The 57,671-nt window shown below is 27.9% G+C and carries 52 protein-coding genes, 1 pseudogene and 1 riboswitch (2 of these 54 only partly in view); of the genes and pseudogenes, 46 read left to right on the top strand and 7 right to left on the bottom strand.

Annotated elements, in window-relative coordinates; translation table 11 throughout:
- Both Q3223_RS01425 and Q3223_RS01420 read right to left on the bottom strand, forming a co-directional pair.
- On the bottom strand, positions 1-165 hold the 5' end (the start) of the coding sequence (locus tag Q3223_RS01425; RefSeq protein WP_054271553.1) for a PhzF family phenazine biosynthesis protein. Its footprint begins 717 nt before the window's first position; only the first 165 of its 882 coding nucleotides appear in the window; it begins with the start codon at positions 163-165; the stop codon falls past the left edge of the window.
- Positions 152-904: a TrmB family transcriptional regulator gene (locus Q3223_RS01420; protein ID WP_167640521.1), complete on the bottom strand. Its 753-nt coding sequence runs from the start codon at positions 902-904 to the stop codon at positions 152-154. The genes Q3223_RS01425 and Q3223_RS01420 overlap by 14 nt, the downstream gene beginning before the upstream one ends.
- 254 nt (positions 905-1,158) lie before the next feature.
- Here Q3223_RS01420 and trxA point away from each other — a divergent pair, with 254 nt between their 5' ends.
- Both trxA and Q3223_RS01410 read left to right on the top strand, forming a co-directional pair.
- Positions 1,159-1,476 (top strand): thioredoxin, encoded by a 318-nt coding sequence (trxA, locus tag Q3223_RS01415; protein ID WP_054271551.1) that lies wholly within the window; start codon positions 1,159-1,161, stop codon positions 1,474-1,476.
- A 178-nt stretch (positions 1,477-1,654) separates the two neighbouring features.
- A complete protein-coding gene (locus Q3223_RS01410; RefSeq protein WP_407811485.1) occupies positions 1,655-2,539 on the top strand; it encodes an NAD(P)/FAD-dependent oxidoreductase in 885 nt (294 codons plus the stop codon).
- 255 nt (positions 2,540-2,794) lie between these two features.
- On the opposite strand, the pseudogene Q3223_RS01405 reads toward Q3223_RS01410, so the two are convergent.
- Positions 2,795-4,060: pseudogene (locus tag Q3223_RS01405) on the bottom strand (aminotransferase class V-fold PLP-dependent enzyme).
- 76 nt (positions 4,061-4,136) lie between these two features.
- Here Q3223_RS01405 and Q3223_RS01400 point away from each other — a divergent pair.
- The 10 genes from Q3223_RS01400 (at position 4,137) to Q3223_RS01355 (ending at position 13,618) form a co-directional block, all read left to right on the top strand.
- Complete coding sequence (locus tag Q3223_RS01400) at positions 4,137-4,310, top strand: hypothetical protein (protein ID WP_167640519.1); 174 nt, start codon at positions 4,137-4,139, stop codon at positions 4,308-4,310.
- 753 nt (positions 4,311-5,063) lie between these two features.
- Positions 5,064-5,900, top strand: a complete 837-nt coding sequence (locus Q3223_RS01395; RefSeq protein ID WP_054271549.1) for a PRD domain-containing protein — start codon at positions 5,064-5,066, stop codon at positions 5,898-5,900.
- Positions 5,901-6,334: 434 nt separating this feature from the next.
- Positions 6,335-7,912 carry a PTS transporter subunit EIIC gene (locus Q3223_RS01390; protein ID WP_054271548.1) on the top strand — a complete coding sequence of 526 codons (1,578 nt, stop codon included), beginning with the start codon at positions 6,335-6,337 and terminating at the stop codon, positions 7,910-7,912.
- Positions 7,905-9,086: a MalY/PatB family protein gene (locus Q3223_RS01385; protein ID WP_079739797.1), complete on the top strand. Its 1,182-nt coding sequence runs from the start codon at positions 7,905-7,907 to the stop codon at positions 9,084-9,086. The genes Q3223_RS01390 and Q3223_RS01385 overlap by 8 nt, the downstream gene beginning before the upstream one ends.
- Before the next feature lie 19 nt (positions 9,087-9,105).
- Positions 9,106-9,705: an SIS domain-containing protein gene (locus tag Q3223_RS01380; RefSeq protein ID WP_054271547.1), complete on the top strand. Its 600-nt coding sequence runs from the start codon at positions 9,106-9,108 to the stop codon at positions 9,703-9,705.
- 24 nt (positions 9,706-9,729) lie between these two features.
- The gene (locus Q3223_RS01375; protein ID WP_054271546.1) at positions 9,730-10,200 is read left to right on the top strand and encodes a PTS glucose transporter subunit IIA; all 471 of its coding nucleotides are present in this window, start codon (positions 9,730-9,732) and stop codon (positions 10,198-10,200) included.
- 239 nt (positions 10,201-10,439) lie between these two features.
- Positions 10,440-11,186 carry a DUF2087 domain-containing protein gene (locus Q3223_RS01370; RefSeq protein ID WP_054271545.1) on the top strand — a complete coding sequence of 249 codons (747 nt, stop codon included), beginning with the start codon at positions 10,440-10,442 and terminating at the stop codon, positions 11,184-11,186.
- 67 nt (positions 11,187-11,253) lie between these two features.
- Positions 11,254-11,928, top strand: coding sequence for a 4Fe-4S binding protein (locus Q3223_RS01365; protein WP_054271544.1), 675 nt, complete (start codon positions 11,254-11,256; stop codon positions 11,926-11,928).
- Positions 11,929-12,112: 184 nt separating this feature from the next.
- Positions 12,113-13,045: a TDT family transporter gene (locus Q3223_RS01360; protein WP_054271543.1), complete on the top strand. Its 933-nt coding sequence runs from the start codon at positions 12,113-12,115 to the stop codon at positions 13,043-13,045.
- Positions 13,046-13,150: 105 nt separating this feature from the next.
- On the top strand, positions 13,151-13,618 hold the full coding sequence (locus Q3223_RS01355) for a C-GCAxxG-C-C family protein (protein ID WP_054271542.1): 468 nt from the start codon (positions 13,151-13,153) through the stop codon (positions 13,616-13,618).
- A gap of 118 nt (positions 13,619-13,736) precedes the next feature.
- On the opposite strand, the gene Q3223_RS01350 is transcribed toward Q3223_RS01355, so the two are convergent.
- Positions 13,737-14,591, bottom strand: a complete 855-nt coding sequence (locus Q3223_RS01350) for a GRP family sugar transporter (RefSeq protein ID WP_054271541.1) — start codon at positions 14,589-14,591, stop codon at positions 13,737-13,739.
- A 165-nt stretch (positions 14,592-14,756) separates the two neighbouring features.
- Between Q3223_RS01350 and Q3223_RS01345 the strand changes: the two genes are divergently transcribed.
- The 10 genes from Q3223_RS01345 to Q3223_RS01300 all read left to right on the top strand — a co-directional run bounded on the left by Q3223_RS01345 (position 14,757) and on the right by Q3223_RS01300 (position 26,923).
- Positions 14,757-16,721: a BglG family transcription antiterminator gene (locus Q3223_RS01345; protein ID WP_161803386.1), complete on the top strand. Its 1,965-nt coding sequence runs from the start codon at positions 14,757-14,759 to the stop codon at positions 16,719-16,721.
- Positions 16,721-17,179, top strand: coding sequence for a PTS sugar transporter subunit IIA (locus Q3223_RS01340; protein WP_054271539.1), 459 nt, complete (start codon positions 16,721-16,723; stop codon positions 17,177-17,179). The genes Q3223_RS01345 and Q3223_RS01340 overlap by 1 nt, the downstream gene beginning before the upstream one ends.
- Before the next feature lie 2 nt (positions 17,180-17,181).
- Positions 17,182-17,502 carry a PTS fructose transporter subunit IIB gene (locus Q3223_RS01335; protein ID WP_054271538.1) on the top strand — a complete coding sequence of 107 codons (321 nt, stop codon included), beginning with the start codon at positions 17,182-17,184 and terminating at the stop codon, positions 17,500-17,502.
- Between the two features lie 15 nt (positions 17,503-17,517).
- Positions 17,518-18,618, top strand: a complete 1,101-nt coding sequence (locus Q3223_RS01330) for a PTS fructose transporter subunit IIC (protein WP_054271537.1) — start codon at positions 17,518-17,520, stop codon at positions 18,616-18,618.
- An 85-nt stretch (positions 18,619-18,703) separates the two neighbouring features.
- Complete coding sequence (locus Q3223_RS01325; protein ID WP_407811484.1) at positions 18,704-21,304, top strand: alpha-mannosidase; 2,601 nt, start codon at positions 18,704-18,706, stop codon at positions 21,302-21,304.
- A 472-nt stretch (positions 21,305-21,776) separates the two neighbouring features.
- Positions 21,777-22,109 (top strand): helix-turn-helix domain-containing protein, encoded by a 333-nt coding sequence (locus tag Q3223_RS01320; RefSeq protein ID WP_021385918.1) that lies wholly within the window; start codon positions 21,777-21,779, stop codon positions 22,107-22,109.
- 46 nt (positions 22,110-22,155) lie between these two features.
- Entirely contained in the window at positions 22,156-23,433 is a 1,278-nt protein-coding gene (locus Q3223_RS01315; protein ID WP_407811483.1) for a cytochrome c biogenesis protein/redoxin, read from the top strand.
- Positions 23,434-23,557: 124 nt separating this feature from the next.
- Positions 23,558-24,946, top strand: coding sequence for an FAD-dependent oxidoreductase (locus tag Q3223_RS01310; RefSeq protein WP_219672836.1), 1,389 nt, complete (start codon positions 23,558-23,560; stop codon positions 24,944-24,946).
- Between the two features lie 275 nt (positions 24,947-25,221).
- Positions 25,222-25,935 carry a DUF434 domain-containing protein gene (locus tag Q3223_RS01305; RefSeq protein ID WP_054271533.1) on the top strand — a complete coding sequence of 238 codons (714 nt, stop codon included), beginning with the start codon at positions 25,222-25,224 and terminating at the stop codon, positions 25,933-25,935.
- 136 nt (positions 25,936-26,071) lie between these two features.
- The gene (locus Q3223_RS01300; RefSeq protein WP_167640511.1) at positions 26,072-26,923 is read left to right on the top strand and encodes an SH3 domain-containing protein; all 852 of its coding nucleotides are present in this window, start codon (positions 26,072-26,074) and stop codon (positions 26,921-26,923) included.
- Positions 26,924-27,103: 180 nt separating this feature from the next.
- Here the strand turns inward: Q3223_RS01300 and Q3223_RS01295 are convergent, their stop codons facing one another.
- Positions 27,104-28,249: an iron-containing alcohol dehydrogenase gene (locus tag Q3223_RS01295; RefSeq protein ID WP_054271532.1), complete on the bottom strand. Its 1,146-nt coding sequence runs from the start codon at positions 28,247-28,249 to the stop codon at positions 27,104-27,106.
- Between the two features lie 338 nt (positions 28,250-28,587).
- Positions 28,588-29,364 (bottom strand): IclR family transcriptional regulator, encoded by a 777-nt coding sequence (locus Q3223_RS01290; protein WP_054271531.1) that lies wholly within the window; start codon positions 29,362-29,364, stop codon positions 28,588-28,590.
- A gap of 593 nt (positions 29,365-29,957) precedes the next feature.
- Between Q3223_RS01290 and Q3223_RS01285 the strand changes: the two genes are divergently transcribed.
- From Q3223_RS01285 to Q3223_RS01250, 8 genes are all read left to right on the top strand, one after another.
- Positions 29,958-30,932 (top strand): 2-keto-3-deoxygluconate permease, encoded by a 975-nt coding sequence (locus Q3223_RS01285; RefSeq protein ID WP_054271530.1) that lies wholly within the window; start codon positions 29,958-29,960, stop codon positions 30,930-30,932.
- 92 nt (positions 30,933-31,024) lie between these two features.
- A complete protein-coding gene (locus Q3223_RS01280) occupies positions 31,025-31,330 on the top strand; it encodes a UxaA family hydrolase (protein WP_054271529.1) in 306 nt (101 codons plus the stop codon).
- A gap of 157 nt (positions 31,331-31,487) precedes the next feature.
- Complete coding sequence (locus tag Q3223_RS01275; protein ID WP_021385940.1) at positions 31,488-32,648, top strand: UxaA family hydrolase; 1,161 nt, start codon at positions 31,488-31,490, stop codon at positions 32,646-32,648.
- 51 nt (positions 32,649-32,699) lie between these two features.
- Positions 32,700-33,602 carry a fumarylacetoacetate hydrolase family protein gene (locus Q3223_RS01270; RefSeq protein WP_407811482.1) on the top strand — a complete coding sequence of 301 codons (903 nt, stop codon included), beginning with the start codon at positions 32,700-32,702 and terminating at the stop codon, positions 33,600-33,602.
- Between the two features lie 81 nt (positions 33,603-33,683).
- Positions 33,684-34,577 carry a dihydrodipicolinate synthase family protein gene (locus Q3223_RS01265; RefSeq protein WP_079739795.1) on the top strand — a complete coding sequence of 298 codons (894 nt, stop codon included), beginning with the start codon at positions 33,684-33,686 and terminating at the stop codon, positions 34,575-34,577.
- Between the two features lie 139 nt (positions 34,578-34,716).
- A riboswitch (cobalamin riboswitch) is annotated at positions 34,717-34,902 on the top strand.
- A gap of 226 nt (positions 34,903-35,128) precedes the next feature.
- Positions 35,129-36,259 (top strand): ABC transporter substrate-binding protein, encoded by a 1,131-nt coding sequence (locus tag Q3223_RS01260; RefSeq protein WP_407811481.1) that lies wholly within the window; start codon positions 35,129-35,131, stop codon positions 36,257-36,259.
- A 72-nt stretch (positions 36,260-36,331) separates the two neighbouring features.
- Positions 36,332-37,357: an iron ABC transporter permease gene (locus tag Q3223_RS01255; RefSeq protein ID WP_054271524.1), complete on the top strand. Its 1,026-nt coding sequence runs from the start codon at positions 36,332-36,334 to the stop codon at positions 37,355-37,357.
- 2 nt (positions 37,358-37,359) lie between these two features.
- A complete protein-coding gene (locus Q3223_RS01250; protein WP_407811480.1) occupies positions 37,360-38,556 on the top strand; it encodes an ABC transporter ATP-binding protein in 1,197 nt (398 codons plus the stop codon).
- 90 nt (positions 38,557-38,646) lie between these two features.
- Here Q3223_RS01250 and Q3223_RS01245 read toward each other — a convergent pair whose 3' ends face one another.
- On the bottom strand, positions 38,647-39,372 hold the full coding sequence (locus Q3223_RS01245; RefSeq protein ID WP_054271522.1) for a pentapeptide repeat-containing protein: 726 nt from the start codon (positions 39,370-39,372) through the stop codon (positions 38,647-38,649).
- Positions 39,373-39,817: 445 nt separating this feature from the next.
- On the opposite strand from Q3223_RS01245, the gene nrdE reads away from it, so the two are divergent.
- The 16 genes from nrdE to cas8a1 all read left to right on the top strand — a co-directional run.
- Positions 39,818-41,917 carry a class 1b ribonucleoside-diphosphate reductase subunit alpha gene (gene nrdE, locus Q3223_RS01240; protein WP_079739793.1) on the top strand — a complete coding sequence of 700 codons (2,100 nt, stop codon included), beginning with the start codon at positions 39,818-39,820 and terminating at the stop codon, positions 41,915-41,917.
- A 12-nt stretch (positions 41,918-41,929) separates the two neighbouring features.
- Positions 41,930-42,901, top strand: coding sequence for a class 1b ribonucleoside-diphosphate reductase subunit beta (gene nrdF, locus Q3223_RS01235; RefSeq protein WP_054271520.1), 972 nt, complete (start codon positions 41,930-41,932; stop codon positions 42,899-42,901).
- Positions 42,902-42,980: 79 nt separating this feature from the next.
- Positions 42,981-43,607 carry a GyrI-like domain-containing protein gene (locus Q3223_RS01230; protein WP_407811479.1) on the top strand — a complete coding sequence of 209 codons (627 nt, stop codon included), beginning with the start codon at positions 42,981-42,983 and terminating at the stop codon, positions 43,605-43,607.
- Positions 43,608-43,670: 63 nt separating this feature from the next.
- Positions 43,671-44,570, top strand: coding sequence for a YafY family protein (locus Q3223_RS01225; RefSeq protein ID WP_054271518.1), 900 nt, complete (start codon positions 43,671-43,673; stop codon positions 44,568-44,570).
- A 364-nt stretch (positions 44,571-44,934) separates the two neighbouring features.
- Positions 44,935-45,345 (top strand): hypothetical protein, encoded by a 411-nt coding sequence (locus tag Q3223_RS01220; protein ID WP_407811478.1) that lies wholly within the window; start codon positions 44,935-44,937, stop codon positions 45,343-45,345.
- 219 nt (positions 45,346-45,564) lie between these two features.
- Complete coding sequence (locus tag Q3223_RS01215) at positions 45,565-46,347, top strand: ABC transporter permease (protein ID WP_054271516.1); 783 nt, start codon at positions 45,565-45,567, stop codon at positions 46,345-46,347.
- Positions 46,340-47,218, top strand: a complete 879-nt coding sequence (locus Q3223_RS01210) for an ABC transporter ATP-binding protein (RefSeq protein WP_054271515.1) — start codon at positions 46,340-46,342, stop codon at positions 47,216-47,218. Before Q3223_RS01215 ends, Q3223_RS01210 begins: the two co-directional genes overlap by 8 nt.
- Positions 47,219-47,250: 32 nt before the next feature.
- Complete coding sequence (locus Q3223_RS01205; protein ID WP_054271514.1) at positions 47,251-48,210, top strand: NrtA/SsuA/CpmA family ABC transporter substrate-binding protein; 960 nt, start codon at positions 47,251-47,253, stop codon at positions 48,208-48,210.
- A 145-nt stretch (positions 48,211-48,355) separates the two neighbouring features.
- A complete protein-coding gene (locus tag Q3223_RS01200; RefSeq protein ID WP_054271513.1) occupies positions 48,356-49,048 on the top strand; it encodes a response regulator transcription factor in 693 nt (230 codons plus the stop codon).
- A gap of 240 nt (positions 49,049-49,288) precedes the next feature.
- On the top strand, positions 49,289-50,059 hold the full coding sequence (locus tag Q3223_RS01195) for an ATP-binding protein (RefSeq protein ID WP_407811477.1): 771 nt from the start codon (positions 49,289-49,291) through the stop codon (positions 50,057-50,059).
- Between the two features lie 223 nt (positions 50,060-50,282).
- Positions 50,283-51,134 carry an undecaprenyl-diphosphate phosphatase gene (locus tag Q3223_RS01190; RefSeq protein WP_054271511.1) on the top strand — a complete coding sequence of 284 codons (852 nt, stop codon included), beginning with the start codon at positions 50,283-50,285 and terminating at the stop codon, positions 51,132-51,134.
- A 108-nt stretch (positions 51,135-51,242) separates the two neighbouring features.
- Positions 51,243-51,989 (top strand): ABC transporter ATP-binding protein, encoded by a 747-nt coding sequence (locus Q3223_RS01185; RefSeq protein WP_054271510.1) that lies wholly within the window; start codon positions 51,243-51,245, stop codon positions 51,987-51,989.
- Positions 51,989-53,905, top strand: a complete 1,917-nt coding sequence (locus tag Q3223_RS01180; RefSeq protein WP_284182344.1) for an ABC transporter permease — start codon at positions 51,989-51,991, stop codon at positions 53,903-53,905. Before Q3223_RS01185 ends, Q3223_RS01180 begins: the two co-directional genes overlap by 1 nt.
- 268 nt (positions 53,906-54,173) lie before the next feature.
- Complete coding sequence (locus Q3223_RS01175) at positions 54,174-55,091, top strand: transcriptional regulator (protein WP_167640424.1); 918 nt, start codon at positions 54,174-54,176, stop codon at positions 55,089-55,091.
- A gap of 77 nt (positions 55,092-55,168) precedes the next feature.
- The gene (cas6, locus tag Q3223_RS01170) at positions 55,169-55,906 is read left to right on the top strand and encodes a CRISPR-associated endoribonuclease Cas6 (RefSeq protein ID WP_167640415.1); all 738 of its coding nucleotides are present in this window, start codon (positions 55,169-55,171) and stop codon (positions 55,904-55,906) included.
- Positions 55,907-55,911: 5 nt separating this feature from the next.
- Positions 55,912-57,671: the 5' portion of a type I-B CRISPR-associated protein Cas8b1/Cst1 gene (cas8a1, locus tag Q3223_RS01165; RefSeq protein ID WP_167640416.1), read on the top strand. The gene runs 112 nt beyond the window's last position; only the first 1,760 of its 1,872 coding nucleotides appear in the window; the start codon lies at positions 55,912-55,914; its stop codon lies beyond the right edge, outside the window.

The following is a 57,671-nucleotide window of genomic DNA, read 5'->3' as shown; positions in this document are numbered from 1 at the left end:
ATTTGATTTTGAAACGAATGCAGTTTCTGATAAGTTCATTTCTTTAGCCACATTTTGCTTGATTTCATCAGAAATATTGGATGCATCAGTAACTACACCAGCAGGATTTCCACCAAAAGGTACAGTTGTAAAAGCATCAACTTGTTTAATCTTAATTTTGTTCATTTTTGAAACCTCCCTTTGTTTTTTCTGAAATATAAATTTCATGTTTTATGTATTGAGTTCCAATATATAAAATATTAGAGTTTTTTGTCCAAATTGAAATAGCTTCACTTCCTTCAGATAAGTTTCCTGTCAATATTTCATTGTTATCTACAATTAAAATCATTCCTTTGTAAAGCTTTTTATTTTCAAGTGTAGTATCATTTCCTCCATGAATATGAACATTACTTAGACCTTCAAGCATTTTATTTTCTAAAAGTAGTATTTCAACATTAATATTTTTTTTACAAGCAACTAGAAGGTCATTTTTTAGTTCAAGAATTTCTTCATAGGGGCAAGAAATTATAATCTCTTGACTTGCATTATTTATCATTTCTGTTGCTTTTTTTAAGATATTTTTATCACCTTTTATATTTAAAACATATTCTATATTCTTACCTTTATTTAATACCTGTAAGTTATCATTTAGTTTGTCTATAGAATTATTAAATTCTTCTTTTTTATTTTTTAATAATTCACTAGGATTTATAGGTACATATTTAATGGGGTCAGCTCCAACATTGATAATTATATTATTGTTTATTAGTCTTGTTATATTTTCATAGACTTTTGATTGTGGGACACCTGATAATTTGCTTATCTCGTATCCTGTTAAAGGATTTTCTTTTAATAATGCTATGTATATTTGAGATTCATATTTTGTAAATCCTATATTTTGTAACTCATTAACTATATCATCCATAGGTAAACTCCTTTTATAAAATATTAGTAACTACATAGGTAGTTATTAATTAGATTTTATAACTTAAATAGTGAAATGTCAACTATAATTAAGTGAAAAATAAAAGTTTATAGTATAAATATTTAACATTACAATTATACCTGGTGTAAGATTAAAATTATTAAAAATGAGTAGTTACAAAAAAGTGACTAATTGAACTGTTACATGGGTCGTAGTATATTAATATCAAGAAAACAATAAAGGAGATATATGTTATGTCAAAAATAATAAATAACAATGAATTTATAAACGAAGTAGAAAATAAAGATGGATTAGTGGTTGTAGATTTCTTCGCAACTTGGTGTGGACCTTGTAAGATGTTATCACCAGTATATGAAGCATTAGGAAATGAGATGGCTGAAAAAGCAAATTTTTTAAAAGTGGATATAGACCAAAGTATAGAATTAGCTCAAGAATTTGAAGTATCTACAGTACCAACTGTAATAATATTTAAAGATGGAAAACCTGTAGATAGATTAATAGGATTCATACCTAAAGATAATTTGAAAAAGAAAGTTGAATCATATATGTAATTAAAATAAATCTCATATGCAAACAAAAAACTCATCACAGTGAGTTTTTTTGTTTATATTTATATAATATAAATCGTTGAAGTGGTTACAAATAAGTGCCTAATTGTTAATGATATTATCTAATGATATATTATTTATATAAAAGAAAAAGGAAAGGTTATTAAAAATAGGTGAGGCTATGAGATATGATATTGCAATAATAGGCAGCGGGCCAGCAGGACTTGCAGCTGCTATAAATGCTAAAATTAGAAACAAAAATATAATTTTATTTGGAAATGAAGATATAAGTCAAAAACTTATTAAAGCACCTTCTATAGAAAATTATTTGGGAATTGGAAATATAAGTGGTTTAGACCTTAAAAATAAATTTAAAAAGCATATAGATGATATGGGAATAGAGATAATTCAAAAAAGAATTAACAATGTATATAGTATGGGTGAATATTTTACATTAGTTTCTGGAAATGATACGTATGAATCAACTACAGTTGTACTAGCAACAGGTATTGAATATGGAAAGATGATAAATGGAGAAGAAGAGTATCTTGGAAAAGGAGTAGGATATTGTGCAACATGTGATGCTATGTTATATAGAAATAAAAAAGTGGCTATAATAGGATACAATCATGAAGCTGAAGAAGAAGCAAATTTTTTAAGTGAAATAGCAAGTAGTGTGTACTATATACCTATGTATAAATTGGAAAATAAAATTAATAGTAGCATAAATATAATAGATGATAGACCTTTAGAAATAAAGGGTGAAAAATTAGTTAGTAAATTAGTACTTAGAAAAAGTGAGTTGGATATAGATGGTATATTCATTATAAAAGATAGTGTATCTCCAAAATATATGGTTCCAGGGTTAGAAGTAGAAGATTCACATATAAAATCAGATAAAAATATGAATACAAATATTGAAGGTTTATATGTAGCAGGAGATTGTGTTGGTAAACCATATCAATATCTAAAATCAGCAGGACAAGGTCAGACAGCTGTATCTAGTGCAATTTCTTATCTAGATAGGCAAAGAATAAAGAATTCCATGCTTGTTGATACTTATTAGATAAAAATTAATGAAAACTTCAGGTATTATTTTTTAATACATCCCCCCAACACTTAGAAATGTTATTTAAAAATAAAGGTTCAATGTAAAAAGGTGAATTCTAGTAGATGAATTCACCTTTTTACATTGAATATTATATAGATTTTGTATAAAAAATGTATCTCTTTTGATGATTAAAAGTATTTTGATATAGTTCATTTTTTATGTGGCAATAAGATTAATATTTATCTATTGCTGAAAAAGAATAGAAAAATCTTATTTAAAAGCCAAAGTTTTAATAGCATATATAAATCTATCTATCTCATCAAAAGTATTGTACATTCCTAAACTTATCCTAACAAGACCTACAGGATTTTCCCTCATAAATCTGATGTATGCTTCTTTTGGGCTTATACCTAATAGTCTTTGTACATAAATATCTGCTCCTACTAATCCAGCTCCAGTTTCTATTCCAAAGTTATTAACTAGATATTTTGCGACATCTTTATAATACATATTACTTATATTGAAAGATATATTTGGGATAATTACATTGTTTGATTTATCTCCATATATTATCACGTTGGGTATTTTCTTCAATTCTTCTTTAGTATATAAAAATAATTCTCTTTCATATCTTGAAATTCTGCTTAGACCAATTTTATTTAAAGTATTTAGTGCTTTTCCCATTGCAAGAGTTCCAAAATATTCTGGATATCCTGCTTCAAAACGCTGTGGGATATTTGCATATATTATTTTGTCGTCGGATACAAACTTGGTAGAACCTGAGCCATATAGTGCAGGAGTAAATTTTTCAAAGAATGATTTAGGGCCTACTAGAGCACCTCCATTTAGTGGGGAATAGCATTTATGCCCACTAAAAACAATAAAATCTATATGCTCATCACATTCATATGGCATCATTGAAAAAGGTTTGTGCTGAATTACTTGAACAATATCTACTAATATCTTGGCACCATACTTATGAGCCATTCTTGCTATTTCATATATAGGAGTGGTTATACCTGTAACATTACTAGCACCTGTGACTGTAACAAGAGATACATTACCAGCATTATTTTTAAGCATATTTTCTAATTAACACAAATCAAGTTCTCATTTTTCTGTAATTCCAACAACCTTTGTAGGAAAATTAACTTTAAAAGGCAGATAATTAGCCATATGCTCCATTGCTGTAGTAATAACAAGTTTATTTGAATTTTCTTTCTTAAAAAATTCTGCTAATAAGTTGATTCCCTCTGTAGCACTTTTCACATAAATAACAGAGTCTTTTTCTTTATCTCCATCAATAAGCTTGAGAATAGTATGTCGTACATTCTCATATTCTAAAGTATTTTTTTCTGAGATTATTCCTGGAGCATTGATATAAGTAAGCCAAGGAATCTCACAATTTAAATTATCTACCACGTTTTTTAAAACTAATGGAGTAGCAGAGTTGTTAAAATATATTCTTTTAACAGTTTCACCATTTTTAGTTTTAACTTTAAGATTTGCACCTTCAATGTATTCTAATAAATCCATGAATGGCATAAAAAAACTCCTTATCTAATAAACTATTTTATTTTTTATTAAACAAGCTTAAGTTTTAATCAAGAGCTTGTTTAATATATGTTATGTTTTTAGAAGAGGTTTTGTTAATTACTCTTTATTAAGTAAATGTTTGATAATAGATATAACTTTGGATAGAATTGATTTCTATGCTGATGAGTTATGGGGAATAAATAATGGAAAATTAATGTTTATAAAAAGTAGAGATAATGAAATAGATTAAACTATTAAATTACACGAAAATGAGCTACAGTTGGGGGAAACTGTAACTCATTCTATTTTGGGGGAGATAGGTTGAACTTATTGGTTATCCGTATCATGTTTTTAGTATAGTCACTTATTTAAATTTATATACATTTTTTTATAAATTTTACATAAAATGTTAAATATTCATTGAAGATAGTAATAGACATGAATAGTACGCTTATAAAAATAGTAAAGATGTAGCTAAATAAAAGGAATGAAAATGCATTGTAAATAATTAAAAAAAGTATTTTTAAAGTTATAGGAGATAAACAAGTACTATAATTTAACAGAAAAACAAAAAATATTATGCAAATAAAATTATAAAAAATATTATAAAAAATATAGTCTAATTTATGAAAATTAAAAGTTATATTATTTAATACATATATATTTGAGAAAATATTAGCAATACACTATAATCTGAATTTCAATAAAAGCATATATTTTTTAAATTAAAATACTTGAAAATAATTGAAAATTAGTTTTAGAAGATAAAATATAGAGTAATTTTAATTAATTGAATACACAAAAGAAATACTTGAATATATTTAAATAAAAAAACGATAAAATATGACAATTTAATTAAGGGAATTTAAAATATTTTGTTATTGTAGTATTATAGGGGAAAATGCAAAATATATTCGAAAATGAAATTTTAAATATTGACATTAAATTAAATATAATATACTATGTAATTGTGATGAGAGATTTTTTTTAGAGGGGATTTATAGTGAATATAAAAAAAATATTTAATAACAATGTAGTAGTAAGCTCCCTAGAAGATGGCACAGAAATAATTATTACTGGTGCTGGAGTTGGATTCAAGAAAAAAGTAGGAGATTTGATAGATGAAAATTTGATTTCTAAGAAATATTTTGTTCAAGATAATCAAAAAGACAAATACAATCAAATACTTAACAAGACCTCTATTGAATACTTTAAAATTTCAGAAGAAATTATAGAAAAGGCTAATGAAGTTTTAAATACTCAAGTGAATGATTCAATAATATTAGCCTTAACTAGTCACATAGAATTCGCTGTCCAAAGAGAAAAACAAGGTATAAAATTACCAAACTTAATATTGAATGAGACAAAACAACTTTATAGAGAAGAATTTGAATTTGGATTATGGGCAATTGATGAAATTGAAAAAAAGATAGGAATAAAATTGCCTGAAGATGAAGCTGGATACATAGCTATTCATATAATCAATGGGTTGGAGAATTCTCAGAAGGATGAAGGTATTAATATACTAGAGTTTTCAAAACAAGTTATTCAGATAATTGAAGAAGTACATGGGTTTAAATTAGATGTAAATTCACTAAATTACACTAGACTTATAACTCACTTAAAGTTTTTTGTTCAAAGGATTCTAAGAAAAGAAACTTATAAAGATAGTGACATTGAAGATATGTATAAGTTGGTGAATAAAAATTATAATAAACCTAAAATATGTACTGAGGAAATTGCAGCATTGGTATTAGACAGATTTGAATATAAGATTAGTAAAGAAGAAGAATTATATCTAATGATTCACATAAATAAAATAACAAACAGTGGTTGTTAGGATTGTAACTGATAAGCAGGCAAAACCTAAGTCATTGAACTTAACTATTAGATTAAGTTTTTTGATTTAGGCTTTTTTATTAAATACAGACAGTGAGTTTTAGGATTGTAACTGGTTAAGCAGGCAAAACCTAAATCATTGAACTTAACTATTAGATTAAGTTTTTTGATTTAGGTTTTTTTATTAAATACAAGCAGTGAGTTTTAGGATTGTAACTGGTTAAGCAGGCAAAACCTAAATCATTGAATTTAACTATTAGGTTAAGTTTTTTGATTTAGGTTTTTTTATTAAATATAGACAGTGAGTTTTAGGATTGTAACTGGTTGAGCAGGCAAAACCTAAATCATTGAACTTAATTATTGGATTGAGTTTTTTGATTTAGGTTTTTCTATAAATTTGATTATGTTTTTAGATAAAAATAGGAGGGTAAAATTATGAAAAAAAATAAGTTAGGTTTATGGAACTTCTTCCAAATGTTAGGAAAAACGTTTATGTTCCCAATAGCACTACTTAGTGTTTCAGGGATGATGTTAGGACTTGGTGCAGGTTTTACAGACCCTAAGATGATTGCCATGGTTCCGTTTTTAGGAAATGAATATGTCAACATGATTTTAAATTTCATGCTGACAATAGGATTATTTGCATTTAATAATTTGGGAGCATTATTTGCAATGGCAATTCCATTGGGATTATTAAAAAAAGAAAAAGAGTTTGGAGCTTTTTCAGGTCTAGTAGGATTTATAGCAATGCATATAGGTACGAATTTTTATTTAACAAGAGCTGATTTATTAGTACCAGTAGACCAAATGTCAACTAATGGTCAAGCTATGATTATGGGAATACAAACATATAATACAAGTGTTTTAGGTGGTATTGTAGCAGGTTTAATTGTTTATGCAATATATGATAAAGTTAGTAATTTAAAAATGCCAGAATCATTAGGATTCTACAGTGGGCCAAGACTAGTTCCAATTGTGAGTTTAATAGTTATGAGTATTGTCGGATTATTAATACCTATTGTTTGGCCACCATTTTTCAATGCATTCCAAAATTTAGGAAAATGGATTTCTTCAGCTGGGCCATTGGGATATTTCTCATACGCAGTGGCAGAAAGAGTTACAATTCCATTTGGATTAAATCATCTTGTAACATCTGTATTCCGTTTTACACCAATAGGTGGAACTGCTGTTATTGATGGAGAAACATACTTTGGTACATTGAATATGTTTATGGCATATGTAGAGAATAATCAGATTATACCTCTTGATTTAGCTGGTAAAATGGAACAAGGTAAATTAATGATTCAATATGGATTAGCTGGTGCTGCATTAGCTATATATCGTACAGCAAAACCAGAAAATAGAAAAGCACTTAAGGGGCTTTTAATATCAGGAGTGTTGACAGTTATTATAGGTGGTATAAGTGAGCCAATAGAATTCTTATTCTTATTTATCTCACCAGCATTATTTGCTTTCCATACATTTATGAATGGTTTAGCAAACATGGTACTTCCATACTTAGGTGTATTAATGGGATTCACAGGAGATTTAATTGCATTTATAAGTTTTGGTGTGTTAAGAGGAACAGCTACAGGATGGCCAATAGCAGTATTAGTAGCAGCTTTATACTTTGCAATATACTATTTTGTATTTAAGTGGGCAATTATTAAGTTTAATATAAAGACTCCAGGACGTGAGGATAAAGAGTTAAAAGTATCTGAAGGAAATGGTTCAGATTTTAAAAATTTATCTACATATAAAGGACAACAGATGATAGCTGCGTTAGGTGGACAATCTAATATATTATCATTAGACAATTGTGTAACTAGATTGCGTTTAAAATTAGAAGATGTATCATTGATAAATGAGGATGCAATTAAAGAAGCTGGTGGTATAGCAGTTGTTAAATTGGACGAGCACACAATACAAGTAATTATAGGAACTCAAGTGTACTCTTTAAGAAAGCAAATGGATAAGGCTATGGAAGGTCATTTGGAGGCATGTAATGATTAACTTTGATAAAAAAATAGACCGATTGGGTACATATTGTACCCAATGGGACTATGTAGAAGATAGATTTGGAAAAAAGGGATTACTTCCTTTTACAATATCAGATATGGATTTAGAGTTTCCATATGAAATAACAGAAGTTTTGCAGGAAAGATTGAATCATAGAGTTTTGGGATACAGTAGATGGAAACATGAGGATTTTAGAGATTCAGTTACGAATTGGTACACTAAAAGGTTTAATTGTAATATTGATGGTAATTGGATATATTATAGTCCTAGTGTAATGTACTCAATTAGTAAACTTATTGAGCTATTCAGTGATGAGGGAGATGGAATTTTGATAAATACTCCTGCATATAATGCTTTTTATGATGTTATAGCAAATAATAATCGTAATATTATAAAATCACCTCTTGTAAATGAAGATGGATTCTATTTGATTGATTTTGATGATTTCGAGAAAAAGTGCAAAGAATCTAAGATATTTATTTTATGTAATCCCCATAATCCAACTGGAAGAGTGTGGAGTGAGTTAGAACTTGCTAAGATGATAGGTATTTGTAAAGACAATAATGTAAAGATAATATCAGATGATATACATATGGATATTGTGTATGATAATAGAATGACTCCTATTTTAAAGGTTGCAGAAAGCTATTTAGATTCTATATTTATTTGTACATCAGCATCGAAGTCTTTTAATATACCAGCATTGACTGGGTCATATGTGATTATACCAAATGAGAGTACGAGAAATAAATTTGAAAATATCACTAGATATCGTGATTTTGTAAACTCACCTGCAATACTGGCAATACTAGCAACAATGGTTTGTTATAATGATTGTGAATATTGGTTGGATGAGTTATTAAAATATCTTAAAGATAATCTTGAATATACAATTAAGTATATAAAGGATAATTTAGAGCCATTAAAGTTGGTTATGCCAGAAGGTTGTTATTTTGCTTGGATAGATTTTTCTGACCTTAAGGTAAGTAGTGAGATATTTCAAAAGTTATTGATGGATATTGGAGAAGTAGCTATTATGTCAGGAAATGTATATGGTGAAGAAAGTGAGTTTTATTTACGATTAAACGTAGCCTGTTCAAGGGAGAAACTTGAAGATGGTTTAAATAGAATTAAAAAAACTATAGATTATATTGCAAAAAATATTTAATATAGAAAGGGAGATAGTTATGAGCTATTTAAAAACAATGGTTGATGTTATGACTACTGAAATGAATGCCATAAAATGTTTAATAGATGAAGCAGGTATTGAATATGAAAGTATAGTTAATGAAATTGCCAACTGTGAAGGTAAAGTAATTTTTATGGGTGTAGGTAAATCCGCACATATAGGTAAGAAATTGGCAGCTACATTTGCCAGTACTGGGACACCAAGCTTTTTTGTACATGCAACAGAGGCAGTACATGGAGATTTGGGAATGATTGAAAGCAAAGATATTACAATTCTAATCTCAAATAGTGGAAATTCTATGGAAGTAGTGAATTGTATAAAGTATGTTAAAGCAATTGGTTCTAAAACAATTGCATTTACTTCAAATAGAAATTCAGTATTGGCAACAGAGTGTGATTATGCTTTAATATATCCAGCAAAGGATGAAGCAGACCACTTAAATTTAGCACCAACAACATCATCTACGATTACTTTAGTTTTAGGAGATTCTATTGCATGTGCATTATCTAAAAATAGTAATTTTGATTCAGCTGATTTTTATAAATACCATCCAGGAGGAAGTCTAGGTGAGAAACTAAAAGCAGCTAATAATGGTTAAAAGTAAAGAAGGAGAGTATGTTTTATGTTCAAAATGTTTAAAAAGAAATTAATAAAGTCGCCCATCTCAGGGAAAGTAATAGAATTATCTAAAATTCCAGACGCTGTATTTTCTCAAAAACTTATGGGAGAAGGTGTAGCTATAGATTCTACAGGAGACATTGTTTATGCGCCACTTAATGGAAAAATAGCAGTAATAGCAGAAACTAAACATGCATTTGTAATAGAATTAGAAAATGGAATGGAGCTTCTTATTCATGTTGGTCTAGATACGGTAAATCTAAAAGGCGAAGGGTTTGAAGCGTTAGTAAGTGTGGGTGAACAGGTCAAAGAAGGAACACCAATGTTGAAGATTAACCGTTCTTTGATTGAATCAAAGGGTATATCACTTATTACTCCAGTTACAATAACTAATTATTCAGAGTACAATATGAATACATATAATGTAGGTAATAGTGTTGAAGGTGGAAAAGACACTATAATTGAGTTTAAATAAAAAACTAAAATATAGGATTAGTATCTATAAATTTATATTTTATAAGATTAATCACATAGGTTTGTTGGATAAAAAGAAATTCTTTAATTATTAATTGAGGAATTTCTTTTTTTATATTCTAATTTCAAATTAATAAATAAACGAATTTCATAAACAAAAAATGAAAATGTTGACTATATAAATAAACTTTAATATAATATATCTATGTAAAACATAAACTATAGAATGGAGATATACATATGAAAATTGAAAATCTTTCTATCAATGATATTAAACAAGGTTATGTATTTAATGATGAGTTAAATTGTTATATTTGCATTACATGTGCAAAAACATATGAAATGGGAGAAATATACAGAATAGGTGATAGATTCTTTGAAGCTTCAAAGGCTATTGAATTGCATATGGAATTAGAGCATAGTGATTATTTAGAAAAAATGATTAATGGTGATTCAAAATATAACACACTGACTGAAAATCAAAAACAATTATTTCAATTATTTATTAGTGATTTACCGGATAAGGAAATTGCAAAAAAGGTTGAAGTATCTACATCTACTATTCGTCATCAAAAATTTATGTTTAGAGAAAAAGCAAAACAGGCTAAACTGTATTTAGCATTATATGAGTCTGTATTTGAAGAAAAATCTAATAGAGGTAGTACTATAATACCAATCCATGAACATGCTAAAATGGTTGACGAAAGATATGTAGTAACTGAAGAGGAGAGAAAACACATTTTAGAGACTTCCTTTGAAAGCATGAATCCTCTAAAATTAAAAGTATTTTCCTCAAAGGAAAAGAAAAAAGTTGTAATTTTATCTAAGATTTTGGAAAAATTTGAGTATGGTAAGCAATATTCAGAAAAGGAAGTCAATCAGATTTTAAAATCTATATATAATGATTTTGCAACAATTAGAAGATATTTAATTGAATATGGTTTTATGAGTAGAAATAAAGAATGTACAAAGTACTGGTTAACATAATGCTAATGGCAAAGTCTACCAATATATAATATTATTTTTACTTTGTTAATTCTGGAAGGAGTTAAATATGAATAATGAATTGAAATGTATTTTACACAGTAAAGGTGTAGATATTGTTCGTTTTATTGATATATCTGAATTTCCAGCAAGTCAAACACATGGTTTTTCTAAAGCAATTTTATTTTGTATAGGATTATCAAAAAAATTCGTTACAGATATATATAATAACTTACCTACAGATAGTGATGACTTCCTAGAAAAAGAGGAGAAAGTAGAAGCGTTAGCTGATTGGATTTCAAAATATATTCAAGATAAAGGTTATAAAGCTTATTCTCAATCAGAAAAAAATAATCTAGAACATGGATATTCTGAAAAGGGTTATATTAATCCAACAATGCAATCAGGTATTAGTACTTTACCACATAAGACAATAGCAAATATTAGTGGTCTTGGATTTATGGGAAAAAATAATTTGTTTATAACTGAGGAATATGGTTGTGCTTTTAGCATGTGTACTGTGCTTACAGATGCTCCAATTTCTGTTGGAAGATATCCTTTAATAGATTCAAAGTGTTCAGATTGTAATATTTGTGTAGAAAACTGTCCTGCAAAAGCTATACATGGAAATGAGTGGGCTCTGCCAGGTAAAAGAGAGTCTCTTATTGATATTTCAAAGTGTTTTTGTGTATTGAAGTGTATGATGAGTTGTCCATGGTCATTAAAATATGCAAACCAGAAATAAGTCTACTAGATATTAAATAAATAAACCAATCGCCTTAATATATTAAGCATATAGATACTTATAATAATGAAATTAAACTTAATAGATATTTTCTATATAAGAAAAATGGTCACAATATATCAACTTGACCATTTTTTTGATATAATTAAAAATACAAATAACTTAGTAACAAAGGAGGTAGAATTTGAATTTTTTAAAAAAATATCCTATACCTATTGCAAGTCTGATTTTATCAATATTTACTTTAGGTAACTTATTACAATCTTATAGTGAATCATTACGTAATGTAATTGGATTTATAGGATTTGTTTTATATGCAATTTACATAGTCAAAATAGTATTACTAAAAAAGGGTGTTAAAGAGCAATTAGAAAACCCCTTAATATCAAGTACATTTCCAACTATAACAATGGCAACGATGATATTTGCTACATATGTAAAACCATTATCTTTAGAATTAGGTATTGTAATTTGGAGCATCGGAGTCGTAGGTCATATTGTGTTGATAATCTTATTTAGTAAGAAATTCTTAGTTAAATTTTCAATAAAAGCAGTATTTCCATCTTGGTATATAGTCTATGTCGGGATAGTTGCAGCAAGTGTTACAGCACCAGCATTTAATCAGTTTTTAATAGGTAAAGTTGCTTTTTGGATAGGATTTATATCTTATATAGTTCTTATACCAGTAGTTTTAAAAAGAGTGTGGATAATCAAGGAAATGCCTGAACCATCTTTACCAAGTATAGCTATATTAGCTGCACCAGGGTCATTACTATTGTCTGGATATATTAATTCTTTTTCAGATAAGAATAGTGTAATATTATACTTGTTATTTATACTTTCGATTGTATTTTATATTATAGTTTTGGGGTATTTACCAAAATTATTAAGATTGCCTTTTTATCCAAGTTTTGCTGCATTTACATTCCCTATGGCAATAAGTGCAATGGGTATGAAACTAATGAATGGTTATCTAACTAAATCAGGCCATCCTGTAAGTTGGATTTTATATGTTTCTAAACTAGAAGAGATAATAGCTACAGTGATTATTTTGTATGTTTTAGTTTTATTTATTATATATCTTAGTAAATCAGAAACTACATCTAAAGCTAAATAAAAATTATTAAATATACGTATTTAGTAAAGATATTAATATCAATGGATGAAAGTGATATTAATTTTAGAAATTTAATTTAGCTTAATTTTATTGGAGGATAAACAAATGAAAACAAAAGAGGAATATGTAAAAGAGGTTAGAGCAATAGCAGAAGAATACTTTAGAAAAGGAGAGTTTTTTTGTTCTGAAGCAGTTCTTCAAACAATAAATGATGCTTTAGGACAACCTTTGAACCCCGAGATAACTAAGTTAGCATCAGGATTTCCAATAGGACTTGGAAAAGCACAATGTCTTTGTGGAGCAATATCTGGAGGTGAAATGGCTTTAGGTATTGTATATGGAAGAGTTCATGGTGAAACTATGAATCCAAAGATGTTTGAATATGCTAAGGATTTACATGATTATATTAAGAAAGAGTATGGTGCAACATGTTGTAGAGTTATTACAAAGAAGTGGGATGGTGATAACTTTATGTCTCCTGAAAGAAAAGAACACTGTATTAAAATAACAGGTCAAGTCACAGAGTGGGTTGCAAATAAACTTGTTGAAGATGAAAAACTTAAGATTAACTAGAATTATAGTAGCCTGTAAATTTTAAAAACTAAATTTACAGGCTTTAATTGTATAATTAATTTTTAATAATACAATTAACTCTAAATATATAAATAAAATTGTTCAAACAAATAAATAGTTATTTTATAATACTCAGCATAAGGACACCAGACATGATTAATATTATGCCAAGAAAAATAGAAAACCATTCTTTTTTATTTTTCTTCTCTTTAAAGAATATAATACCTCCTAAAGTGGCTACTATCACACAACTTTGGGAAATAGAAAAACTTATTGTAACCCCAAATGTATTAGTTGTTATAAACATACCTAAATTTGCTATTGACCATAGTACTCCAGTAATTAAATTAAATAAAACATTTTCCTTATATACAATTTCTTTAGAAAAATACTTCACAATAATAAATGAAGTTATCAACATACCCACAGATTGAGGTAATATAATTCTATATCCTTCGATTGAAAATATTTGATTAGTTACAACATATAATGCTAAAAATAAAGAAGATAATAATACAACTCCTACACATTTTAACATATTGTTGTCAGTAGATTTTTTTGTTTGATAGTTTGTAAGAAGTATGCCAAGTACTATACATAATATCGATGAAGAACCAATCAAGAACATTTTAGAACTAGTCCACTCATTAAATAAGAGTACAGCTAATAGTGTTGTAAAAGTCAATTGTGAACCATTTGAAATTGGCATTACTTTAGATACACTAGTAATTTGAATTGCTTTAAACTGCATTAGTTGTCCTAAACTCCAGAATATCCCAGAAATCATACTTACAAAGAATGAAAAAAATGTAATCTCAGGATGCATAACCAAAGTTATTATAGTGGAAAATATAAACGCACTTATAGATGTACCTAAAAGTTGTTCATAAGGAGAACTTTTTTTAAGATTCGCAACTATAGGCATCAATCCCCATCCCATTACAGGAAGCAAAGCAATAATTATTGTCAGCATTAGGTTATTTCCTTTCATATTAAATTTAGACAGTTTTTAATTTATCATCTAAAATTAAAGTATTCAATACATCAAAATTACCGTATTTAATAAGGAAATATTAGTAGTTTTTTAGAAAAACATTTTCCATTAAAATAAAAACAAAGGGAAGGAGTAAATTTGAAAATGTTAACTGATATGATTCAAAATCGTGAAATTAGAATAATAAAGTTTTTATTAAAAGAAGGTCATACAACTGTCAAAGAAATAGCAGATGATTTAGATGTCTCAGAAAAAACAGTTTCAAAATCTCTTAAAGAAGTAGAAGCAGTGCTCAAAAAGATAGGTCTTTCTTTAGTGAGAAAACCTAAAATAGGTGTTTATATTGATGGAGATTTGAAAAAAATACTTCCTTACCTAGATAATAAAGGAAGTCAAATTCCTACAACTAGAGAGGAGAGAGTAATATATATATATTCAATATTGTTGAAAAGTAATGATTATATCACTATACAACAAATCTCTGACGAATTATATATAAGTCGTGGAACTATTGAAAGAGATTTAGCTGAGGTTGAAAAATTGCTAAAAAATGAAGGAGTATCTATATATAAAAAACCTAGTAAAGGAATAAAATTGGATATAAGTGAAAGAGATAAAAGGCAACTTACTGCTAAGTTTATACATAAATTTTGGAGCAGAAACTGGTATATTAAGCAAGAACAGGAAAGCTTTTATCAGGCCTTTGAAAAAATACAAGCAGATGTAAATGGTATTTTTTCTGAAGATGATTTATCTATAATCATTGACATTCTTAGGAATTTCAGCAGAGAAAGAAATTTTGAGTTTTCTGATTATGAATTTCAGTCATTAGTTATCCATTTAGCCATAGCTGTAGAGAGGATTAGAAAAGGTGAGTATATAGAAGAAAGCTTGTATGTTGGTAATATTGAAAATAATCAAATGTCAAATACAACTTATTTAGCAAAACAATTAGAGCAAAAGTTTTCTATACTATTGCCAAAATCTGAAATTGGATATATAAATTTACATCTAGTAGCATCTGACCAACATAGAGATACTACTGAACTAAAAGATACGTCAGATAATCACTATGAGACAAATACAAATAATATCTCAAATCTTCGAGAAATTATTAAAAATACATTGTATGAGACAGCTTACGACAAAGATTTGATTGATGGACTAACTTCACATGTACATTCATCAATAAATAGATTGAAATACGGTCTTAGTATTAAAAATCCATATGTAAATACAATAAAGCAAAACTTTTCTTTATCATTTGAACAGGCTTTGGATTTAAAGAAGGTAATTGAATTTATATATGATATTAGGATAAATGATGATGAATGTGCTTATATAGCGCTACATTTTGAAGCTTTTAGGGAAAGAGTGAAAGAACTTCCACAAAATGTTAGAGTTGTTCTAGTATGTAGTACAGGTCTAGGTTCATCCAGATTATTATCTGCAAGGATAAAAAAATACTTTCCTATGATAAAAATTGAAAAGATACTTTCTGTACAAGAATTAGTATCTAGTAAAATTGATGCAGATTTGGTGATAAGTACTATTTATTTAGAGTTAGAGACGATTCCTACAATAATAGTTAGCCCTATTTTAAATGAAAGTGATATAAGAACATTGGAAAAAAATATACAAAATGTTTCAGGGAATACTTCTAAAAAATATAAATCTTTTAAAAACCTAATCTTTAAAGAAAATATTCTATTAAATATTGAAGCTTTAAATTATGAAGATGTAATTAAATGTATAACAGATAATTTGATAAAAAAAGGTTTTGCAAGAGATGGAATCGCTGAGAGTGCAATTGAGAGAGAAAGTTTATCTTACACCTCTTTTCAATCTATAGCTACACCTCATGCTAATCCTAGTTATATTAAAAAATCTAATATATCTATTGCAACTTTAAAAAATCCTATTACATGGGGAAATGAAAAGGTAGAAGTTATTTTCTTTATTTCATTAGAAAATGACAAAAACTTAGAGCTTGATGAAATATATGAAGTTTTTTATGACTTCATTGACAATAAAAAAAATATAGATGACATATTAAGTGCAACTTCACCAAAAGAAGTGTACGATTTGCTAATGGAGGAGAATATATAGTGAAAATATCAGATGTATTAAAAAAAGAGCAAATTGTTTTTAATCTTGCTACAACTACAAAAGAGGAAACAATAAAAGAATTGAGTAGCATATTTGTTAAAAATGGAATTGTAGATAACAAAGAAGAATATGTTAAGTCTGTTTTAGAAAGAGAAGAACATGCAACTACAGGTATTGGTAATGGGATTGCTATTCCTCATGGGAAAAGCAATGCTGTCAAGCAATCTTCTATAGTATTTGCAAGAACTAAAAATAAGATTGAGTGGGACGCTTTAGATGAAAAACCAGTAGATAGTATTTTCTTACTGGCTATAAGTGATATTGATAAGGATAGTAATCATCTTGTATTATTATCTAAATTGGCCACTAAGCTTATGGATGATGACAATGTGGATGCACTAAAATTAGCTAATTCAGAGCAAGAAATAATTAATATATTTAATGAAGGAGATATGTAGAGATGAAAAGAAAAATCATAGCAGTAACAGCATGTGCGACAGGAGTTGCACATACATATATGGCAGCACAAGCATTAAAGAAAGCTTCAAAAAAAATGGGACACCTTATAAAAGTTGAAACACAAGGAGCTACAGGGATAGATAATGAATTAACTGAAAAGGATGCACAAATTGCAGAAGTAGTAATATTTGCAGTAGACACTAAAGTTAGAAATGCTGAACGTTTTGAAGGGAAAGAAATATTAGAAGTACCAGTTAATGCACCTATAAAGGACGCAGAAAAAGTAATAAATGATGCACTAAAGTTAATTGACAATAAATAAGTGGAGGGAAATATAATGTTAAAAAAGATAGTCTCTGAGTTAAAAAAGCATGTCTTAACAGGAATTTCATATATGATTCCATTGGTAATTGCAGGTGCTATGATAATGGCAATATCTCGTGTGGGAGGTTCTTTCTATAACATACCAGATATATGGGATGCTAAATATGCAGAAAGTGCTAGTAGTATTGTTAGACTATTGCATGATTTAGATGGTTTTGGAGGCACTGCCTTAGGATTAATGTTTCCTGTAATTGCTGCATTTATAGGATTTTCTATAGCTGACAAATTAGCCATTGTACCAGGTCTTGTTGGAGGTATGATTGCTAAGGATATAGGAGCAGGATTTTTAGGAGCTTTAGCAGTTGGTTTAATAGCAGGATATACATGTTTATTTATTAAAAATCATGTTAAACTACCAAAATCAGCAGCTTCAATAGTACCAATATTCATAGTACCAGTATTTGGTACGTTAATCACTGTTGTATTAATCAATTATGTGATAGGTATTCCTTTTGCTACATTAAATACTGGATTAGAAAATTGGTTAAATGGATTATCAGGTACAAATCAGATATTAATGGCAGCTATTATTGGAGCTATGATGGCAGTTGACTTAGGTGGACCAGTTAATAAAGCAGCTTTAACAACATCACTTGCATTATTAACAAGTGGAATTTATGCACCTAATACTGCTGCAATGGTGGGAATTGTTATACCACCGTTAGGATTGGGCCTTGCTACTATATTAGCAAAACAGAAGTATAATAAGCAGTTACGTGAAGCAGGTAAATCATCTCTTATAATGGGGCTAATTGGAGTAAGTGAAGGGGCTATTCCTTTTGCAGTAGAATCTCCATTAAAAGTAATACCTTCATGTGTAATTGGAACAGCAATTGCTTCAGCTATGGCAGTTGGTTTAGGTTCAGTAAATGCAACTCCAATTAGTGGATTTTACGGGTGGTTTACAGTAGAGAACTGGCCAATGTATATATTATCAATAGCAGTTGGAACGGCAATTGTGGCTGGTCTAGTTATAGTATTACGTGGAAATCCAGTAATTGAAGATGATGAATTTGAAGAAGATGATTTTGATGAAGCAGAGTGGGAATCTTAAAATTCAATATAAATCTTATGATAGATAAGGTATTAAATATTAGTTTTGGATTTAAATATAAAAGACAAGGAACAGAGGAGATTAAATGATAAAAGCACATATTGTTAATCATACACACTGGGATAGAGAATGGTATTTTACTTCTAGGGATGCATTAGTACTTAGTGAACAACTATTTACAGATATAATTGATGAACTAGAACGTAATACAGATGTAAGTTTTGTACTTGATGGCCAACTTTCTATTTTGGATGACTATGTACAACTACATAGAGAAAAAATAGAAATCATCAAAAAACTAATAAAGGAAGATAGACTGCATATTGGACCATGGTTTACTCAAACAGATGCATTCTTTGCTAGAGGAGAGTCTATTTTAAGAAATTTAATGATTGGTATTTTTGAAAGTAAAAAATATGGTAAGTATATGAGAATTGGATATTTGCCAGATACATTTGGATTTAATGCACAAATGCCTGTCTTATTAAAACATGTAGGTCTTGACAATATATTCTTTTGGAGAGGGATACATCTTGGTAAACAGGTTCAATCACCATACTTTAAGTGGAAAAGTCTAAATGGTGAAAGTTATATATATGCTGTAAATATGCCACATGGATATGGAACAGGTATGCTTTTAGAACCTTCATCAAAGTATGTAAATGGACGTTTAGACCCTGCAATTGATTTTATCAAATCTTATAGTGATGTAGATGAAGTACTAATACCTTCAGGAAATGACCAATTGAATATAATTGGTGATTTTAAAAACAAAGTTAAAGAGATTAATGATATAGGAAAATATTCATATATAACAAGCTCATATCAAGAGTTTTTGAAGTATGTAAAATCTATAGAGTCACTAGAAAGTTATAGGGGTGAATTTAGAGAGCCAGTACTTGCGAGAATACATAAATCAATTGGTTCTAGTAGAATGGATATAAAATTAGCCTGTGATAAACTAGAAAATAAGTTGATTAAAAGGATAGAACCACTATTAGTAATTGCCAAAAAGAGTAAGATTGAAATAAGCAATCAGTTATTGATAAATACATGGAAAAAACTTTTAGAAGGACAAGCACATGATAGTTTGGCTGGATGTGTAACTGATACTGTGACAGAGGATATTCTTCATCGTATAAGAGAAGCAAACGAAATATGTGATAGTATTGAAAATACTATTGTTAAAAAAATTTCGGAAGGGCTTAAATTATCTAAAAATGATATTTTAATATTTAATACAGAAGCTAAAAGTTTTAATGGATATAAAGAGATACAGGTTGTAAGTGATAGTAAAAATATTTGTTTTAAAGATAATTTAGATGCCACTATAATTGAAGAAACTTATGTTAAATCGAGAGAAAATATATTAGAAGAGACACCTGCTGGTAATATATTTATTGAAGAGCCAGGTTATTATATATTAAAAATAAGAATAAATATACAGCTTCCTGCACTTGGATATAAGGTTGTTAGTTTTGAATCAAGTGATAAGGAAATGTTGGTACTTAATGAATCTAATGATACATTTATATCTAATGATAATTATAAAATAATGTATGAAGATGGAAGCTTAAATTTACAGCTTAAAGATGGCACTTATATATCAAATTTTTTAACATTAAGAGACAGTGGAAATGCAGGAGATACTTATGATTTTTCTCCATTAAAAGATGATGAAGATATCAAACTTTCATTTAATAAAGTATCTACAGAAAAAGTTATAGGATATGAAAAAATAATGGTTGAAGGTATCACTTTACTACCACTTACATTAGAAGATAGGAAAAATAAAAACCTTAATGGAAAATTAAGTGTAAAAGCTAGTATTACTTTAGTAAAGGAAAGTCCATTAATAGAAGTAAAACTTTATGTTGATAATACAATACACAATCATAGATTACGTGTTCATGTAAAAACTGATATAAAAGATAACAGAAATATAGCATCATTACCATTTGGATATATAACAAGAGAAAATGGAGTTGTTGACAACTGGGAAAAAATTTATAATGAGATGCCTATAGATTTAGAGCCTTTAGAAAGTAATATTACACTGACAAATCAAAATAGAAGTTGTACTGTATTTACTAGAGGAATAAAAGAATATCAACATATTGAAGATGAAATTGCACTGACTTTACTTGCTACTACAGATGAATTAGGGAAGCCTGACTTATTATATAGACCAGGACGTGCTTCTGGTGATACGACTAAAAAAGGTCATATAAGAATTAAAACTGATAAAGCCCAAATTCTTAAAGAGGTAGAGTTTTCATTTGCAGTATACATGAATTCTAAACCATTTGATGAATTAGAAGTTGCAAGTTTAACTCACAAGTATCTACAGGAATGTGTAAATTATCAATTACAGGACTACAATTTCTTTTTGTATCGTATAGATAATAAGATTCAAAAATCTATCATTGAAAAATCTGTAAGTAGAGAATTGGAAATAATATCTTTACCAGAGAACTATCTTGTGTCAGCATGTTACCTTTCTTACTATAGTAAAGAAAAATTTGTAATAAGATTGGAAAATCCAACTAGTAAGAAAATGATATTAGATGAACAAATATTTAAAAGTAGAAACGGGAAAATAGTAAATGCAATAGAAGAATTACAAGAACAACAAGTGTATGAAATAGCACCTTTTGATGTTATTTCAATATTATTAGATTTATAAGTGAAAAATAAGTTTATTATTTTAAAGTCTGACTGACAGCAATCGGTCAGACTTTTTAATTTGCATAAATTTGGGTAAATATTAATATATAAGTCTAGTATTTTGTATAAAGTTTGTTAAAGTAGAAAAATAGTTTAACAGGATAAGTTGTTTATACAAAGAACTATTATATTAGAGTAATTTTATATGCAGTTTAGAATCGACAAAATTTTAATGAAATGAATTAGGGTATATACTTCAATAACAATTATTCAATTTGATTTTATGCTAAGTTCTATGTAGTTACAAAAAAGTGACCAATTGTGATATGTATATAAAACTGATATATTAATTACATGAAACTTAAAATAATTTGTTTTAGGGAGATATACAATAAAAATTTTAATTAAGTAAGGTTAGAAGTATACATAATACCTATAAACACATACTGTTATAACAATTTATTTAATATTAAAGAAAAGAGGAGAGTAAAATGTACAATATAGATGACATGATATATGATTGTCCAGTAGAGGCTTTATCTAGTATATTAGGTAAAAAATGGGTAGCTATAATAATATGGGAAATACAAAAAGATAAAAAAAGATTTGGAGAGTTACAAAGAGCTATACCAGAGTGTAGTAAGAAAATGCTAACTCAACAATTAGATTTTTTAATTGAACAAGAGATTATAGTTAAGAAAAAAAGGTTGGTTAATAATATTGTAGAGTCAACCTATTTTTTAAGTGAGTCAGGGTTACTATTACTTCCTGTTATGGAAAAAATGATAATGTGGAGTAATAAAAACTTAAACTGTGATAAATAAATCTTAAAATTTTAATATTGGAAATAAAATAAGGAGGAATTTTAGCTTGCAAAATGTAAATTTATTTTTAGTATTTATAGAAGGTATAGTGTCGTTCTTTTCACCATGTATATTGCCAATTTTGCCTATTTATTTGAGTATATTATCAAATAGTAGTGTAGAGAGTTTAAAAGAAGGAAAGACAAATTTTATAAGAAGTTCTCTATTTAAAAATACTATATTCTTTGCTCTTGGAATCTCGACAACATTTTTTATATTAGGTTCATCAGTAAGAGTTTTGAGTATGTTCTTTAGTGAGAATAAAGATTTAATAATGTTCATTGGTGGGATTATAATTATTATCATGGGCTTATTTTACATGGGAATAATTAAATCTTCAATATTGAATAGAGAAAAAAGATTTAATGTAAAGTTTAAAGAAATGAAAGCAATAACAGCTTTTATATTAGGTTTTACGTTTAGTTTTGGGTGGACACCTTGTATTGGACCGATACTAGCATCTGTATTAGTAATGGTTTCAAGTTCAACCAATCACCTTAGTGCAAATCTTTTAATAGCAGTATATACTATTGGATTTATTTTGCCATTCATAATTACATCTATGTTTTATAGTAAACTTTTTAAAACTATAGACAAGATAAAATCCAACATGGAAATTATTAAAAAAATAGGTGGGCTTATACTTATAGTATCAGGAATATTAATGATGGTAAATGGATTTGGGAGTATAAGCAAACATTTTAATATCCCACAAAATAGTAAAATTGAAAGTAATCAGGAAGATAATAAACAAGCAAATTCTAATAATAAAGAAGATAGCTCTAGTGATACTGGTGGTCAAAAAGACTCTAATGATGGAAATAATAAATCAGGAGCTAAAGATGAAGAGAGAATAAAGTCTATTGATTTTACTCTAACAGACCAATATGGTAAGACACATAAATTAAGTGATTATGAAGGTAAAGTTGTATTTTTGAATTTCTGGGCTACATGGTGTCCTCCATGTAAAGAAGAAATGCCTCACATAGAACAACTATACAAAGACTATAAGAAAAATGATGAAGATGTAGTAATTTTAGGTGTAGCTTCACCTAATTTGGGTAGAGAAGGTTCAAGAGAACATGTGATTAACTTCTTAAAAGAAGAAGGGTATACTTTCCCTGTTGCACTTGATGAAGATGGAGCATTAGCGTATCAATATGGAATTAATGCTTTTCCAACTACGTTTATAATTGATAAAGAAGGATATGTAACTCAGTATATTCCAGGAGCTATGGATAAAGAGACTATGGCATCTTTTATTGAGAATCAAAGAAATAAATAGATTAAAATGTTTAAATATAAGGATTCAAATCAATTTAAGGTTACAAAAAAGTGCCTAATTGTACTACCTAGATAATCTTGTTATAGTAAAAGTATAAATAATACAAGAAGGGGTTGAAAATTATATGAAAAAAACATTTGATGCAATAATAATGGGATTTGGAAAAGGTGGAAAAACATTAGCAGGAGATTTAGCAAATAAAGGCTTAAAAGTAGCTTTAATAGAAAAATCAAATAAGATGTATGGTGGAACATGTATAAATGTGGCATGTATACCAACTAAAAGTTTAGAGAACTCGGCAAACAGTGTAAAAGCGAAACATATAAGTTCTTGGGAAGAAGCTCAAGCTGAATATGAGAAAGCTATAGATAAAAAAGAAACTTTAATTACAAAACTTAGAGAAGTTAACTATAATAAATTAAATTCAAATGATAATGTAACTATATTCACAGGAATGGGAACTTTTATTGATGAAAATACAGTTCAAGTTAAAACTGAAAATGAAGTTTATGAGTTAGTAGCAGACAAGATATTTGTTAATACTGGTTCAAAACCATTTATACCTAATATTAAAGGTGTGGAAAATAAGAATGTAGTATATGATAGTGAGTCTCTTATGAATTTAAGAACTCTACCTAAAAAAATGACAATCATAGGAGCTGGCTTTATAGGTCTAGAGTTTGCAGGTATTTACAGTTCATTTGGAGCAGAAGTTACAATATTAAATTCTAATAATGGTATTTTACCAAATGAAGATATTGAGGATTCAGAAGAAATAATAAAACTACTTGAAAAGAGAAATGTAAAAATTATAAATAATACAAAGATAAAAGAAATTAAAGAAGTTTCTAACTTAGCAATAGTAGAGTATGAAATAGAAGGTAAATTACAGGAATTAACAAGCGATATGATACTTGTAGCCACAGGAAGAAAGGCAAATACTGAGGGGTTAGGACTAGAAAATGCAGGTATAGAATTAAATGAAAGAGGATTTATTAAAGTATCAGATACTCTTAAGACTAACAAAGAGCATATATGGGCTATAGGAGATATAAATGGAGGTCCACAATTTACTTATATTTCACTAGATGACTATCGTATAATTATTAATCAATTATTTGGAGATAAGACTAGAAGCAATAGTGATAGAAAAAATATACCAAATTCTATTTTTATAAGTCCAGCATTTTCAAGAGTTGGTTTTAATGTTAAACAAGCTAAGGAAAAAGGATATGAAGTATTAGTAGCAAAGATGCCAGTCGAAGCGATTCCAAGAGCTAAGCAAATCGGTAAGACAGATGGTTTTATAAAGATTGTGATTGATAAAAAATCAAATAAGATACTTGGAGCTACTATGATATGTGAAGATTCAAGTGAGATTATCCACTTAATTCAATTAGCTATAGATTTAGAAGTAGAGTACACATATTTAAGAGACCGTGTTTATGCACATCCAACTATGACAGAAGCTCTTAATGATGTTCTATCTCCTAATATGATAAAAGAAGTATAATCATAAATTTAAATATATAAAGCCTAAAATTATCATTATAAATAGATTTTATAAAAAGGATACTATAATAAATTACTAATAGTATCCTTTTTGTATTGTAAAGTTATAAATGTACTATAGAAATTATTATTTTGTATTATAAGCTGGAATTAAACGGTATAATTTAAGTATTGGATAACTTAAATGGATAAAATAGTATCAAAAATATTTTAAAAGAGTAAGTTTATCATACTTAAAGTATTAGAGCAATGTTTAAAATACGGAGGTGAAGTCATATGAATAAAGTATCTAAAAGAGGGTTTGATGAGAATGATAAGAGATGGTTTTCAAGTAGTGAATTAGTAAGGCTTATAAAGGCTAAGGAAGAAATAGAATGGTTAATAAATAGAGATTATAAAATAGACCCAGTTGTTACTTTTGTTGGAGATAGGTATCAGTTTTCCATAAGACAAAGAGATGCACTAAAAAGGGCAGTATGCACTGAAGAAAAAAATATAATAAGACAGTCAAAAAAACTTTCTCTAGATAAAATCAAAGAAGGACTTATAAATATAGATGGTTTTAATTTAATAATAGCTATAGAAGTGGCATTATCTGGTGGAACTTTAGTAATAGGTAGTGATGGTAATATGAGAGACTTAGCAGGGCTTAGGGGGACATATAAGATTATAGATAAAACAGAAGAAGCCCTAAAGCTGATAGGAGAATTTTTAAATAAGTACAATGCAAAAAAAATTAGATTTTATCTAGATTCTCCAGTTTCTAATTCAGGAAATTTAAAGTATAAGATACTGGAGTATGCTAAAATATGGGGAATTGAAACTGAGGTAGAGCTAGTAAAAAATGCAGATGTCGTATTAGAAAAATTAGATAGAGTAGTTAGTAGTGATGCAGTTATAGTTGATAAATGCATAAGCTATTTTAATATTGCTAGAGGTATAATTGAAGAATATATTAAGGATTGTAATATTGTGAATTTAAATAAATAGATAAATATAAGTGAGAAAAAACCAGTCTGTATATAGCAATATTATCAGTAATACAAGTAAAGTTTGAAAATAGGAGAACGAATACATATCGAATTTCATAAAATGTTGTAAAAAGACATATGAGAGGATGGTATGTGTGAAGTTAACTAAAATAAATATTAAAAAATATAGAACACCTATATATAAATATGCTTTAGTAAATGTAAATTTGAGGTCCAGCAAATCTACAAATTCAAGTATTATAACTGTAATACCTCAAGGAGCAAAAATGGAGGTATTAGATGAAGAAGATGAATGGATTAAAGTAATGTATAATTCTCAAGAAGGGTATGTATATAAGGACTTAGTATCAGTAAGCGAATATACTTGGAGTAACTTAAATTTAAGAGAAGACAAATCTACGACTTCAAATATAATTACAGTAATTCCCGAAAAATCTAGGGTCGAAGTTTTAGAAATAGATGGGGATTGGAGTAAAGTTGTATATGATGACAAAATAGGATATGTTTTTAATTATTTCTTATCAACTGATGGAAATAAACCTAATGAGTTAGATTATAAGTATTTTTATACTGATATGACTAAATTTGTTAACGAAAATAATATTAAAAGCACGAGTGATTATCTAATTGTGACAGACCTTAGAAATAAATATACTTATATTTTTAAGAAAGATAATGGAAGTTGGGGTCAACTTTATAAGTGGCAATGTACTATAGGGAAACCTGAAACTCCAACTATAACAGGGACATTTTATATAAGTGGAAGAAAACCTTCTTTTGGGACAGATGAATATTCGGTTAAGTACGCTACTAGAATTAAAGGTGGATATTATTATCATTCGGTATTATATGATTCGACAGGTAGCTATATAATAGATGGTAGACTTGGTGAAGCTCTTAGTCATGGTTGTATAAGATTGAATACAGAAAATGCAAAATGGATATACGATAATATACCAGATACAACAACAGTCATAATTCATTAATAAAATATTTGATTTGTTAATTAAGAGCTAAGATTCTTAATTAATAATAGTATATGTTAGTATTTGATAAGAATTACGATTTGAAAGATGTAGTAAGAGAGTGCCAATAATAAAATAATTGTATTTTGAGGCACTCCCTTATAAGTATATATAATTAATTTATGGGGTAGGTTGTTATAATTAAGATATTTTCATAAATAATTCTATAAGTTTATCCTTGTCAAAGAAAACAGGATTAGCTCCAGCACATGCATCTTTCATAGAGTTTTCTGCAAGTAACTCAAAATTAGGATTATCAACACCTACATCTTTTAAAGATTTTGGGATTCCTACTTCTTCAGAAAGAGCTTTTATTTTATTTATTACAAAGTCAACACACTCTTTATCTGACTTATTATGTACATCCATTCCAATAATCTCAGCGATTGGACGGAATTTAGAAGGAGCAGATTTAGCATTTTCTTCTTCAACTATTGGAAGTAGCATGGCATTACATACTCCATGAGGTAAATCATATAAACCTCCTAATTGATGGGCCATGGCATGTACATTACCAAGTCCTGCATTACTAAATGCAATTCCATTTAAGAAACAAGCGTAACACATTTGTTCTCTAGCTTCTATGTCATTACCATTTTTAACAGCTCTTGGAAGGTATTTAAATATCTGTTTTATAGAATATAAAGCTGTTGAATCTGTAACATCATAAGCTCCATTAGCCACTACAGCTTCTATAGCATGAGTTAAAGCATCCATACCAGTTGCTGCAGTTAAATTAGATGGTTTACTAATCATTAATTCTGGGTCATTTACTGTCATTGTAGCTAATGAATTGGTATCAACCATTATCATTTTTACATGTCTGTCTTCATCAGTTATAACATAGTTTATTGTAACTTCAGCAGAAGTACCAGCAGTAGTAGTTATGGCTACAATAGGAAGACATTTTTTAGAAGTTTTGTTGACACCTTCATAATCCCTAATATCTCCTCCATTAGTAGCTAATATAGAAATAGCCTTACCACAGTCTTGTGGAGAACCTCCTCCTATAGTGATAACAAAATCACAATTTTCTGACTTTAATATTTCAAGCCCTTTATTTACATTAGTTACAGTTGGATTTTGTTTAACTTCATCATAAACAACAAAATCTACACCTATCTGAGATAGAATATCTGTTACTTTTTTTACAGTACCGTTTGAAACTAGAAATTTATCACTAACAACAAATGCTTTTTTAGTTCCCAGTGATTTAATTGAATCTTTAGCTTCATTAAGGCATCCTTTTCCAAGTAAATTTATTGGTGGTACATAATAAATGCTCATAACTAAAATCTCCTTTTATTTTAAATTGATTTTTATATAAGAAATATATATCTAATAATCTTTCTTTAGCTTGTTTATCATATAATTATGGCTTAGATTAATACAGATATATGAGTTCTTATATAGGAACTTAATTCGTAAATACGATTATGATTAGAATTTAACATAGTATTTTTATCATGTCAACAAAAAAATAAAAACTATCATAAAAAAACAAAGCTACTGTAGTTAAATCAGTAGCTTTGTTTTTTATTGTATAAATCAAATAAATATGCCAGTTTAAAATAGAATCTTTAATTATTACAATTTTCAATATATCGTATCTGTGAAATATTAACTTAATTTATTATAATATCTTCATTGCGTTCTTCCATCATAGATTGAATATTTTTCTGAGCATTTAAAAGTAATTCTTTTATCAGTTCTATTTTTTCTTCATTAGCTCTAAATAATGGTAGTGTTACACTAACAGCAGCTCTTATACATCCATTTTTTCTTATTGGTACAGCAAGACATTTTAGATGTTGCATTGATTCTTCACATTCTGAAGCTATTTGTGTTTTTTTAACTTCAAGAAGTTGCTCATATAAAACATCAAAGTCTGTAATTGATTTTTCTGTAAAGCCTTTTAAACCATCTGGATATAAACTTATTAGTGTTTCCTTATCAAAATCACATAAAAGAGCTTTTCCAAGACCCGTACAATTAGCAGGTATTTTTTTACCAACATAAGAAATAAGTCTAATTGGTTCTGGCGAATCTACTTTACCAACATAAAGGACTTCATTGTTGTCAAGTATACCAAGCTGGCAAGTTTCAGAACAAGAATTAACTATATTAGTCATTTCTTCAATTACATAATTGAAAATAGTTCTTTTTTCAAAGAATGAAGAACCTAATGTGTAAGAACGTATCCCTATAGAGTATTTGGATGTATTCTTGTCAATAGTAATATATTTTCTAGCACTAAGTGTATGAACTATAGGAAAGATGCTACTTTTTGGAGCATTAATAGCATCTGCTATTTCTGTAAGAGTATATCCGTTTTCGGATTCAGCTAATGCTTCTAAAATATCTAATATCCTAGCTGTCGGGCGATGATTATCTGAAGTCATAAATTTCCCCCCTCTTTTTATTAATTTAAAGTATTAGAATATGTTGATTTTAGCACACTATGTGATATTTTACAATGTGGAAAATAAATATGTAAATTTGTACATGAAGAAGCTATTGATTTAAGGACTGATAGATATTTTTTAGAAGATTATAAATTAATAATTATATTAATTTCCAAAATATACCTAAAGAAAGTTGGTGATATTTAGTTATATAATTTAAGAGAATCTATTTAATAGCTATATTTTGTATAGATATATCAAAATATTATGAATTGTATCTTATAATTTGTGTGTCATTTCAATTATGTAAAAAATTTTGTATATTTTAGTAATCTATATTTTTTAGTGCTTTGTATTTTTGCATATAATGAAGCTATTTGATAATACATAATATATTGTCAGATAATTTGAAAAAATTTTGACAAAAATTTATTTTTTTTATTGACTCATAAATAGGAAAATGCTATCATTAACTCAAAGATTCGTAAATAAAAACTTAGTTCTTAAATACGAACCGAAACGGCCGTTAGAATTAAAGCTAAAAATTTAATAAGAGTAATTAAATATCATGTTTTAGGAGGAGTAACTTTATGATAATGGATTTTATTAAAAAAATTCCTGCAGGTATGATGATAGTTCCAATGTTTATAGCAGCTTTCATTAATACATTTTGCCCAGATATTGTGCAAATAGGTTCATTTACAACTGCAGTATTTTCAAGCGTTGGGTCTGCAACTATAATTGGAGTTCAGCTAGTGTGCTTGGGAACGCAACTTCAATTTAGAGAAATGCCAAAAGTTTTAAAAAGAGGCGGAATTCTTCTTGGTTCGAAATTTGCTATAGGTGCTTTAATAGGTATAGTTATAGGTAAACTATTTGGAATGGATGGAGTACTTGGTCTTACAACATTAGCTGTTATAAGTGCAGTTACAAATAGTAATGGTAGTATATATCTTTCATTGATGACTTCATATGGAGATGAAACAGATTGTGCAACTATGAGTTTACTTACTTTAAATGATGGACCATTTTTTACATTGATAGCTCTTGGGACTTCAGGTCTTGCAAATGTACCTTTGTTGTCTTTATTGGCTGCAATAGTACCAATACTTGTTGGTATGATAATAGGTAATTTTGATAAAAAAATGAAAGAATTTTTAGAGCCAGGATGTAACTTGCTTGTACCTTTTGTAGGATTTGCACTAGGTAGTAGCATAAATCTTGCAAGTATACTAAAAGGAGGCTTATCAGGAGTACTACTTGGATTAATATCTGTGTTTGTAGGAGGTATATTTATAGTATTCTGTGATAAATTTATAGGAAAACGTCCAGGATATGCAGGGTGGGCTGTAGCTACAACTGCTGGAAATGCGATTGCCGTACCTGCTGCTGTTGCATTAGTTGACCCATCATGGCAACCATATGTTGCAACAGCAACAACTCAAGTAGCAGCAGCAGTAGTTGTCACTGCAATATTAGTACCTCTTATAACTAGTTGGTGGGCTAAGAAGTATGGGTGTCCTAAGTTTCCAAAACAAAAAGAGGATGGAACGATAGTAGCTTAATATTACATAGTTTACTATTTAAATAGTAAACTCTCTAATTAGATTTTAGGATATTAATAAAACTATATTATTTACAAAGGAGAATAAGAATAATGATAAATGCAGTGATAATTGATGAAAAAGATAATGTTGCAGTAGCTATTGAAGCAATAGGTAAGAATAGCGAAATTAGTTTTAAATTAAAAGATAAAACAGTAAAAACAATTACAGCACTAGATGATATAACTATTTATCATAAATTGGCTATAAAAGACATGGCTGAAGGCGATAAGGTTACTAAGTATGGAGAACATATAGGAGAAGCAAATCAGGAAATAAAAATTGGTCAACATGTACATATCCATAATGTTAGAAGTGTTAGAGAAGATTTGGATGAACAAGCTATGGCTAATGTATAAAATAATTCTTTTAAGTTTATAGAAGTTAAATTCATTGTTTTTTACTATTTAATAATTGTCAAATATTATTTTAAATATTTGATTAGTAAGTGTAATAAAAAGTTATAATACATAAAAATTACAGAAGGTATATAGATTATTTTAGGAGGAAATCAGTATGAAATTTTATGGATATAAAAGACCCGATGGAAGAGTTGGTATAAGAAACCACATATTAGTATTACCTACTAGTGTTTGTGCATCAGATACAACTAGAATAATAGCATCTCAAGTTCAAGGAGCAGTTACTTTTAATAATCAAAATGGATGTTCACAAGTAAATTCAGACCAACAATTGACTATGGATGTCATGGCTGGATATGCAGCAAATCCAAATGTATATGGGGTAATAGTTGTATCTTTAGGATGTGAGAATTGTCAAAATGATTTGGTAGTTGATGCAATAAAAGAGAGAACAAACAAACCAATAAAAACTCTTGTAATACAAGAAGAACATGGGACTTTGAAAACTATAGAAAAGGCTGTTCGTTATGCTAGAGAAATGGCTCAAGAGGCATCTTTACTCAGAAAAGAAGAATTTCCAATATCTGAAATTATACTAGGAACTGAGTGTGGAGGGTCTGACCCAACAAGTGGATTAGCAGCAAATCCACTAATAGGTGAATTAAGTGATAGACTTGTTGATTTAGGAGCAACGTCAATTTTAAGTGAAACTACTGAATTTATAGGAGCAGAGCATATATTAGCTAGAAGAGCAGTAAATGAAGAAGTAAAAGAAAAAATATTACATATAGTACATAGGTATGAAAATTCGTTAAAATTAGTTGGAGAAGAGGTTAGAGAAGGAAATCCATCTCCTGGAAATATAGCTGGTGGATTGACAAGCCTTGAAGAAAAATCACTAGGTTGTATACATAAAGGTGGTCATAGACCAATAAGTGAAGTATATGATTATGCTAAACAAATTGATAAAAAAGGTCTTGTTATAATGGATACACCTGGAAATGATGCTTCATCTGTTGCTGGTATGGTTGCAGGAGGGGCTCAAATAGTAGTATTTAGTACAGGTAGAGGAACTCCATCAGGAAATCCAATAGCTCCAGTGATAAAGATAACTGGAAACAAAATAACTTTTGCAAATATGGAAGATAATATGGACTTTGATGCCAGTCCAGTTATATATGGTCCACAAACAATGGAAGAATTGACAGATGATTTATTAAACATGATTGTAGATGTAGCAAATGGAAAGCAATCAAAAGCAGAGTCTCTTGGATATACTGAAATGGCAATAGCTAGAGTATGTAACTATGTATAAGATTTAAGTAAAAGACTGAATATATATAGAATTTTAATAAAGGGTGAGATTATGAAGTTTGTCAGTTTTACTAAAGGAAAAAATGAATGTAAAAGGATAGGTTTTTTTTCTAAAGATGAATTATTTATTATAGACATTAATTCCTTAAATATTAGCAAATCTTTTAAAGATTTAAATGATTTAATTCAAAATATATCTCAAGACGATATTATAAGGATAAAAAGTATTATAAAGGAAGATAGATTCCATAATTATGATGTTTTTAAAAGAGAAGAATGTATTATACATGTTCCGATAGAAAAACCTATACATGATATTTTATGTGTGGGAGTGAACTATAAAGACCATCTTGAAGAAACTCAAACTCACTTTGATAATAGTTTTGAAGAACCTCAAAAAACAGTTTATTTTACAAAACGTGTAACAAAAGCGATAGGTCCAGAAGATGAGATAGATGGTCATTTTAATATAAATAGTCAATTAGACTATGAAGTTGAACTTGGAGTAGTAATAGGTAAAACAGGTGTTAATATTAAAAAAGAAGAGGTCGAAGATTATATCTTTGGGTACACTGTTATAAATGATATTTCTGCTAGAACGTTACAAAAAGAGCATGTTCAGTGGTTTAGAGGAAAGGGATTAGATACATTTACATCTTTAGGCCCATGTATCTTACATAAAAGTGAAATTTCTTTTCCTGTAAAACTTAAGGTATGTAGTAGAGTAAATGGTGAAGAAAGACAAAATTCTAATACAAGATTATTCATATCAGACATTTCAGACATAGTTTCAGAACTTTCAAAGGGGATGACTTTAGAGGCTGGAGATATTATAGCTACAGGTACACCTTCTGGAGTTGGTATGGGTTTTTCGCCCCCTAGATATATGAGTAGTGGAGATGTAATTGAATGTGAGGTTGAAAGTATTGGAATTTTAAGAAATTACATTAAATAAATGTTTTAATATAGGTAATGTTAAGGCAAAACCTGAATGTATTAAATGAACATATTAAAATAAATTTTAGGAGTTTAAATTATGAAAGCAGAATTTTTGACACCAGTGGTTACAATATTTGATGAAGAAGGAAATTTAGATAAAGAAGGAAATAAGAAAGTCTATGACCATCTTATAGATGGAGGTGTAGATGGTCTAGTTATAATGGGAAGTACTGGAGAGTTCTTTAATATGTCTATGGATATGCAAAAAGAACTTATAGATTTAGTAATTAGTTATGTTAATAAGAGAGTAAAAGTGTTTATAGGTACAAGTCGTATGAGTATAAAAGAGTCTATAGAGCTTTCAAATTATGCACATAATAGTGGAGCTGATGGAGTTATGATAATAAGCCCTTATTATTTCTCTCTTGATGATGACAGTATTGAGTTGTTTTATAGTGAAATAGCTAAAAATACAGAAGCTGAAATATATCTATATAATTATCCAGATAGAACTGGTTATGATTTGAGTCCAGAACTTACATTAAGACTTGTAAGAAAACATAAAAATATAGTTGGTTATAAGGATACAGTAACTTTAATGGGGCATACTAGAGATTTAATAAATACTATGAAAGCAGAGTTCCCAAATTTTAAGATATATAGTGGTTATGACGAAAACTTTATACATAATCTAATGTCTGGGGGAGCAGGTTGTATAGGAGGTTTATCAAATTTAATTCCAGAAGTTTGTTCAAAATGGGCAGAAGCTTATAATAATAGAGATATGGATAAGGTTATAGAAATTCAAAAATATATCAACAAAGCAATGGATTTTTATTTAATAACAAACCCATTTATACCAGCAATGAAAAAAGCTCTGAATATAAGGGGATTACAAGTAAGTGATTATATGACTGCTCCTTTTACAAAACCAAATGAAAATCAAGTATGTGAGATTAAAAAATTAATGAATGAATTAAATATATGTTAACTGCTTAATTAGATATATAGTAAAAAACAAAGAGTGTTTTAAAATGATTTTTATAGTCATTTTAGGCACTCTTTATTTTATATGTTAAATCAACCTTGCAAAGTTGCCAACAATAAACTACAATTATCTTAATAAAAATTAAATTAAATAATACTAGGGTACTAGATTAGTTTAATAGGGAAAGTGATGCAAGTTCACTACAGCCCCCGCTACTGTATACGGATACGAAATCAAAATCCACTGAGATTTTATATGAAAAATTTTGGGAAGGGTGATAGAGGAAAAGCCGTGAGTCAGGAGACCTGCCCAGTATTACATAGGTTCAATTTAGGGTGGAAATTGTAATTTATAATAAAATGAAATATCAATTCATTTTTTGTAAAATTGATATATAAACTTCTCCTTTCTAAATTAGGAGAAGTTTTTTATTTTATTAAAAGGTTATAATTATTAAAGATGACTTTAATATAATTCTAATGAGATATATTTTAGAAATATATGTTATTAAAATTTTTAACCACTTATAAAAATAAAATATTGGAGTGAAAGAGATGAAATTTAAAGTAAATGTTTTAAAGCAATTTTTTCTAAGTATTATGATAGTTCTTTTAGTAGTAGGTCTTATAGGATGTAGTAAAAATGATAAAGAGAATGCACAAGTTAGTAGTGGTAAGAAGTTAGAATTAAAATATGCAAGTGGATTTAGTGTTGAAGACTTAGAGGATGGAATTAAAAAAGTAACTGATGGAGATAAAAGAGAACTAATTTTAATCCCTAAAAAAATTGAAGTTCCTGAAAAGTATAAAAATGCTAATATAGTTAGAACACCTGTAGATAATGTATTAATAGCATCTACAACACAAGCCTGTTCTCTAAGAACAATAGGTGAGCTAGATAGCATAAAAGCAGTAACAACAGAGGAACAGTATTGGACTATCAAAGAAATTAAAGATTTGATGAAGGACGGAAAGATACATTATGTTGGTTCAAACTTAGCACCAGATTATGAAAAAATAGTAGACTTAAATCCTGATTTAACTATAGTTAGTAGTGGTCTATCAGAAGCTGATACAAAATTTATTGATAAACTAAAAGAATTAGGACTTAACTATGTTGTAGATAATGAATACAAAGAGCAAAACCCATTTGGAAGAATGGAATGGACAAGTTTAATAGCTGCGTTTTATGATAAAGAAGATATAGCCACTAGTGAATTGAATAAAACAGTACAAAAGATAGAAGAAGTAAGTAAAAAGATAAAAAACAAGAACAAGCCTAAGGTAGTATGGGCATCTGTATATGAAGGAAATGCTTATGTAGCACCTAAAGATTCATATGTAGATAATATGATAAGAATGGCAGGTGGAATAAATGCATGTGCTTCAATGGATTCAAATGAAGGAAGAGTGAGTATTGAACAACTACATGAAGTTGCAAAAGATGCAGATATATTTGTATACTCATCAAGCTCAGATTATGCACCAAACTTAGAGTCTATAAAATCTAGTGCACCTGTATTGGCTGATTTGGATGTTGTAAAAAATGGTAACTTGTGGGTATTTGCTCCAGATTATTATCAATCAGTAGATAAGACTGATGAATTAATAGTAGATTTAGTTGAGATGTTTCATCCAGGTACTACAGGTGAAAAAATTAAACATTATATAAATTATGATAAATAATATATAATACGACACTAAAAGATGAGTTTTATGGATTTTAGTTAATATAGATTTGTTAAGAGGGGTATATAAATGGATTTTATCAATAAAATGAGAATAAAGAATACTACAATATTTATAGGACTAATTATAGGCATGATACTTACTTTTTTAGTGTGTGTAGCATTTGGCTCTGTAAAAATTGAGTTTAAAGAAATAATAGATGTTGTATTAAGAGGTATGGATAATACAGAACATTATAAAATAATATACAACATAAGGATTCCAAGAGTACTTGCAACTATGGTGGGTGGAGCTTGTTTAGCAGTATCAGGAATTTTACTACAGATATTTTTTAAGAATCCAATAGTTGAACCATATATATTAGGTGTATCTTCAGGCTCTACTTTATCAGTAGCGCTTATGATTTTAGGTGGATATACATTAGGATTTGAAAATATAACTTCAATGAGTATATTTGTAGCAGCATTTATAGGAGCTTTGATTGTAATGTCTGTAGTCATTTTATTTGCAAGTAAGGTAAAGAATATAACAACTCTTTTAATAATAGGAATTATGACTGGATATGTATGTAGTGGTATAACTAATGTACTACAATCATTTGCAAATAGTGAAAAATTAAAAGAATTTACTGTTTGGTCGATGGGAAGTTTTTCTGGATTTACTTGGGAAAAAGTAGAGATACTTATACTGATTGGTATGTTAGGTCTTTTAATGAGTATCTTTATAATAAAACCTCTAAATGCTTTTTTATTAGGAGAAGAGTATGCTAAAAGTATTGGTATAAATATAAAATTTTTTAGATTTTTGGTAGTATTTATATCTAGTATACTAGCAGCAATAGTATCAGCATTTGCAGGCCCTATAGGATTTATTGGACTTGCAGTACCACAAATTTCAAAACTGATATTTAAGACATCAGATAATAGAGTGCTAATACCAGTGGTAATCTTTTTAGGAGGTATAGTTACAGCTCTTTGTGATTTGATATCAAGAGTAATTTTGTCACCAGTAGAGTTACCAATAAGTACAATAACATCTTTATTAGGAGCACCAATTGTAGTAATGCTATTGATGAAAAGGAAGGACAGGGCTTAGGTATGTTGAAAACTAATAATTTAAGTGTGGGATATAATAAAAAAGTAGTTGTGAGTGATATAAATGTAGAGGTAAAAAATGGAGAAATATTATGCCTTTTAGGAAGTAATGGTGCTGGAAAAACTACTATATTAAGGTCTTTATCTAAACTTATAACACCAATAAAAGGGGATATATATCTAAATGAGATAGATATAAATCATATATCAAGAAAAGCATTATCGAAAAAAATGGCTTTAGTGCTTACAAATAGATTATTAGGTGATTTAATGACTGTACAAGATATAGTTAATATAGGAAGATATCCATATACAGGTTTTTTTGGTAGTCTATCTAAAAAAGATTTAATAATGGTAGATGAAGCATTAGAATCTGTAGATGCATTGCACTTAAAAAAAAGATATTTTGATGAACTAAGTGATGGAGAAAAACAAAAAGTATTAGTTGCAAGAGCTTTAGTTCAAGAGCCAGAAATCATTATATTGGATGAACCTACAACTCACTTAGACATAAAGCATAGGTTAGAGCTTATAAATATACTAAAAAAATTAAGTAAGGAAAAATCAATTTCAGTAATACTTTCATTGCATGAAATAGATATAGCATTAAAAAGTTGTGATAAAGTTGCTCTTATAAAGAATAATAAAGTCATAGCTTATGGTCAGCCTGAAGATGTAGTGGATGAAGATATTATAAATTCACTTTATGAATTGGATGATAAAAACTTTAATAGTCTATTAGGTTCGGTAGAGATTAGTAATAAATCTAAAAATGAAGTTTTTATAATTGGCGGAGGTGGTAAGGCTACACCAATTTATAGAGCTTTTACTAAAAAGGGTATAGGTTTATATTCTGGAATAATACATGAAAATGATGTTGATTATGAAATTGGTAGAACTATGGGCATAAAGATGTTTACAGAAAAGCCATTTGAACCAATAAGTGAGGAGAGTTTCGATTTGGCTATTAGAAATTTAAATGATTCTAAGATTATAATAGATACAGGGTTTAGTGTAGGAGAAACAAATAAAAAAAACATAGACATTATAAAAGAGGCTTTAAAATTGGATAAAAAAGTGTATTCATTTAGAACAATAGATGAGAGTAAGAAGTATTATAATGAGCTGAGTAATAATATAGAATATATAGATAAAGTTTCAAAAATTATGGATAGTATCAGCATGAACAATTTTCTATAGATTGTAAGATAAATTTTAATTTTAAACTAGAAAATTTATAAAAGAGTATCTTAATAGTTTTAAATACTATGGATACTCTTTTTTTAGTATTTATAAATAGCCAATAGCTTCCTCTCTAGTTAGAAAGAAGTGAATTCCTGTAGTTGATTCTTTCCATCTATTTTCATTAAATTCTTCAGCTATAATCGTTTCTCCTACTCTATATATAAAATTTTCATCAGCATATGCACGAGCACTTTTAAAAGATTCTTTGCCATCTATGCTTGTAATTGACAGTACTTTTGCTTTATCACATCGACAAGCATTTGATGTAGCAGAAACTCTTTTTGCATCACTTGGAATTAATAATTGTACCATTCTAAAATTAAAACACTTTTTATAGCCTATAAATGCTCCTGTCTCAGGACAGTATAACTTGAAAAAGCGAGTATTTTCATCTGATACTACTCCATCTAAAGTGGCATATTCTAAGTTGGAGTTTTCTAAATTAGTTCCTCTTATATCTGAATTAGATAAATCACAAAATCTAAAATTAGCTCCACTTAGGTCTGCATTTTTTAAGATGGAATTTTTTAATGAACAATTTGAAAAATAAGAGTTACTAAAGCTAGAGTTTTCTAAATCTGCTTCTTCTAAGTTTAAATCAATAAGGTCAGACCATGAAAAATCAATATTACTTAAACAATATCCCTTTAAATTCATATTTTCTAATTTTATTTCTCTTAAATCAGCTCTTTCTCCATCATTCTTGTCTTTAAGCCATAAATAATGTTTTTTAAGTATCTTTTCAAGTTCATATTTAGAAATATCTCTCATAAAAATCACCTTCATGAATTTATTTTTATACCTTCAGTAGTAAAATAGTTATATATATAATTATATAACAACAAATGGAAAACTCCTAACTATTATATAAAATATTAAATATATTGTAAGAATATAAAAATAAAAAATAAAAAGATTATAGGAATAGTATATAAATTAATTTTCTGTTAAATCCTTTAGAATTTCTTGAAAATAAAAATAATAGAAGTAATAGAATAATAAAAGTTTAGATATAAAAAAATTTGTGTATATACTATATGTAGTATATAATAGATAAAGCACTGACTATATGTAGTGCTTTTGTTTTTGAAAAATACTTATTATATTTAGATATCTATAAGTTATTTTAGGAATTTAAACTAGTAAATACTAAAAGAAATAATAATCAAATTAAATGAAATTATAGCACAAGATTATGTTAAAAGGACGGTAAATAATGAATTGGATAGAGCTTAACAATCAAGTGATAATTAAAAATGAACAAGGTAAATACCAATTAGAAAAAGACAAGGAAGCCTTAAGTAGTTACATAGAAGAATTTATAAAACCAAAGTTGAAAAAATTTAAAGACTTAGAAGAAAGATTAAAGTACTTAATAGATGAAGGTTATTATTCAGAAGAAGTAATAAATAAGTACAGTATGGATTTTATTAGAAAGGTATATAAGTTTATTGAGGAATATCAGTTTAAATTTCAATCATATATGAGTGCAAACAAGTTTTATCAAAATTACGCATTAAAAAGCAATGATGGAAAAGAAATATTAGAAACATATAATGAGAAAGTATTAATTGTAGCTTTGACATTAGGAAATGGTGATGAAAGTCTAGCTCTAAGTCTTACAGATAAAATAGTAAAACAAGAGTTTCAACCAGCTACTCCAACATTTTTAAATGCTGGAAGAAAAAGAGCTGGAGAGATGGTATCATGCTTCTTATTATCTGTAGAAGATAGTACAGAAGGCATATCATATGCTATATCTTCATCAAACCATTTATCAAAGATTGGTGGAGGAGTTGCACTAAACTTATCTAAACTTAGAGCATCAGGTGAATCAATTAAAGACATAGAAGGAGCAGCTGGAGGAGTTGTTGGTGTAGCAAAAATGTTGGAACAATCCTTTAGTTATTTCAATCAAATGGGAGCTAGACAAGGTTCTGGAGCAGTTTACCTTACTGTGTTTCATCCTGATTTTGAATTATTGATGGATACGAAAAAGATAAATGCTGATGAGAAAATAAGACTTGCTACATTATCACTAGGGGCAATAATACCTGATAAGTTTATGGAATTAGCAGAAAAAAATAAGATTGCATATGCATTTTATCCTCATACTGTATATAAGAAGTATGGAGTTTATCTTGATGAGATAGAAATGAATGAGTGGTATGAAAAGTTGGTTAATGATAAGGACATAAGAAAAAAAGAAATAAATCCTAGACAGATATTGACTAAAATAGCACAGATGCAACAAGAGAGTGGATACCCATATGTAGTATACATAGACACAGCAAATAAGGAACATACATTAAGAGATGTTGGAATGGTCAAGATGTCTAACTTGTGTTGTGAGATATTCCAATATCAGACACCTTCAAAAATAGAAGGTTATGGAGGTAAAAATGAATGGGGACAAGATATAAGTTGTAACCTTGGCTCTCTAAATATAGCTAATGTTATGGATAATAAAACTATAGAAAGTACAGTTGAGACAGCAATAAGAGCATTGTCATTTGTAGCAGATAGTACAGATATAAAACCAGTGCCAACGGTTAGTAATAGTAATAGTAAGTCTCATTCTATAGGATTAGGAGCTATGAATTTACATGGATATTTAGTAAGAGAAAATATTTTATATACCTCAGAGGAGGCCATAGATTTTTCTAATGTATTTTTTGCAATGATTAGATATTACTCAATTAAAGCATCGATGAAAATAGCTATAGAAAAAAATCAAACTTTTGAAGGTTTCAATAAATCAGAATATGCTAAAGGTAGAGAAAGCAAAGTACTATCAAAATACTATGAGCAATCTTATTTACCAAATTCAGATAAGGTAAAGGCATTATTTGAAGGTATCCATATACCAACTAAAGAAGATTGGGCAAGTTTGTTAGACGAAGTAAAAGAAAAAGGCATATATAATGCTTATTTGATGGCAATAGCACCAACTCAAAGTATTAGTTATGTGCAAAATGCTACATCAAGTATAATGCCAATTACTGAACCAGTAGAAGTAAGAACATATGGAGATTCTACTACAATATATCCAATGCCATTTTTAACAAATGATAATATGTTATATTATCAATCAGCATACAGGATGGATATGAGAAAAGTAATAGATTTAGTAGCAACAGTTCAAAACCATGTTGACCAAGGCATATCAACAACACTGTTTGTCACAGATGAAAAGACAACTAGAGACATAGCTAGACATTACATATATGCATATAAAAAAGGTCTGAAAAGTTTATATTACACAAGAACAAAGATGACAAGAGACACTCATGAGTGTTTAGTATGTTCAGTATAGGGAGAGAAATATATGACGTTTAATTTACATAAAATACATAATGCAGTTAACTGGAATAGAGAAGAAGATGGATTTACACAGGCTTTTTGGGAACAAAATGTAAAACAATTTTGGCTTCCTGAAGAAATATCTGTTTCTAAGGACATCAAGGTATGGAATGAACTAAGCGATAAGGAAAAGGAGCTATATAAGAAAGTATTGGGTGGTTTAACATTATTGGATACAAAACAAGGGAATAATGGAATCCCATCTATGATGAGTTTAACAGAAAATCTACAAAGAAAGGCTGTCCTATCTTTTATGGGAACTATGGAAGAAATACATGCCAAAAGCTATTCTTCTATATTTATGACTTTACTTTCTAACTCAGAAATAGATGAGTTATTTGAGTGGATAGAAACAGAGCCAACTTTACAAAAAAAAGCTGACTTAGTTTTAGCTCAATATGAGAATACAACAAGTAAAAAAGGTTTGTATTTATCAATGGTTACAAGCGTATTTTTGGAGAGTTTCTTGTTTTATTCAGGGTTCTTTTATCCATTGTATTTATCTGGTCAAGGAAAGATGGTTGCTAGTGGAGAAATAATATCACTCATTCTTAGAGATGAGTCTTTACATGGTAAGTATATAGGATTGCTTGCACAAGAAATATACGACGAATTTGATGAAATTGAGAAAAATAAATTAGAAGAGAATATGTATTCTATACTTAATAGTCTTATGGATAATGAGGTAGAGTACACAAATGTTATATACAGAGAAAGTGGGCTTGAAAAAGAGGTTGTGAATTTTTTAAAATACAATGCAAATAGGGCTTTAGAAAATCTAGGGTTTGAGAAATTATATACTGTAGATGCTATTAATCCAATTGTATTAAATGGTCTTAGTACGGAAACTAAAACACATGATTTCTTTTCAACTAAGGGGAATGGATACCAAAAAGGAGTATATGAAGAATTAGAAGATGAAGATTTTATAATATAATTTATAAATTGTGACATACTGTTGTCACTTTTACCATGATAATATCAATGTATAAAATATATATACGGAGGTATTTTTTATGAAATATGAATGGAGAAAAAAAGAAAAAGAGTTATACTTACCTAAGGAGAATCCTATATTAGTTGAAGTACCAGAGCAAAAATTTATCATGTTAAGAGGTAGTGGAGACCCAAATGATAAAGAATTTACTGAAGCAATAGGAGTACTTTATTCTTTGGCATATGCAATAAAAACTATGCCTAAGAAGGGAATTGTGCCAGAAGGATATTTTGATTATACAGTTTTTCCTTTAGAAGCTATATGGGATAAAGGAGAAAAAAGCAAATACTCAGATATACTTATTAAAGAAGATTTAGTTTATACTATGATGATACGCCAGCCAGATTTTGTTACGCAGGACCTATTGGACAAAGCTATCAATATAGTAAAAAAGAAGAAGCCACATAATCTTCTTGAAAAAATTGGGTTTGAGTCTATTAATGAAGGATTGTGTGTGCAAATGCTTCATGTAGGTTCATATGATAATGAACCAGAAAGTTTTGACATTATGAGTGAATTTTGTAAAAGAAATAATCTTATAAGAAAATCTAATGTACATCGTGAAATTTATATAAGTGATGCTAGAAAAGTATCACCTGATTCATTAAAGACTGTTTTGCGTTTTGAAGTAAAAAGAGAGTTATAAGCGTTATATTGTGGTATTATATTACTTTATTGTTATACTATAATAAAGTAATGAGGTGATTATATGAAAAGTAATAGATTGTTTGAAATTATTTATATCCTTTTAGATAAGAAAAAAGTAACTGCAACAGAATTAGCTGAACACTTTGAAGTATCTAGGAGAACTATTTGTAGAGATGTTGAAATACTGTCAGCTTCTGGTATTCCAATTTATACTGACAAAGGCAGAAATGGGGGTATAGGTATTTTAGATAATTTTACCTTTGATAAATCTATTTTGTCTGAGCAAGAACAGAAAGAAATTCTAGCCTCATTAGAAAGTTTAAATATTCTTAAATATCCAGAAATTGATTCTACATTATCAAAACTTAAACCTTTATTTTGTAAGTCAGATATAAACTGGATAACTGTTGATTTTTCTCATTGGGGTAGTAATGATATAGAGAAAGATAAATTTATAAAAATAAAATCAGCCATTTTAGATTGTAATATTATAACTTTTGAGTACATAAATACTTATGGAAAGGTAACAAAGCGTTGTGTAGAACCACTTATGCTTTGGTTTAAAGAGAAGTCATGGTATATCAAAGCCTATTGTCATCAAAAAAATGATTATAGAATTTTTAAGATTGTAAGGATGAGAAATATATGTGTTTGTGAACAGACATTTATAAGGAGTATACCAGTTGAAGTTGGAGAGATAAAAGAAGATGAGAATGAAAGTATTACTTTAAAGTTAAAAATTTCTAAAGATGTAGGCTATAGAGTGTATGATGAATTTGATATTGATAATATATTGTATGATAATGATGGAGATTTCATCGTAACAGTACAGTATCCAAAAAATGATTGGATTTATGGGTATATACTTTCTTTTGGAAAAAATATTGAAGTATTGGAGCCAATAGATGTTAGAAATAAAATTTTACAAATTATAGATGATGTTAAAATGAAATATTTATAAAGATTATAAAAAGTGAAGTCTGTTTAGACTTCACTTTTTTGTGTAGTTTTAAGATTCGATTTTATATCTTATAATACTTCAGAGTTTTTCTACTTTTGTTGATATTATTATCAAATATTAATACTAATTATGTACATATCATTATATAATATTTATAGATTATTATATAAGTAGATTACTAGCGTTATGTGTATATTAATATTTAAAATAGATTGAATGTACTATTTAATATTTTAATTTAAATAGCAAAAAATGTAGAGAAAAATTATTTTATTAAGAAAAATTTAATATATTGACAAAATTTAAGTGCTCATTTAAACTAGTAATTGATAATAATATTCAATATTAAATAATAGGAGGAGCTATGAATAAATATCTTCTAATAAATCCAGTGGCAGAAAGAATGTATGGGGAAAAGTTTCACCTTGTCAAAGAAAATTTGATAAAAAAGGGGTACATAATGGCAGAATGTGAGCCACAATTAGAATATGTAAAGAAGCAATATAAAGAGTATACAAAAAAGACTGAGAATACAATGTTAGATTGTAGATGTCCAGAGAGTATAAACCTTTTAAAAAGAAATAATTTGATAGATAGTTTTGAAATACCTATGATAGAACCAATACTAGTAAGAACTTGTAGGGTTTTATATGACAAATATATCAAGAGTGAAGATGATATGCTGATAGTAACCTCTCCATGTACACAATTAAGGGATTTTGCAAGTGAAAAATTTAAGGATAAGAGTAATGCTATATTTTATACATGGAAATAATTTGCTGAAAAAGAAGGTATAAAATCACTTGGAAAGATAGATGAATCTCCTATTCCATTAGGATATTTCAAAGACTCTTTTGAAAAGGTTCTTGAAGTATCGACTGAAGAAGAAATCTTAAGCGAAATACAAAATATAAGAGATGGTTCTAAAGATAAGTATGATATAGTAGAAATGTTTTATTGTAAAGATGGGTGTAATAATGGAGATGGTTTGTAAATGGTCAATAAATTTAATAATAGGTTTTTAAGTCTAGTAAAAAGTGTTTTGATATTTTTTATAATTCTTTTATTATGGAAAATTACTAATTATCTTGGTATCTGGAGTGATTATATATTACCATCACCTGAAAAGGTGTATAGTACATTTTTAAATATGATAAGTGATGGTTCAATATTTATTAATGTATATGCAAGTATGAAAAGAGTTTTGATAGGATTTGCAATAAGTACTGCAATAGGTGTACCTCTAGGGATATTCTTTGGAATTCATAGTGGAGTATATGAATATTTTAAGTCGTTAATAAATTTTTTGAGAAATACACCTCCACTTGCCTTAATACCAATGCTTATACTATGGTTTGGCATAGGAGAAGAATCGAAAATTATAATTATAGTTTTGGCTTCTTTTTTCCCAATCTTTACAAGCACATTAAAGGGGATTAGGAATTGTGACTCAAAACTGATTGAAGTAGGTAGAGTATTTGAGTTTTCAAAGATTCAAATAATATTTAAAATAATTATACCTAATGCCATTCTTGATATTGCAGTTGGACTAAAGTTGGCTCTTGGATATAGTTTTAGAGCGATTATTGGGGCAGAGCTTGTAGCAGCTTCTTCAGGTCTTGGTTACTTGATATCTGATGGAAAGGAAATGTCTAGAACAGATGTTGTCATTGTAGGTATAATTGTAATTGGACTTTTAGGAATAATTACAGATTATATATTTTCAATTATTGTGAAAAAGGTAAGTAAGGGAAAGATGGTGGAAGCCTATGAATAATTTAGTATGTGATTCTGGGTACATAATCAGAAATCTATCTAAAAGTTATGAAGTCAACAATGAAGAACACATAGTTCTTAGTAATATTTCTTTGAACATAGATAAAAATCATATAACTGTAATTTTAGGTGAAAGTGGATGTGGAAAGACTACTTTACTTAGAGCAATTGCATCCCTTGAAGATATAAATAGTGGTGAGATTAGATTTGTTAAAGATAATAAAGAGTATAGACCTAATGTAGGATTTGTATTTCAAGAGAGTAGATTGATGCCTTGGTTAAGTGTAAGTGAAAATATAGCCTTACATAATCAAAGAAAAAACACTATTTTAAGTAAAGTATTTGGTAAATTCAAATATCACAGAAGCATTGCTAGTAAAGGTATAAATGATAATTCCATAGATTTAGAGACTAATGATAATTTAAATTACTTAAATAGACCTAATAAGAAAAATTGTATTGATGTAGAAAAATATCTTAAGATGATGAACTTGCAGAAATTTAAAAATTCTTATCCAAATGAGTTATCAGGAGGTATGGCGCAGAGAGTAAGTATAGCTAGAGCTCTTTCTTTCAATCCAGATATGTTGTTTATGGACGAACCTTTTTCGGCATTAGATTATTTTACAAGGATTGATATGCAAAATGAAGTTATAAGAATACATAAGTCAACTAATAAAGGTGTAATATTTGTAACTCACGATATCGATGAAGCATTAAAGATAGGCAAGAAAATAGTTGTTTTTACAAACAAAAGAAAAATAAAAGAATTTAATATAGAAGATGATTATGATAGAGATTTGACTTCAGACTATTATATTAAATTAAAAAAAGATATTTTAATGACAATGAAATTAAATAAAGACATGTAAAGAAATTAATAATATTTTAAGGAGTAAAGTAAATGAAATTAAAAAAACTATTGGTAGGTATAACGATATTAACGCTTGCAACAACATCTTTAGGTGGATGTGCTAAAAAAGATGATGGAGAAAAACTTTCAGAAATAAATTTAACTTATGTAAAATCACCATTAAATGTTCCTTCTATAATTCAAAAACAGGATGATTTATTTAGAAAGGAATTTAAAAAGGATAATATAAAAGTTAATTTCCATGAAATTACTACAGGACCAGAGCAGACACAGGCCTTAGCTGCTGGAGAAATAGACTTTTTACATGCATTGGGTGGTACATCAGCTTTGATAGCTGCATCTAATGGAGTGGAATTAAAGATACTGAACACTTATAGTAGGTCACCAAAAGGATTTATGATTTTAACTAACGATGGTTCAATAAAATCAGCAGCAGATTTGGCAGGTAAGAAGGTAGCAGGTCCAAAAGGAACTATACTACATCAAGTATTAATTGCAGCTCTTGATAAAGAAGGATTAAGTATGGATAATGTAGAGTTTATTAACATGGGTATCCCAGAAGCATCAGCAGCTCTTGCTGATGGCAGTGTTGATGCTGCATTGATTGCTGGACCAGCAGCCCTTAAAGCTATGAAGTCTGGAAGTAAACTTGTAGCAAATGGTGAAGGTTTAGTAGATGGGATAATAGTAACAGCTGTTAGTACAGATTTTGCAGAGAAACATCCAGAGATAGTTGAAAGATTTATGAAGGTTGAAGAAGAGACTTTAGAATATGTAAATAATAATTTTGATGAAGCTATGGAAAAAGTAGCTAAAGAAGTTGATTTAAGTGTTGAAGAAACTAAAGAGTTGTATGCTTGGTATGATTTTAGTTTAGATATAACAGATAAAGACATATCTTCACTTGAAGATACACAAAATTTCTTAATAAAAAATGGATTGCAAGAGAAAAAAGTAGACATAAAAGAATTAATATATGCTGCTAAGTAGAAATTATGCTAAAATAATATTAAATAGAAACTATAATAAAAGTTTAAGTTACCTTAATTAAGGTAACTTTTTCTATTTTATATTAATAATTATATTTATTTTTAGTAGGTTTAGTTAATGTTAAAATAGATATTGGGAGGAATATATGAGTCATAAAATATATATTGTGGAAGATGATATATCAATAAGTACATTACTTAAGGATTATATTGAGAAATATGGATTTGAAGTGGTTGTTGAAGAAAACTTTGATGATATAATGGTTACATTTGAAAAAATAAAGCCAGATTTAGTGCTATTGGATGTAAATTTACCTAAATTTGATGGTTTTTACTGGTGTAGATGTATTAGACAGCAGTCTAATCTACCTATAATTTTTATATCAGCTAGAGATGGGAACGTAGACCAGATTAGAGCTTTAGAAAGTGGAGCAGATGATTATATAACAAAGCCTTTTTATTATGATGTAGTAATGGCAAAGATAAAGAGTCATATAAGAAGAGTCTATGGTGAATATTCACCTAAAATAGAGGAAAGAATAGTTGAATTAGATGGATTGAAGTTTTATCCAGAGAGGTTGGAGTTAGAATTAGGTGGAAAAGTTCTAATTATTACTAAGAAAGAAGGGATATTGATTGAATGCCTCATTAGAAAATACCCAAAAGTAGTAAGTAGAGATTATCTGTTAGAAAAGATATGGGACGATATTGAATTTGTAGAAGAAAATACTCTAAATGTAAATGTTAGCAGGATAAGAAAAAGATTTGAGGAATTAGGTATAGATAATGCTGTTCAAACTGTACGAGGATTAGGATATAAATTAAATAAAAATTGGTAGGGAGAAAATATGAAATTATTTTTTAGAGATTGTAAGGGTTATATTTTTATATATTATATAGGAATATTTATGACAATTATTTATTGTAATCTTATGAAATTTATCAATTTGGGAGAGAGTTTATATATTCTTTTATTTAGCTCTTTTATATTATTGTGTTTTTTAATATATAAATACTATAAGCATAGAGAAGTATATACTCTATTCAAAAAAGGCATAAAATCTCTGGATGAATCATTCTTGTATTTAGGAAATTCTTTCTTGGGAAGAAATATATCAGCTATTTTAAAACAACAACATAAATTATATCAATCAATGATACAAGAACATAAAAAAGTACATAGTGAACATTTAACTTTCATCAATCAATGGATTCACCAGATGAAAACACCAATATCAGTTATAAGTCTTCAACTTCAAGAATATGAGGGAGAAGAAGTAACAGAAAACATAAGAGAAGAACTAGATAGGCTAAATAAAGGTCTAAATATGGCGATGCACTTTGCAAGGGCAGATAATTTCCAAAAAGATTTTGTGGTTGAGAAAGCTAAATTGAACGAAATTGTAGTTGGTATTGTAAATGAAGAAAAGAGGCTATTTATAAAAAATGAGATAATTCCGAAGATAAAAATAGACAAATTTACTTATGTTTATACAGATATAAAATGGATGAAATTTATAATAAACCAGTTGATTACAAATGGTGTGAAATATTCTAAAGGTTATAGTAACTACCTAAATATAAAAGCTGAAGAAAACAATAACTATGTAACACTAAGTATAATAGACGAGGGTGTTGGGATTGTTTCTAAAGATATAAAAAGAGTATTTGACCCGTTTTTTACAGGGGAAAACGGTCGTAAGTTTGGAGAATCTACAGGTATGGGACTTTATCTAGTAAAAAAAGTATGTGATGATTTAGGGCATAAAGTCAGCATAAAATCAGAGGTAGGAAAAGGCACAGAAGTTTCAATAATGTTTAATAAAGATAATATGAATAATTTTCTATAATAAATCTTTAATTGATTATGTTTTTTATTAATTTATATATTATTTGTTGAATGAGATAATTACAGTTAAAAAATCTAATTTTAATAGAGTTTACCTGCAAACCTTACATAGCTGTAAGGTTTGTGTAATGTTTGTAGATAGTTAAATTTTCTAATCTAAATTACAATTAGTATAAGAAATAACATAAAAAATAAATTTTGCAAAAAGGAAAGGATGTTTATTGATGAGTTTAGATATTATTTTCATATTAAAATCAGTTATGATAGCTATAGTAGAGGGGCTTACGGAATTTATCCCAGTTTCATCTACTGGTCATATGATATTGGTTGGTAGCTTGATAGATTTTAAAGGACAATTTGCTGAAATGTTTGAGGTTGTAATACAACTTGGAGCAATATTAGCAGTAGTAGTACTTTATTGGAAGAAAATAAAAGATAGTGTTATAGAATTTTTAAAATTTATATTTACTGGTGGAAAAGAAGGAAAAACTGGCTTTAAATTTGGAATGAATGTAATTATAGCATGTATTCCATTTGCGATTGTGGGGGTTCTATTTTATGACAACATAAAAGCCTTGTTTAATTTACAATCTGTAATTATAGGATTTATAGTTGGTGGGATTTTATTACTAGTGGTAGAGACTTTGTTTAGAAAAAAGAAACATTCTACTGATAATATAGACAAAATCACGCCAATACAAGCATTAAAAGTTGGAGTTTTACAAGTTTTATCTGCATGGCCAGGTATGTCAAGAAGTGCATCTACTATTATGGGTGGATGGATAGCAGGACTTAATTCTCCTATAGCAGCTGAATTTTCTTTCTTTTTAGCTGTGCCAGCTATGGTAGCTTCCTCAGGAAAGGATTTATTTGAATTTGATTATTCAATAATGACACCAACATTGTGGATTGCCTTGATAGTTGGATTTATAGTAGCTTTTATTGTATCAATAGTAGTTATGGAAAAATTTGTGGATTTTCTAAAGAAAAAATCAATGAGAGTATTTGCTATATATAGAATACTTATGGGAATATTGCTTGCTATATTAGCTTTTACAAACATAATTAGTGTATAGATTAAGATATATTTATTATTTACGAGAATTAGCTAACCAATATAAATAATAATTAACAAATAAATATATATGTTATTTCAAAAATTAGATTAGAAAGGATAGTTAATAATGAAAATTTTAACTGTAAATAATTTAAGTAAAGTATATGGCAAGAAAATAATTTTTAATGCATTAAATGATATAAATTTTAGTATAGATGATGGAGAATTTGTAGGAATTATGGGACCATCTGGCAGTGGGAAAACTACTCTTTTAAATATGATTTCTACTATTGATAAACCAACTACAGGAACTATGGAGCTAAAAGGTAAGAATCCACTACTATTAAAAGGTGAAGAACTTGCATTATTTAGAAGAAGAGAGTTAGGTTTTGTATTTCAAGATTTTAATTTATTAGATACCTTAACTATAGGTGAAAATATAGTATTACCATTGACATTAGATAAGGTTAGTGTAAAAGAACAAAATAATAGATTGGCTGAAGTATCTGGAATTTTAGGGATAAAAGATTTATTAGAAAAAAGAACTTTTGAAGTATCAGGTGGTCAAGCTCAGCGAACTGCTATTGCTAGAGCATTAATAAATAGACCATCAATACTTTTAGCAGATGAACCAACTGGTAATTTAGATTCAAAGTCATCAAAGACTGTTATGGAGTTATTTGAGAATATAAATAGAGAAAATAAGGTTACTACTATGATGGTAACTCATGACCCATTAGCTGCAAGTTATTGTAGTAGGATTTTATTTATAAAAGATGGAGCTATATATAATGAAATATATAAGGGAAGTAGTAGAGAGCAGTTTTATCAAGAGATAATGGATGTACTTACATTATTGGGGGGCGATAATTAATGAATATAAAACAATTTGCCATCAACAATATTTCAAGAAACATTAAAGCTTATGTAGGGTATTTAGCAAGTATCGTTATATCCTCTGCCCTACTATTTTCTTTTATCATGTTTACAAGTCATCCCGATTTAGAGATATCTCAATTTCCCGATTATCTAAAAGAGGGGCTTAAGATGAGTAAAATAATTGCATATTTATTTTTATTCTTCTTTGTATTTTATTCAGTGAGTATATTTCTTAAAAGTAGATATAAAGAATTTGGAATACTTTACATTACAGGTATATCAAAGCAACAGGTAATGAAGTTAATTTTTATAGAAAATATAATAATAAATATAGCATCTTCTGTAATTGGAGTAATAATAGGTTTAGTCTTTTCAAAGATATTTTTAGTGATTATGTCTACCTTTTTAGAATTATCACCATTGAAGTTCTATATACCAATAAATGCAATATTATCTACTTTATTTTACTTCATAATTTTAGCTATATTAACATCAGTATTTGCTTCTTTTATAGTTAAGGAAAATCAAGTATTGAGATTGCTTAAAGGTACAAAAACTCCAAAACCAGAGCCTAAAACATCACTAGTATTTGTTATATTAAGTATTTGTCTGTTTGTAATAGCATATTATAGTGCTGTTACATCAACTGACCAATATACAACATATCTACGCTTAGTTCCAGTTACATCTCTTACTATATTAGCAACCTATTTATTTTTTTCTCAATTTAGTGTTTTTTTTCTAAAAAAGCTAAAATTAAATAAGAGATTTTATAGAAAAAATACGAATATGCTTTGGATTTCAAATTTAATCTACAAAGTAAAGGATAATGCTAGGATATTCTTTTTGATAGCTATAACTTCTGCAGTAGCATTTACTGCTATAGGTACAGTTTATTCATTTTGGAAAGATGTAAAGCGTCAAATTAATTTGATATATCCTAACACAATGTATTATTCAACAATGACTTTGCATAATGATACTAAGAAGCCTGATAGTAAAGAAAAAGATACGGAAAGAATGAGATTTATAGAAAGCGAATTAAAAAAAGAAAATGTAGATTATACAAGAATTAATGGAGAATTTAAAACTGTATTTCCTAAGAAAAGTGATTTTAATGTGAGAATTATGAAAGAATCTAAGTATCTAGAAATAATAAAGACTATAGGAGTTAATCCTATAAGTTTTGAAGATAATGAATCTATATCATTGCTTTCATCAAGCTTACCAGGTGATAAGAAAGTTAAAGAAAATGTTGTTATAGGTAATAAAAGTCTAAGGATAGTAAAACAAGTAGAAGAGTGTGTTATGCCAGCATATTATGACAATATGTATGTGGTAAAAGATAATTTTTATGATAGTATAAAATCAAAATTTATAGTGGATAGATTTACTACATTTGAAGTAGCTGATTCAAGTAAAACTACAGAGATATGTAGACAATTTGAGAATAAATTTAATGATGAGTCTGGAATGCAACCATATTTATTTTTCTCTAAAGAATTAATGATAGAAAATGGTAAATTAACATATTCTACATTTATGTTTTTGGCAATATTTATAGGTATGATTTTCTTTGTTACTACAAGTAGCTTTTTATATAATAAGTTTTATATGGATTGTCAAGTAGACAAGAAAAAGTATGAGCAGTTAAATAAGTTAGGGATGACATATAATGAGATTAAAAAAGCTTCAACTATTGAGATTGGAATTGTGTTTTTGTTGCCTTATGTAGTGGCAGTTATACATTCGATATTTGCACTTACTGCACTGAGAAATTCTTTTGATATAGAGGTAGCATCTTCAGCAGTTTTGGTAATGGGAAGTCTATTTTTAGTTCAAATAGTGTATTTCTTAATTGTGAGAAATAATTATTTAAAAGAGATAAGATTAAATTTAATTAATTTTTAGGATATGCTATTAACTAATAAAAAGTATTTAAAATTGATTAATATTACTGGAATTATAAATATTTATTTTTTCAGTAATATTTTTTATTGTATTAATTATTAAGATTATATACTAATATGTCGTAATAAGTATCTAAATAGTAAAACATTCTACTTATATAAAATATAAGGAGGTTATATGTATATATGTGTAGAAATAAACAATATAAGATGTTAATTAATATTATTAGGAGGTGTTATTCATTAGTAAGTTAGTTAATACAATAAGAATGATGATATTAATTCAAAGTAGAGGAAGAATGAAGTGTAAAGAGCTAGCAGAAGAATTGGAAGTAAGTGAAAGGCAAATAAAAAGTTATAAGGAATACTTAGAACAAGCAGGTATATTTATAAATTCAACACCTGGGATTTATGGTGGATATGAAATTGATAAATGTAATAGTATCTCACTAATTAAATTATTGGATAGTGAAGTTTCAATTCTAGACATGATAAATTCACAACTAGAGTACAATAATGATATTTACAAAAATGAATTTAATAGTATTGTAGAAAAAATAAAAGCAGTATTAAATACAGGAGAAAAAAGCGATACATATATGGATTATTTCACAGTACAAGCACAACGTAATTGTGATTATGAGTTTGAAAAAAATAAATGTAACGAAATAACTAGAGCGTATACGACAAAACGTAAGATTTGGATAGGATATTATTCGTTAAACTCAGGCAGTAGCGAAAGAATTGTTCATCCATACGGTTTATTTAATTATAAATCAGATACCTATATGGTAGCTTTTTGTGAAAAAAGGCTTAAGTTTATAGATTTTAAATTATGTAGAATTAAAAGTTATAAGGTTTTAGAAGAAAAATATAATGTAGATAGAAGTTTTAATTGGGATGAATACAGTAAAAATAGTATAGGAATTTATAAGGGAGAAGAAATTAATGTTGTTATAAAAATTAGCCATCCATTTTCAATAATTATAAAGGAGAAAATTTGGGTTAATAATCAACAAATTATAGAGTATGACAATAATTCTATACTATTTAAAGCTAAAATGAGAGGTTATGAAGAGATAAAAAGTTGGATTTTGAGTATGGGAGCTTATGTTGAAGTTATAGAACCTATTAGACTTAGAGATGATATATTGTCAGAAATTGAAAAAATGAAAAAAATTTACTGATTTTTTTAAATAATTTATATTCAGACAGATATACTTCACGGTCTAGTGTTAATATATTAGTTGAGAGAGGTGATATTATGAAAATGAAAATTGAATTTAGTACCGATTGTATACCAATATCTTATAATTCACTTTTTATGAGTATTATAAAAGAAGCGATAAGAAAGTCTAATGAAGATTACTATAAAAATATGTACTACTATAATGAAAAAAATAATAAAAAAACTAAAAACTTCACATTTTCAGTTTATATAAAAAAATATAGTATTGAAGGTGACAATTTTATTATTAAAGATAAAGTAATATTAAATATAAGTACTCCAGATTTAGAATTAGGTTTTCATATATATAATGGATTAATGACTTCTAAAAAGTGCTTATATAAAGAATATGAACTTACAAGGATTAGAATAGACTTATCAAGAGAAAAGAAGGTAACAAAAGAGAATGTACTATTTAATGCACTATCTCCAATTTGCATAAAATCTAAAGAAGGAAAATTCTTGGAGGTAGATGATGATGGATATATAGAAGAGTTAAACTATATAACTAATGAAGTTATCAAAAACTATAGAGGAAATGGATTAAAAAGAAAGTTAGAGTTTGAAAATATAGGTCTTAAAAAGGTAGTTGTTAAAGAGCGTTTAAGAGAATTTAAAAAAATAACAGGCAAAGAGTATCAATATGTTAATGGTTACAAAGGTAAGTTTATATTAAAAGGTGATATTGATGACTTAAATCTTATCTACAACCTAGGAATAGGTTTTAGAAGAGCACAGGGATTTGGAGATATAGATATTCTAGAATGGAGGTGAGACAAATGAAGTTAAGGGTTTATAGAGGAGACTGGTTCTTTAATATGGGTATAGTTGGATTTTTAAACATAATAAAGAAAGCAGAGAAGAAATCAGAAATATTTATTATGGAAGACTATATTGAATTTGATAGTTCCTTTCTTGAAAACTTTCATGAGTATTATTTCGATTACTTCATGGATGAATATGATGTATCAAAAAGGATTAGAAAGAGTGTTGATTACAATATAAATTTTATTAAGTCTAAGCCTGATAAAATCAAAGATGGAATTAAGAAAATTAAAGATAATATAAAACAGCAAAATGATAAGGTAAAAAAATTTGATGAAGATAATTCTAACTTGATAAAAGAAAAGCTAGACATTATGTCTAAGATAAAAAGTTATGATGAATTTGATTTATTAGAAACTTTAATTGATGAGATTATTGATATATTTAAAATAAAGTCAATAAATGACAGACTTACAGCCAATCTTTATAAATATGTAGTTCAAGATAATTATTTTGGACAAGTTAGTTTTTTTAATGTTGCTAAGGCTAAATTAGATTTAGATGGATTAAAACAAGTAATGTTTAATGACTATTTAAGACAAATCATATATTTAGGAGAATTAGAAGATTTATTAGAAGAGAATGACTATGATAAATTAAAAATCTATTTAAATGATAGATTAGATAGTATATCTAAAGATGTAAATGAAAAAAAAGTTAGTAAGTCTAGTATAAATACTATAGAAAAAATTATGAAGGAAATAAACAATAAATTTATAAAGAAAAATAAAAGTATTGAAGATATAAGATTGTATATGGATAGTTTAGAAGTCTGTGAAATGTGTGGCTCATATAAAGGGATATTAGATGAGTACTCAGAAAGTAATTTTGCCCCACTTGGAGTAAGTACTAATAATGCTAGAAATATGTTTTGGAATCAGGAATATACAACATCAATATGTGATGTTTGTAAGCTTATATTGTTCTGTACACCAGCAGGAGCTACTTATACAAGAAAAAATTATTTGTCTAATGAAGAAAATGAGTTTTATTTATTTGTTAATATGGATACTTCTATAAATGAGCTTTTTGAAAGAAACAACAATTTGAAAGTTCAAAAAAGTGAGTCTTCAGATTCCAAAGATGAGAATCCTTTTAATAAACTTATAAAAAGTATAGTAGAAGAAAATAAATTAAAAAGTGAATGGCAGCTTCATAACATACTTTTTGTAGAATTTAAAGCAAGTATAGACTCTAAAAAGTGTAATATAAACTACTTTAATATTCCTACTTATTTAGCCAAAATCTTTGCATATGAAAACACAAAAATACAAAATATATATGACTATAAGCTTAAATCAAATGTATTAGATTTACTTTTGAGAAATAGGGATCTGAAGCATCTAACTAATAATACTTTAAGAAATAAAGTTAAGAATGGTATGGAAAGTAAAAACAAATCAAATATATCAGGAATAGACTGTTTTAGAATAGTACAATTAAGAGCATTAATAAATAGCTATAAGAAGGGAGTATGTAAAATGAACAGTAAAAATTTGGAAGAAAATGATAAAAAACTAAGAGTAATTTATTATTTGGGTTGTGATGTACATGACCATTATGTCAATGAAAATTCTAAAAATAAAATAGATGGAGTAAGCTATAAACTTTTAAATTCAGTTAAAGTTGGAAATAAAAATGATTTTATGGATACAGTTATAAGAATTTTTATGTCAGCTAAAAAACAGATTCCAGAGTTTATTTTAGATATAGA

It is taken from the genome of Clostridioides sp. GD02367 (genome assembly GCF_045900275.1).
Classification (GTDB): domain Bacteria; phylum Bacillota; class Clostridia; order Peptostreptococcales; family Peptostreptococcaceae; genus Clostridioides; species Clostridioides difficile_A.
The sequence above is the reverse complement of the archived record's forward strand: the minus strand, read 5'-3'. Positions and strand labels throughout refer to the sequence as shown.

Coding starts and splice junctions, on each gene's coding strand:
- Q3223_RS01260 (WP_407811481.1), top strand. CDS start 35,129: ATGAAATTTAAAGTAAATGTTTTAAAGCAATTTTTTCTAAGTATTATG.
- Q3223_RS01325 (WP_407811484.1), top strand. CDS start 18,704: ATGATAAAAGCACATATTGTTAATCATACACACTGGGATAGAGAATGG.
- Q3223_RS01250 (WP_407811480.1), top strand. CDS start 37,360: ATGTTGAAAACTAATAATTTAAGTGTGGGATATAATAAAAAAGTAGTT.
- Q3223_RS01225 (WP_054271518.1), top strand. CDS start 43,671: ATGAAAAGTAATAGATTGTTTGAAATTATTTATATCCTTTTAGATAAG.
- Q3223_RS01320 (WP_021385918.1), top strand. CDS start 21,777: ATGTACAATATAGATGACATGATATATGATTGTCCAGTAGAGGCTTTA.
- Q3223_RS01265 (WP_079739795.1), top strand. CDS start 33,684: ATGAAAGCAGAATTTTTGACACCAGTGGTTACAATATTTGATGAAGAA.
- Q3223_RS01185 (WP_054271510.1), top strand. CDS start 51,243: ATGAAAATTTTAACTGTAAATAATTTAAGTAAAGTATATGGCAAGAAA.
- Q3223_RS01350 (WP_054271541.1), bottom strand. CDS start 14,591: ATGCTGACAATAATTATTGCTTTGCTTCCTGTAATGGGATGGGGATTG.
- cas6 (WP_167640415.1), top strand. CDS start 55,169: ATGAAAATGAAAATTGAATTTAGTACCGATTGTATACCAATATCTTAT.
- Q3223_RS01230 (WP_407811479.1), top strand. CDS start 42,981: ATGAAATATGAATGGAGAAAAAAAGAAAAAGAGTTATACTTACCTAAG.
- Q3223_RS01345 (WP_161803386.1), top strand. CDS start 14,757: ATGTTAACTGATATGATTCAAAATCGTGAAATTAGAATAATAAAGTTT.
- Q3223_RS01335 (WP_054271538.1), top strand. CDS start 17,182: ATGAAAAGAAAAATCATAGCAGTAACAGCATGTGCGACAGGAGTTGCA.
- nrdE (WP_079739793.1), top strand. CDS start 39,818: ATGAATTGGATAGAGCTTAACAATCAAGTGATAATTAAAAATGAACAA.
- Q3223_RS01215 (WP_054271516.1), top strand. CDS start 45,565: ATGGTCAATAAATTTAATAATAGGTTTTTAAGTCTAGTAAAAAGTGTT.
- Q3223_RS01375 (WP_054271546.1), top strand. CDS start 9,730: ATGTTCAAAATGTTTAAAAAGAAATTAATAAAGTCGCCCATCTCAGGG.
- Q3223_RS01355 (WP_054271542.1), top strand. CDS start 13,151: ATGAAAACAAAAGAGGAATATGTAAAAGAGGTTAGAGCAATAGCAGAA.
- Q3223_RS01255 (WP_054271524.1), top strand. CDS start 36,332: ATGGATTTTATCAATAAAATGAGAATAAAGAATACTACAATATTTATA.
- Q3223_RS01390 (WP_054271548.1), top strand. CDS start 6,335: ATGAAAAAAAATAAGTTAGGTTTATGGAACTTCTTCCAAATGTTAGGA.
- Q3223_RS01380 (WP_054271547.1), top strand. CDS start 9,106: ATGAGCTATTTAAAAACAATGGTTGATGTTATGACTACTGAAATGAAT.
- Q3223_RS01175 (WP_167640424.1), top strand. CDS start 54,174: ATGATGATATTAATTCAAAGTAGAGGAAGAATGAAGTGTAAAGAGCTA.
- Q3223_RS01410 (WP_407811485.1), top strand. CDS start 1,655: ATGAGATATGATATTGCAATAATAGGCAGCGGGCCAGCAGGACTTGCA.
- Q3223_RS01200 (WP_054271513.1), top strand. CDS start 48,356: ATGAGTCATAAAATATATATTGTGGAAGATGATATATCAATAAGTACA.
- Q3223_RS01295 (WP_054271532.1), bottom strand. CDS start 28,249: ATGAGCATTTATTATGTACCACCAATAAATTTACTTGGAAAAGGATGC.
- Q3223_RS01330 (WP_054271537.1), top strand. CDS start 17,518: ATGTTAAAAAAGATAGTCTCTGAGTTAAAAAAGCATGTCTTAACAGGA.
- Q3223_RS01180 (WP_284182344.1), top strand. CDS start 51,989: ATGAATATAAAACAATTTGCCATCAACAATATTTCAAGAAACATTAAA.
- Q3223_RS01365 (WP_054271544.1), top strand. CDS start 11,254: ATGAATAATGAATTGAAATGTATTTTACACAGTAAAGGTGTAGATATT.
- Q3223_RS01305 (WP_054271533.1), top strand. CDS start 25,222: ATGAATAAAGTATCTAAAAGAGGGTTTGATGAGAATGATAAGAGATGG.
- Q3223_RS01210 (WP_054271515.1), top strand. CDS start 46,340: ATGAATAATTTAGTATGTGATTCTGGGTACATAATCAGAAATCTATCT.
- Q3223_RS01285 (WP_054271530.1), top strand. CDS start 29,958: ATGATAATGGATTTTATTAAAAAAATTCCTGCAGGTATGATGATAGTT.
- Q3223_RS01385 (WP_079739797.1), top strand. CDS start 7,905: ATGATTAACTTTGATAAAAAAATAGACCGATTGGGTACATATTGTACC.
- Q3223_RS01220 (WP_407811478.1), top strand. CDS start 44,935: ATGAATAAATATCTTCTAATAAATCCAGTGGCAGAAAGAATGTATGGG.
- Q3223_RS01370 (WP_054271545.1), top strand. CDS start 10,440: ATGAAAATTGAAAATCTTTCTATCAATGATATTAAACAAGGTTATGTA.
- Q3223_RS01245 (WP_054271522.1), bottom strand. CDS start 39,372: ATGAGAGATATTTCTAAATATGAACTTGAAAAGATACTTAAAAAACAT.
- Q3223_RS01270 (WP_407811482.1), top strand. CDS start 32,700: ATGAAGTTTGTCAGTTTTACTAAAGGAAAAAATGAATGTAAAAGGATA.
- Q3223_RS01310 (WP_219672836.1), top strand. CDS start 23,558: ATGAAAAAAACATTTGATGCAATAATAATGGGATTTGGAAAAGGTGGA.
- Q3223_RS01205 (WP_054271514.1), top strand. CDS start 47,251: ATGAAATTAAAAAAACTATTGGTAGGTATAACGATATTAACGCTTGCA.
- trxA (WP_054271551.1), top strand. CDS start 1,159: ATGTCAAAAATAATAAATAACAATGAATTTATAAACGAAGTAGAAAAT.
- Q3223_RS01290 (WP_054271531.1), bottom strand. CDS start 29,364: ATGACTTCAGATAATCATCGCCCGACAGCTAGGATATTAGATATTTTA.
- Q3223_RS01275 (WP_021385940.1), top strand. CDS start 31,488: ATGAAATTTTATGGATATAAAAGACCCGATGGAAGAGTTGGTATAAGA.
- nrdF (WP_054271520.1), top strand. CDS start 41,930: ATGACGTTTAATTTACATAAAATACATAATGCAGTTAACTGGAATAGA.
- Q3223_RS01420 (WP_167640521.1), bottom strand. CDS start 904: ATGGATGATATAGTTAATGAGTTACAAAATATAGGATTTACAAAATAT.
- Q3223_RS01280 (WP_054271529.1), top strand. CDS start 31,025: ATGATAAATGCAGTGATAATTGATGAAAAAGATAATGTTGCAGTAGCT.
- Q3223_RS01190 (WP_054271511.1), top strand. CDS start 50,283: ATGAGTTTAGATATTATTTTCATATTAAAATCAGTTATGATAGCTATA.